We start from the raw sequence: 57,671 nt of genomic DNA, 5'->3' as shown, positions 1-57,671 counted from the left end.
AAAGTCCCTCTCCCGTGGGAGAGGGATTTAGGGAGAGGGACTTTCCAGTTAGTATCTTATGTAAAAATCACTAAAAATGAATGGATTGTTTGCAAAATTAGTCAACTTTTTTTGAGGAAAAAATAATGCGTCACCTGCGTTGGTTGATTTTAGGAATCGTCAGTTTTTTGGGCTTAATTTTAGTCCATGGAAGTTGGATTAATCGCCTTCTTGCTGTTGTATTGTGCGGTCTTTTGGGGGCGGACTCTGGCTTGTGTATTGCCACAGCAGCCAAGGTTTCTGGTAGGAGTGTGGCTGCCACTTCTGGGGTGGTGAGTCAACCAGTAGATCGAGATTTATGGGAGGGGTTGTCGAATCAAATCGCTCAGGCAACTCCGCCGACTGGTTATACAATTTGGACGTTAGAGTTTCCTGAATATCGAGTGCCTAATTCTGGGGGTCGGTGTTCAATTCAGGGAGATGAGGAAGTTAATTTAATTCGATCGGGGAATCAACTCAGTGGTGTTATTCGTCCATCAGCGAGTCAAGACCCGACAGCTTCAATCACCGGTACGATTAGAAGCAGAGGAGAGCGGGTTGAACTGACGATTTATCCCTTAACAGAAGAAGGATTTATACAGGAATTTGAAGGCACGGTGAACAGAAATAATCCTGAAGAATATTCCGGAACAGTGACACCGATGGGCCGGTGTACGGGGAGTCGAGAAGGAGACTTTACTCTAACTTTAGATGAGGTTATTCCAGAGGATGATATTACGAAGAAAAACCTGGAATTTGCTTTCTCTAAGGTGAATGTTCTTTCTTCCCAACTGGTGGAACTATATCTGGAAAGTCTTGGAGGAGAAGGCTGTCAGTTTATTACCACCATTCGCAAGGATGGAGACCGGGTATATCAGGAGTCAATGCGCTTTGTTTCTGCCAGTCGTGAAGCTTGCGGCTTACCTTCTTTTGAAGTTCAGTATGACCCTGAAGGTAATGGGATGACGATTAATAGTACCTCAGTTAACACGGGAAACCTTGAGCAGTTTACTGTTAGTAACAGAGGTGGATATGCACTAGGCACTTATATAGGAGATTATCAAACCGGCTCGATACGTTTTCCTAGTCCTAGTGCTACATCACTACCCGATCGTTCTCGGCGACGACCCAACAGCTATAATCAATTTGCTTTGGCTAGAATTTGTGAGTTTGGTCAAGGATTATGTAATCTCCTGGGAGCACTTTCTGATGCAGTTGGTGCTTGGAGTCTAGGAATTTTGGGCTTAAAATTTGCAGGGGCAGTTGTACCAGCTCTCGGTGCTGCGGTTACAACAGCAGGTTTTGTGGCATCTTCTGGTGTAATTTTAGCAGCGTTTTCTACCAGTTTCATAGTCGATGCCACTTGTTGGTTAATGTTTGGCGAGCCAGGATCTCCACCACCTATACCGTTTGCTGATAAATTATTTAAATTCCTTGATGATGACATAGCTGAGGGTATTGCAGAATATACTTTTGATTTGGCTATTTCTGATGCAAAAGAGCAAAATGAGCTACTTCGTACAACACTTCGGGAGGCATTAGGATTAGATGTGTGTGATGAACCACTTAATAGTGAATTGTTTGAAGCTACTTTGAGTCGTTCTCAAATTCCCTATCAGTCTTCAGCAATCCTGACTGTTAACTATGTAGTACCAGAGAATGATGCTTGGAGACTTGAGATTACCGGCAGTCAACTTAGAGGGTTGGGATATTATAGGGTTGACATTCCACCTAGTCGCAGGAGAAGAGGAACATACCGCTTTGAAATTACCAATAGTGGCTATGCACTCGGTAATGGTGAATGTGATACACGTCGTGGAGGGTTCTTAGGGGTAGCTTTAACTAGTACAAGTAGGTCACAAATAGATTATGAGCAAATACGACCTATTGATTTAACTGGTAATCTAAATAGTGGATTCCGACCATGCTCTGCAACAGTTGATCTAGTCAATTAGAAAATCAAGTATTGAATACTTCTTTGACTAGCTCCTGAAAAACTTAACCTGGGTTGGTTATCTAGCAAAGAAGCTAACCCAGGAAACACTGGCAAAAACGCCAATTGCAATCAAGTGATATTGCTACTTAATCTATTGCTTTTACCCTGAACTATCCAAGGAGAAAAAACTGATGCCTGTTAATCCTGTTGGTGCTGAATTTCTGGTGAATACCACAACTACCGATTTCCAAGACGCACCCGAAGTTGCACTGGATGCAAATGGTAATGCTGTCGTCACTTGGACAAGTTTTGGTCAAGATGGCAGCGAATCGGGAGTGTATGGCCAGCGTTATGATAATGCAGGCTCTCCTCAAGGTGGAGAATTCCAAGTCAATACCACAACCGAAGACTTCCAATTTTCGCCTTCAATTGCCTTCGCTCCCAATGGCAACTTTGTCATTACTTGGACAAGCTTTAATCAAGATGGTAGTGAAAATGGAGTCTATGCCCAACGCTATGGTAGTGATGGCTCCCCGCAAGGTGGAGAATTCCAAGTCAATAGGACAACTGAGAGCTTCCAGGAATCATCTTCCGTTGCTCTAGATGCCAATGGCAACTTTGTCATTGCTTGGTCTAGTTTCGATCAAGATGGAGACCTTAACGGCATTTTTGCCCAACGCTATGACAGTAATGGAACTCCCCAAGGCTCGGAATTCCAAGTCAATACTTTTACCACTGATTTCCAAAGTTTCCCCTCCATAGGCATGGATAACAGTGGTAATTTTATTGTCGCATGGCAGAGCAACGGCCAAGATGACAGTGGTGAAGGCATTTATGCTCAACGCTATGACAATACCGGTAATCCAGTTGGCAGCGAGTTTAGAGTCAATACCTTGACTACCGGCGATCAGCGTAACCCATCCGTCTCCATGAATGCCAGTGGGCAATTTGTGATTACTTGGGAAAGTATGAATCAAGACGGCAGCCTAGAAGGGGTTTTTGCCCAACGCTATGGCAGTGATGGTAATCCCATGGGCGCGGAATTTCAGGTGAATACCACCATCATTGCCGAACAGCTTGCTCCAGAAGTGAGCATGGATAATGATGGTAGCTTTATCATCACTTGGGAGAGCGGTCTTCAAGATGGTAGCGGGCGAGGAGTTTATGCTCAACGCTATGATGCTCAAGGGCAACCCGATGGTGAAGAATTCCAGGTTAATACCTTTACCGATCGCGATCAACGCAATCCCGATATTGCCCTAGGAGGGAATGGACAAGTCGCTATTGTTTGGGAAAGCGAAGAACAAGATGGCGATGGCACAGGTATTTACGCCCAACGCTACCTCACCAGCACCACACCAACCCCGACTCCAACCCCCACACCCACACCGGGAACGCCACCCGATTTAGTCTGGGCTAGGAGTATTGGCAACAGCCTAATCGATGAAGGTGCTTTACTCTCTACAGATAGTGCGGGTAATATTTTTTCTGTTGGTAATTTCCAGCAAAATATCGACATTAATGGCGATGGAACCCTCGATCTGATCGATCGCGATCGAGAACGCGACCTCTACCTGACGAAATTTACCAATGATGGCTCTGTACTTTGGGGAACTGAGCTGAATGGAACTGGTCAACAAGGTACTCATTTCTTGAGCAACATCGCTACCGATAGTGCTGGCGATGTATTGATCATCGGTTCTTTTGCTAGTTCAACATCCCTTGACCTCAATGGAGATGGTATCGCCGAACTCACCAATAATTCTGCCAACTTTTTCAGCCCTTACATTGCTAAATTTAACAGCAATGGGACTTTGGCTTGGGCTAAATCCATACAAAATGTTCCCAGTATCAGTGGTGATAACAGTCGTGGTTTTGGTATTGCTACAGACAACTCGAATAATATCTTTATCTCTGGCACGTTCACCGGAAGCATCGATATTGACGGAGATGGCACTGCCGATCTTACCAGTGCTGGAGGCGACGATCCCTACATTGCCCGATTGGATAGTAATGGTAACTTAGCATGGGCTAACACGATTGGAGGCAGTGGTAATAATGAATTGGGAAGTGGCGTTACTACGGATAATTTGGGCAATCCGATCGCCACGGGAACGTTTCAAGGTGCGATCGATATTGATGGTGATGGAGCGATCGATCTGACCAGTGCTGGCGGTAATGACGCTTACATTGTTAAGTTTAACAGCAATGGCGCTCTCGCTTGGTCTACCAGTATCGGCAATGACGATACCGTATTCGGTGATAACGAATTTGGTATCGCGATCGCCACCGACAATGCCGGAAATGTCTTTACGACTGGTTTCTTTGGGGGCAATATCGATATTGATGGAGATGGTACTCTCGACCTCATTGGTGCTGAACTTGGCAATACTTACTTGGCTAAATTTAATAGTGATAGCACATTTGCCTGGGCACATAATTTAGGCACAAATATTGGTCAAGCACAAATCACCACTGACAGCAAGGGTAATGTATTTGTCAGCGGCCGGTTTGAAGGAGCGCACGACTTAAATGGAGATGGAGTTGCTGATGTAACCAGCGCTGGCGGCGGAGATGCTTACATTGCTCAGTTTAACAGCAATGGTTCCCTAGATTGGGCAACAAATGTTGGCAGCACTAGCGAAGATTTTGGCGTTCAGCTTGCCACAGATCCCGGCGATAATCTGATTGCCACTGGAACGTTTAGAGAGAACATCGATATTGATAATGATGGCATTGTTGACTTACTCAGTGCTGGAGATGGAGATGGCTATATTATTAAACTTAGTACCGGATCAGATCTCCCAACCCCGACTCCAACCCCAACCCCGACTCCGACTCCGACTCCAACTCCGACTCCAACTCCAACTCCAACCCCAACCCCGACACCTACTCCGACTCCAACACCACCTCCAGTTCCCACTCCATCACCGACTCCAACACCTCCGATCGCACCAACTCCATCACCAACTCCTCCTTCCGATCCTTCTGCCCCACCATCGCCTTCTCCAGCACCCTCCCCACAACCGGGAGATCCAATGTTATCTCCCCCTATCGGGACTCCAGGAAGTGATGTATTAATAGGAAGTGCAAATAACGACAACATGCAGGGCTTAGGCGGTAACGACCAACTGCATGGTCTGGGAGGCGATGATGTCATTAATGGCAATACCGGTAATGACTTCGTGAGTGGAAACACTGGAAATGACAACGTTTTCTGCGGTCAAGGCAATGATACCGGTCATGGGGGCCAAGGTAATGATTTTGTCAGTGGCGATCGCGGTGACGATGCCGTTCGAGGCGATCGCGGTGATGATATCGTGAGCGGTGGCGACGGTAATGATGTAGTTCATGGAGGACAAGGGAATGATTTCCTCAGTGGTGGACTCGGAAATGATTTCCTCGTCGGCGATTTTGGTACTGATATTCTCAACGGTGGAGAAGGTGCGGATGCCTTTGTCTTGCGCGTGAATACCAGCAATACCAACATCAATAATGCCGATATCATTCAAGATTTCCAGGTTGGCATCGATCAAATTGTCCTTACTGGTAATCTCAGCTTTTTCAACCTGTCCATTTTCTCCACTAGCAATAACAGTACCGTGATTAGTGTCAATGGCAGCAATCAAGTCTTGGGAATTGTCAATAATACCAGTTCATCCGTCTTTACTGCTTCCTCATTTATCAGTGTGTCCTCGTTTAATGGCTTGTCCTAGTCAGGTTTTGAGTCAATCTATATCCGATATGGTATAACTTTCATAGTCTGCCAAAACTCTCCCTTACATGCCTGCAAAGGATCTCTATCACGATCTCGTTGTCCAACTTCTCATTGATGAAGGTTGGACAATTACGGACGATCCCCTCTATTTATCTTATGGAGGTCGGGATTTATTTGTGGATCTGGGAGCAGAACGAAGTGCGATCGCCGCGCAAAAGGGAAATCTTAAGATAGCTGTGGAAATTAAAAGTTTCCTCAAGTCTTCTCCAGTCACCGATCTGGGCGATGCGCTAGGACAATATGGAATATATCAAAGCATCCTGGCAGAGCTGCAACCGGAACGGATGCTCTATCTTGCAGTTCCCAAACGAACCTATGAAACAATTTTGACGGAAAAGTTAGGTCAGCTTATTGTAAGAAATTGGGATATCAAACTGATCGTTTTTGATGAAGTGGCAAGGAGATCGATCCAATGGATACCCTAGAGAACTATCGCGAATTGGTGCGTAATCTGATCCTCAAATATGGGCAATATAAACCCTCTAATGGGGAGATTGAGCCGGAGGTTATCCTGGATTTGGAGCGCGATCGCTATGAATTAATGCATGTAGGTTGGGATAACCAACGGCGCGTCCATGGTTCCGTGATTCATATTGATATTATTGACGGCAAAATCTGGATTCAACACGACGGAACCAATATTTCTGTAGCCGAAGAGTTGGTAGAACTAGGCGTTCCCGCAGAGGATATTATTTTAGGCTTCCATCCTCCCTATGTGCGTCAATACACAGATTTTGGCGTGGCTTGAAGAAAGAAAGGATCAATCCGATGACAGCACCCCGCGATCGCAATCCATCTGGGCAGGACGATCGCGGGGTACATTGTGGCTTATTGTTTCATTCAGGATGGGGTTATGGCAGGGCGTGGGGACTGAGGGGCACAAATTCCCCGTGATGGGTGAGACCGAGTAACATGGGTTGATTGGGGTGAATGGGGTTGCCGGTAATGGCACAGCGTTCTTCTTGATGGGCGATCGCCTCTATCGTAGAGCGAATGTCTTCCGGATGATAGTGACATTGATAGTCATCCGATCGCTGTTGCACATAGTTCCAGAGAATATCTCGCACCATAGCTTGATAGCCCTGATTGCCAGCCAGCTTCTTGAGCTGTTGTTTGAGTTCTTTTTCCAAGCGAATGCTTGTCACTTCCATGTCGGTTGTGGATGTTCTTGGGAGGGTGTACATGATTTTTTTCCTCAATGGGTGGACAACTCTGTAATATCAGTGTAGTATTTAAAAGTCAATCCTTACATCTTGCAGCCAAAAATTCCTGTGATTCCTGATTTTTCCCCATCAACCCACCTATGCCCTAGCCGCGATCGACACGGCTTCAGTGGCTTAGGTCTCTATGGAGAGACAGGGGATTGGGGTCAGAAAATGGGAGCGATCGGAATGTCTTGCGGTTTGAGAAATTATTCTGAACCCTTAAATCCCATAATTGCGGATGTGCTAGAGACAAACATCCGAACTGATCAGCGAAGCCAAAGGTACAAATTTCAGAGTGTACCTGGGTAAAACTCAAAGCATTCTCCTGTTGTGTTTACCCCCGCTTCGTTCCTAAGCCGAAGCGGGGGTGATTTTATGAGGAACTTAGTCGTGACCAGTGCAACCCATGTTTTAAGTCAATCGGTGGTAGTATTCTCTAAAAACTACCTGCCTGTCAGCCGAATTAATCTCAAACGGGCGATCGCCCTTTTGGTCACCGGAAAAGCGGAACCCCTGGATTTGGTCAAAGGACAACAATGGATGGTTCGCTCTCCTAATTTAGTGCTGATGGTTCCTGAACATATCCGATTGACTTTTGCGGGGACAGAGGGCATTTGGAAAACGCCTCCCGTTAACCGTAAAGAACTGTTGCGGCGAGATAAACATATGTGCCAATACTGTGGCTATAAGAAGAATTTGACCATCGATCATGTGATCCCTCGGTCAAAAGGAGGTCAACATACTTGGGATAATGTGGTGATCGCTTGTGGATCTTGTAATTCTCGAAAGGGCGATCGCACCCCAGAACAATCCGGCCTCAAACTCCGAACTCAACCGAAAGCCCCGATCCACCCGGCCGTGGTATTTGCGGAACAGTTCTGGCGAGAACATCAAAGAGACCTGGATGCGTAAGGAGGCAAAGACAGCATGTTGAAGTTAACCTATTTAGACAATGATTTTCATCTAGAGCGCTTTGCTACCTCCCTGGAAGATTGGGTGACTGCTCGCTTAACCTTCCTGTTGCGCGTTGGTGAACCCATCTCGTTGGAAAAAACTACAGCCTCTTTCCTATTGCCTGCGGATTTACGGGAAATGCGGTTGTTAGAGAGCCAGGTACGCCATCAGGTGGATAACCGGATTACCTTAGATCGGGTAGATTGCGATTATATGGAAGTAACCTTGCAAGGCACTTGGTTGACCTCGAACCCCCAAGCAGAAGAAGGGATGTTCTTGGTTGAATTGGGCGATCGCACGGAGTTCTTCCTCTTCCATCTCTGGATGGCTTCTCAGACGCAAGCGGCGATGAAAAACTAACCCAAAACGCCACAATGCACCCTGCGATCGCGGGGTGCATTTTTATGCCTATTCATAGCTGGGAACAATCGATCGGGGACAAGGAGAGGACTGAAAGATTAACGAAATGGAGATTTGCCAGTATCATAAACATAAATCAGACTTAGCCCAGGTTGTACATTCAAGCACAATAGACAGACTTGTGATTGTGCTTCAGTGTCCTATTGTTATCTTGGGAATTTGCACTTATGCTTTATCCTCCCCCCTCTTCATCTGTTCACGTGATGATCGCTCATCCTCAACCCGAAGCGTTAGCTTGGCTCTCTGAGTTTTTAATCGAACAAGGGTATCAGGTTGAATGGGTCACGGATTTGGCTCAAGTCCTGCCCTTGGTTGAGGCAGTCGATCCCAGTTTAATTATCTTAGAAGTCGGTCTCTCTAGCTTTCTCTCCTTAGACGCTTGTGGGATTCTCAGTTCCCATCCAGAGTATGGAAATATACCAATTTTAGCGATTAATTCTTCCGGTGCTGCGGTAGACAGAATCAAGGTGTTTGAAGCTGGAGTGAGAGATTACCTGGTCTCTCACTCCAGCTTAATTGAACTGCGTGTTAAAGTCGAGAGTTATATCGACCATCAAAGAATACACCAAGAAAACCGTACTTTAAATGAGCTTTTAGCGATGTTTGGAGCAATCGATGAACTCATCATCGTCTTCAATCCAGATGGTGAGTGCATTAAAGTTGCACCGACTCAATATGCAATGCAGTTCAATCATTTTGATCCCCATTCATCTTACTTAAATGACAAGATACAGAGCCTACTTCCCCCTGAACTGGTTAACTTGAAGCGCTATTGGACTCGATATGTTATTGAACACCAAGAAACCATAGAAAACCTGGAATATTGTTGGCCTATTCAAGAAAAAGACTATTGGTTTATGGGTACAATTTCTCCCTTAACCCAGAATACTGCCATTTGGGTTTGCCGTGATATTACTGATCAAAAAGAGTCAGAAAAGAAACTCGGATTATTAGAGCGAGCGATCGCCGCCAGCACCAATGGTATTATTATTAGTGACTCCACGAAACCAGGCAATCCGATTGTCTATGTCAATCCAGGATTTGAAAAACTAACCGGTTATACCGAAGCGGAAATTCTCGGTCGCACTTGTAGTATTTTGCAAGGAGAAGATCGAGATCAACCCGACTTAGCTCTTTTAAGACAAGCCCTAAAAGAGAAAAAAAATTGCCAAGTCACCCTCAAAAATTACCGCAAAGACGGTACAGTATTTTGGAACGATCTGTCCTTGTCTCCCGTTTTTAATGAGCAACAAAAATTACTCTATTATATTGGCGTGCAAACTGATGTTACAGACCTGAAATTAGCCAAAGATCGCCTAAACGAACAATATCGTTTATTGCAGCAAGAAATAGAAGAACGCAAACGGATTGAATTAGCCCTACGAGAAAGTGAAACCAAGTACCGTCAATTAGTCGATTGTGCTAACAGCCTGATCATAAAAATCGATCGCCAGGGTAACATTCTCTTTTTTAACGAATTTGCCCAAAACTTTTTTGGTTATACAGAAGCCGAAATTCTTGGCAAAAATATCAAAGGCACAATTGTTCCTGTTAAAGATACAGAGGGGCATACATTATATCCTATAATTGATGATATTTTAGAGCATACAGAAAAGTATCGGATCTATGAAAACGAAAACCAACTCAAGAATGGCGATCGCGTGTGGATAGAATGGACAAATCGTATTCTCTACCATGAGTCAGGAGAAGCGATGGGTATCCTGAGTGTTGGTATGGATGCGACAGCTCGCAAACAAACTCAAATCGCCCTACAAAGCGCGAAACAAGCAGCCGAAATTGCCAATCAGACCAAAAGTCAATTTATTGCTCGCATGAGCCATGAACTACGCACTCCCCTGAATGCGATTTTAGGCTTTACCCAAATTGTTAAACGTGAAGTAAGTTTAACTTCTGAATATCAAGAGTATCTAAACATTATCAATCGCAGTGGCGAACACTTATTAGAACTGATTAATGATATTCTGTCCTTATCAAAAATTGAAGCCGGTAAAATTAGTCTCGAAGAAACCTGTTTTAATCTGTATCGATTAGTTGATGAAGTAAAAGATGTGTTAAAACTGAAAGCTGACGAGAAAGGACTCGTCATATCAGTCACCCTCGCTCCGAATGTTCCCTCCTGGGTCATCACCGATCAGGGGAAACTCCGTCAAATCTTAATGAATTTATTATCCAATAGTCTAAAATTCACCCATATCGGAGAAGTCCATCTTCGGGTGTTTCCAACTCCCGATCGGCAGCATCCCCTGATCCAAGATTATATCTGGGAAGTTCAAGACACTGGAGAAGGAATAGCCTCGGAGGAATTGCCTTTATTATTTGAACCCTTTATGCAAACCACCTCCGGTCTCAATTCTGGACAAGGGACGGGATTAGGTTTGACCATTTGTAAACAACTGCTGCAACTGATGGGGGGGAATATTTGGGTATCTTCGGAGGTGGGAGTGGGGACATTAGTGAGTTTCCAGATCCCTTTGCGAACAGCACAACCAGAAGAGATTCCCAAACAGATACCGGAAAAACAGGCGATCGCCTTAGCTCCGAATCAACCCGCCTACCGCATTTTAGTCGTTGATGACCATTGGGAAAATCGGCGACTGCTTTTAAAGCAGCTCCAACCCCTAGGATTTCAGGTACTCGAAGCCGAAAATGGTCAGCAAGCCTTAGAGCTGTGGAGAAATGGGTCTCCTGATTTGATCTGGATGGATTTACGAATGCCAGTCATGGATGGTTATTCAGCCGCTCGCTCTATTCGTCAGCAAGAGCAACAGGAGACTAGCACCTCTGCTATTCCCATTTTAGCCCTCACAGCCAGTGCTTTAGAAGAAGATCAAGCCTTAATTGAAGAGGCTGGATGTAATGAATTAGTCCATAAACCAGTTTCACAAGCAGTTTTATTAGAAAAAATTCGGGATTATTTAGGGGTTGAGTATATCTACACTTCCTCCCATACTGAGGAAAATATGGAACATCGAGTTCACCCAACCGATGGTATTTTAAGTGGAGAGCAGTTAATGGGGATGCCGATCGATTGGCTGATGGCGTTACATCAAGGGGCAACTGAAGCCGATGAAGACTCGATCTCGAAGCTCCTGCAAGAGATTCCAGATACTCAGTCTAATTTACGGGAGGCGATCGCTGGTTTACTCCATGATTACCGTCTCGATCGCATTCTCGATGCCACAGTAGAGGCGATCGAGGCTCTAAGATAGTAGTGTTATAACGGGAAAGAAGCGATCGAGGCTCTGGAATTTTGGCCATTTATACACAGCTCCCCTTTCTTCTTGGGAATTTAGATCATGCAGGATCACACCACTTTACACTCTTGTCAGGATATTTTAGTCGTTGATGATAACCCAAATAATATCCGCTTTTTATCCCACATTCTCACACAACAAGGATATCGTGTCCGTAAAGCCATTAATGGTGAATTAGCCATCAATGCTGTGCGCTCTTCTCAACCCGATTTGATCCTGGTCGATATTATGATGCCTCATATAGATGGCTACGAACTCTGCGAACAAATTAAATCCGACCCTCAATATCGATCGATTCCCGTTATTTTTGTCAGTGCATTAAACGGTGAATTAGATAAGAAACGAGCCTTTCAAGTAGGTGGAAGCGATTACATCACGAAACCGATTCAAGTTGAAGAAGTTCTCTCTAAAATCAACATTCAATTAAGTCTACTTAATTTGCAAAACCTCCTCAAAGAACACGCTCAAGCTCGCAAACAAGCTGAAGAAAATTATCGCAGTATTTTTGAAAATGCTATTGATGGCATGTTTCAAACCAATCCAGAGGGTAAATTTATTAAAGCCAATTTAGCCCTAGCTAAACTCTATGGATATGATTCGCCCCAGGAACTGATCCAGGCAGTTTCTGATGTTAATCAAGATTTTTATGTCCGTCCTCAACGTCGAGATGAATTCTTAGCCTATATGGAGCTTTATGATTATGTGGAGGAATTTGAATCAGAAATTTATTGCAAGAATGGAGATAAAATTTGGATTTCTGAAAGTGTTCGTAAAATTACCAATAACCAGGGAGAACTGCTATATTTTGAAGGAACTGTACGCAACATCACAGAAAAACGAAAGATGGAAGAGGAGTTGCGAAAACAAAGAAGAATGTCCGAGGAACTCCTCTTAAATATTTTGCCCCAATATATTGCTGAAAAGTTAAAAAAAAATCGTCATACCATTGCCGATCATTTACCTGAAGCTACAGTTTTGTTTGCAGATTTAGTCGGCTTTACTGAGCTATCTGCCCAACTCGATTCTACTGATTTGGTAACCTTACTCAATGAAATTTTTTCCAGTTTCGATAAACTGACCAAGCATTATGGACTCGAAAAAATTAAAACCATCGGCGATGCTTATATGGTGGTGGGCGGATTACCGGTTCAGCCCCATCCAAAGCCAGATAACTCGGTTGAGAGGGTAGCTAAATTGGCTTTAGCCATGCAACATAAGATCAAAGAGTTTCATCGCCCTTTGACCCTAGAAAAAGAGATGGAAACCTTTAAAAATCGACCCTTTCAATTACGGATTGGCATGAATACAGGCCCAGTTGTCGCGGGTGTGATTGGGATGAGTAAATTGCAATTGGATTTGTGGGGAGATACGGTGAATGTAGCTTCTCGCATGGAATCCCAGGGTTTACCCGGTAAAATTCAAGTTACCCAAGCTACTTACGATCAGCTCAAATACAGATTTAAATTGGAAAAACGTGGAATATTTAATGTAAAAGGTCGAGGGAAAATGACTACCTATTGGTTACTGGATGAATACGGACTTGAGTGATGAGATCTTTTACTTATCGTTTAGGTCAAGTGGCTAGTGGATCGTGAAAGCTCTCTCTGAACTCTCCCCCATCTGGTTATTGCTATGTTTAGACAGATTTTTTGCTAAAATATTAATAAATTGTTAAGATAGCTTATACATACCCCTGGTTGGGTTGCCACAGGGGATTGCTAGAAGGGGATTGCCCTATGACAATTGAACAATCGTTTTACCAGCAACTCCGTCAGCGAGGATACTGGGATCAGACCGATAGATTATCGGCTCGCGATCCCCAGAGTACCTTAGCCTTAGCTTGGTCAAATCCGAATTTGACCAGAGATCCTGGCACGATGTACAAACTGGTTTGGCTTCTATCTTCGACTAACCGACGGAAACGGCTTAGTGCTATTGATTTACGGATTTTAGACCGTACCGCGACAGATTTAGCGACTCAAGGTCAACTGCTACCTGCGACTAAATCTTATGTTAAGTATTTGTGGCAGCAAGTTTATACCCAAGAATATTCCCAAGCTCCTGTCCATGAAGATTGCAGTTAGGTTGAACACTGGGGAGGCTCCAGACGTGGAGATTACCCATTACCAGGGCTTGGGGCGATAAGGTCTTGCAAGGCGGCTTGATTGAGTTTACCTTGGGCAGATCTGGGAAGCTGCTGGACTGCTATCCAAGTTTTTGGCTGCTTATAGGGGCTGAGATGGGGGGCGATCGCCTCTTTTAGGGCCGCTTCCAAAGTCTCTAAAGTTACTCTATTATCCTTGGGCACATACACCGCCGTGACTTGTTCTCCCCAGTCTGCATCAGGAATCCCCATGACGGCTACATCCTGCACCCATTGTGTTGCTAAGATTGCAGCTTCCACTTCCTGGGGAAAAACTTTTTCGCCTCCGGTGATAAGGGTCTGACTGTGGCGACCCAGAATATACAGATAGTTTTGGTTGTCAAAGTAACCAATATCATCCGTTAAGAAAGGACGATCGCCGAAAAATGGATGGGGAAAATAGCCTAGAGCTAGGGATGAAGAGGCGATCGCCACTCGTCCCGTTTGCAGTGCCGGTAAGGGGTTCCCCCGATCATCTTGGATAACGATCTGAGCATGGGGTAGGGGTTGACCGCAACTGATATTTTCAGTCCTATTCCCAGCCCAAAAGCGATCGGGTTTCAAGGTTGCCACTTGCGACGCAGTTTCCGTCATCCCATAAGTCAGGGCAACGGGTATTTTAGCTGTTTTTGCCTGTTCCAGCAACTCCGGCCAAGCAGGCGCTCCTCCCAACAGCACCGCCCGAAATTGAGATAAATGAGAGCAAGACTGGGATAACAAGCGCTTGAGTTGGGTGGGAACCAGAGAAATAAAGTAATTTTGGGGATCAAACGGCAGGGAACCGCTAAGAGAGCGATAAGGTAAAAGGGCTAAAGTGCCCCCCGTGAGCAAGGAGCGCATCACTTGCATTAGTCCACTGACATGATAGAGAGGAAGGGTGCAACAACAGTGGATGGGATGATTTTCTGCACCGTTAAAATAGTGGGTAAACCCTGCAACTGAAGCGCCCAGAGTTTCCCAAGTATGCATGGTAAAGCGAATCTTACCCGACGATCCCCCAGTCGCAATCATCACCCTACCAGGAAAAGGAGGCGGGGGCGATGATTTTACCGGAGAACAGGGAACCGTTCCCCAAATGAGTTGGGGTTGTACCTGTTGCCAAACTTGTTGCCATTCTGAAGCTTTCCACTGGGGGTTACCCAAAAAAACTGGGGTTTGGGTGGCAAGAGCGGCGAAAAACCCCGCTAGGAAGGGGACGGGTTCAGATTCATTGAGCAGGAGTCTGGGGGGTGTGGTATATTCGCGCAGATGCTGATATTTTTCCCAGAATAGGGGATAAAGGCGATCGCCTTGGGGACAGATGAGATCAAAGGATTGGACTAAATTGGCGATCGTCATTCTTGTCTATACGCTTTCATCAAATGGGCCAGAATATGGGCAATATTCCACGCATCATCAACCCCTCGATGGTGGGTTCCCATCAGGGGAAGATTGAGCAGTTCTAAAGCTTGTGCCATTCCCACTTCCTTCGGTAAACCATAGAGAACTGCCAGCAGCGTTTTAATATTAATATGCCGAGTGCTAAAGGGATAGGGCACTTGCAGCATTTGACATTGCTTCTCAAACTGAGTCCGGTCATAGTTGCCATAACTGGCCCAAATTCGGTTATGGGTATGATACTCACTTTTCAGGCGATCGCACGCTTCCCGAAAGCTCACTCCCGTATCCACTTGCTCTTGAGTTAACGTGGTCAGTTGAGTACAAAACTCACTCACTGTTGAGAGCATCGGCTTCACCAAAATACTCTCCTTCTCTAAGGGTTGGCATAGCTGGAAATCCACCGTAGCAATCCCCACTTCAATAATCTCATGGTGTTGACCCGGTGGCGATCGTTTTCGCCAGCAGGTGGCTTCAATATCAATGACAACGATTTGATCGAGTTTAGGCATCAGAAATACTCTTTAAGTTTTGGGCGAAGATTGAAGCTCGTCTTGGACATCGATCCAACCGGCGATCGCAGCGATCGCTCCAGTAGATGAGTTAAGGCTAAAATGGCTAGAGGTGAAGTCACTCAACAGGCAAAATGTCTTTAAGTCAACTGGCAGATTACTTATCTGGGACATGGGAAAATCGGAAACAAGCATTAGATCAACCGGCATGGTATGTCCATTTACGCCTCTGGCATCAACCGTTACCCTTTTTAATTGACGGGTGTTTTGCCCTATTTGCCGAACAAGCACCCAAAGTTAACCTAAATCAACCCTATCGTCAACGGGTGATGATTTTACGGTCTACACCATTGCCTCAAGAATGGCAAGTGGAATATCGACAGTTAAAAGATCCGGGACGGTTTCGGGGAGCAGGAAGTCATCCCACCCAGCTTGAGTCCTTATCCCCATCAGATTTAATTCCTTTACCCGGTTGTCTACTGATTGTCAAGCAACAAAAACAAACCTTTATGGCCCAACCTCCCACGGATGCAATCTGTACATTTGAATATCAGGGCAAAACGCGACAAGTGGTACTCGGCTTTGAAGTGACTTCAGAGGAATTTAAAAGCTACGATCGCGGAGTAGATCGAGAAACGGGTCAATCTCTCTGGGGTGCTATTTTAGGGCCCTATGTTTTCCAGAAGGTATAACGCTGCGCTCTAGGCAATAGGGAAGAATTTTTTCATTAACGGACTCAGAGATGGTCAATTCTTTGGTGTATAGTCTTTCTATTTACTCAACTCAGCCATGTCTATTGACCTCGATATCCAAGCCATTTTGAGCAGTTATGCTCGTCTCACCCTATTTATTCTGATGTTATCGATTGGGCTTTCCCAAGGCCATAAGAACCTCTCCCTACTCTGGCGAAAACCCAATTTACTGATCCGGTGTTTGTTAGCCTCGTTTCTTTTCGTTCCCTTAGCCGCGATGGTCATTGAGCTAATTATTCCCATGAGTTTTTCCGTGCGAGTGGGTTTAGCCACCATGGCCATTTGTCCTGGCGCACCAATGATTTACCGCAAGTTGCTCAAGGGTCGCGCTCTGCCGGATCTGGCGGGTAGCTTTCAGGTCACTACAGCTCTATTAGCTGTTTTAGTGGTTCCCCTCTGGATGAGTGTGATTTCAGCTCTTTACCCAGCTAATGCAACGGTTGATGTGGCAACGGTGTTTAAGCAGGTGGCGGAAGCTCAATTTATGCCCATTGCCGTGGGTTTAGCCTTTCACGAGTGGCTGCCCGGTCTAGCGGAGGATTTAGAGCAACCCGTTTTTAAAATCGGTAGCTTTTTACTCCTAGGGATGTTAGTTGTCATTCTGGCAGTTGCTTTGCCGAAAGTGCTGACCGCAGGGGTTCTGCCGGTTCTGGGTGCGGTGTTGTTTGCTGCTTCATGTTTGCTGATTGGTCATTTCTTGGGCGGGCCGGAACCCGAAAGTCGTCTGACCATTGCGGTGGCGAATAGCACTCGTAATGCGGGACTTGCCCTGGCTATTGCGACAGCTAACTTTACCGATCCGGGGATCTTAGGGGCGATCGCCACCTATGCATTATTCTCTTCCTTAGCTGGCGGGATTTACTCGAATCTCTATCAGAAGAAACTAGCCCAACAAGAACAAAAATAATAAACCTATGGAATGGATACATCATGTTGAAGAAGCCTTTAGTGGCTGTATTCAAATTCTTCAACTGGCCTTTGAGATGATGGCAGTCTTTTGTATTCTCCTTGGTTTAGTGCAAACCCTTCGATTAGCCGTGAAGCTAATGCATCAAATTAGGCTGACGACTTATGGAGATGCAGAAACTCCGTTTGTGCTGCTGCGGATTAAATTGGGGTCTTGGCTGGCTTTGGCGCTGGAGTTTCAGCTAGGAGCGGATATTTTAGCCACAACGGTTGCACCGAGTTGGGAAAGTCTGGGAAAATTAGGGGCGATCGCCATCATCCGCACGTTCCTCAATTATTTCTTGAATCAGGAATTAGTGGAACAAGTACAATTACGAGAGAAACTCAAGGAGACAACCTCTGGCGATCGGGGGAAGGAATAATTAATGAAAAATTAATAATTAAAACTTTACCCATTCAAGATTTAAGTCCTAACTGGCTCGGTCGTCGATTTGCTGTACAGATACATCGATCGCCTCGACATCAATTGTGCCATCGGGAGTCAGTCGGGTAAACTTGCCAGAGGACACTTGCAGGGGTTCCCCGCAACCGGGACAGCGAACCTGAGTGTTATTTAAGGCTGGAAATGAGGTCTGGCACACGGGACAGGAAGACTCAATTAGGTTTCGTTGCAACCACCAACGCAAACCAATGAGGAGAACAACAGGGGCGATCGCCAATAAGACAATCAGAATCAGAATCGAATGGACGATCCAGCCCAAGCCTACCGATCCTAACAGCCAAACTCCCCCAAAAATGGCTAACCAAAAGCCAATACCGGATAGGTTAATCTGAAGTTTCTTCCAGTCGTCTAAGTTCACGATCGCCTCCTTCTGGGGTCTGTCTTCTTCTAGGATAATGGCTCAGTTGACCAATTGTCAGTCATGGAGAAGTTGAGCTAACCGTTGGCTAAAGGCCGGTTTTCCAAACCCTTCTAGAGCTTGTTCCCGTAACCAAGAACCGTCACAACGGCGATCGCCTCCTTGCAGAATTTCGATACAGGCTTTTGCTACCGCTTCCGGGTCTCGGTAGGGCACTTGCCAGCCCAAACGACCATCCTGTAAGGGATCGGCGGAACCATCATTATCCCCAGATAACACGGGAACACCACAAGCCATCGCTTCAAGATATACAATGCCAAATCCTTCTTGGGAGGGCATAATATAAGCGTCTGCGAGACGGTAATGATCGACCAAGGCCTCATCGGGGACAAACCCGGCAAATACGACGCGATCGCTCACTCCTAGATCTTCTGCTAATTTCTCCAACCGGGGGCGATCGTCTCCCCGTCCAATCACCAAATACTTCACATCTGCGATCGCATGGGCAATTTTCGGCAGCGCTCGGATCGTCACATCCACCCCCTTATAAATATCCCCACTCCACAACCGAGCAACCGTCATCAGCACCTTAGCTTTCTCCAACTGGTAACCTTGTATCAACTCCTGATTTTTTGGCCCTGGGGTAAACCCATCTCCATCGATCGCACAGGGAAGCAATTCAAATTTCTGGCGATCGAGGTTATTATTCGCACTCGTCTGATCCCGACTATAGCGGCTAATCGTCCAAATCCATTCCGCTTTTTGCAGTGCATTGCGATACTTAGCTTCTAAAGGCTCCCAAGCTTCCTTACCATAGGTCAAAACCGTATAGGGAATCCCCAAAGGCTGACATAAGATTTGGATCAAGGGCGCTAAATACACATGGCCACAAAACACCCGATGGGGCCGTTTTTGCAGCAAATGGAGAAACAGCGTACTCGCTAAATGGGTGCGACCTAACCAAGCTTGTTCTTTTTTGAAATAATAAAACTTCAGACCCGGTTTACCCTCAAAGGGATTATCACATCCCGCAGGATCTCGCAAAAGATAAACTTCAGCCCTTTTTTCCGGATGTTGAGCGGACAATTCAACATAACCCCTGAGAATATCTTTCACATAGGATTGGATACCTCCTTCCAGGCTAAAAATTTCCAAAAACACAAATATATCCATGGCAATTAGGGAATAGGGAATAGGGAATAGGGAATAGGTATATAGCAAACCTAAATGAGTTATGTAATGGCTGCCCCTCATCCCCCAGCCCCTTCTCCCGCAGGCGCTGCCCTGAGCGAAGCCGAAGGGAGAAGGGGAGCAGAAGTCCCTCTCCCGTGGGAGAGGGATTTAGGGAGAGGGCATTTCCCGTTGCACGATTCATTTAGACTAGCTATATAGATCCCTATCACCCTATCTCCCCTTCTTTTAATAACTCTAAATCCTGTCGTACCATTTTCTCAATCAATTGCCCAAAACTCACCTGGGGATTCCATCCTAATTTTGTCTTGGCCTTGGTGGGATTAGCCACCAATTGGAAATGCTCATCTTGGCGCAAAAACTTCGGATTAATCGTTACATAATCCTCCCAATTCAAATCCACACAAGCAAACGCCGCAGCCACCAAATCCTGAACGCTGTGGAGCTTTCCCGTCCCAATTACATACTCTTCCGGCTCGTCTGCTTGCAACATTCGCCACATGGCTTCCACATGATCGCCTGCATAGCCCCAATCTCGTTTTGCTTCTAAACTTCCCATCTCTAAATTTTCTCTCAAACCCAACTTAATCGAAGCAGCCGCTAAAGACACTTTACGGGTGACAAAATTTCTCGGTCGGCGGGGAGATTCATGATTATATAAAATTCCGCTACAGGCAAATAAACCATACCGTTCTCGATGATGTACCATTGTCCAATGGGCATGAAGTTTAGCCGCCGCATAGGGATTTTTCGGTCGAAATGCCGTTTCTTCATCCTGGGGAGAACAGCGCACATCGCCAAACATTTCCGAACTACTGGCCTGATAAAATCGGGTGTTTAAATTGGCTTGGCGTACCGCATCTAATAGCCGCGTAGCTGTTCCCGTCACCAAGTCCAATGTCCCTAGCGGATCGCTCCAAGAAGCGGGAACAAAACTAGGAGCCGCTAAATTATAAATTTCATCCGGCTGTTTTTGGGCAACCATCTCAATCAGGGCATCACTATCGGTTAACTTCACCGGATACACTTCAATTTGTTCGGCTAACTCGCCCAATTTTGAGATATTCTGAGTTCGCTCTGGAGGGACTAACCCCACCACATGATATCCTTTTTTTAATAATAATTGGCTCAAGTAGTAACCATCTTGTCCGGTAACTCCTGTGATTAGTGCAGTTTTGGTCATAGAATGGCTCAATGTCCTCTTGTGAGCCGCAAAGGTATTTTTACAAAACTTGTAGGGGCTTTCCAGCCCTATCGCTTTGCGACGTGAACGCCCCTATATCATATCTGTTTCCTAATTCAAATGACTATATAGCAAACCTAAATGAGTTATGTAATGGCTGCCCCTCATCCCCCAGCCCCTTCTCCCGCAGGAGAAGGGGAGCAGAAGTCCCTCTCCCAAGGGAGAGGGATTTAGGGAGAGGGATTAGGGAGAGGGCATTGTCTGTTGCACAACTTAGACTAGCTATAGAGGTTTGCTACACTCTTATAGAAACCCTTAACAACCGATCCTTCATGAGTGAGAATCAGGGCAACAACCTATCGTTTTTTAAGTTTGAAACCGATTTTGTGCAAGACCTGCGCTGTATTCCCATGCAGGTACGGATGAAACTCGATAGTTGTGGGGTGAAGCTGAAGTTAACCCATTGGTATCAATTGACGCTAGAGGAAAGAGAGGGGCTGATGGCTGCACCTTGTGAGACTCTGGAGGAGCAGCAGGCCTATCGGCAAGGGTTGCGAGAGTTGATTTTTGCCAAAACAGGAAACTTTCCCAAGGATCTCGATATTGAGCCAGATCCCCCTTGGATGGATGCAACGGCGATCGCCAGAACTGTACTGGAGAAGGCTGAGAGTGTGGGGGTTGATTTGACTCTGGAGCAATGGGCTAGGCTGACTCCAGCGCAACGTTTTGCTTTAATTAAACTCAGTCGTCCGAGTCACGAAAATCATAATTTTGTCCCCGCATTGCGGGAGTTTCAGATTGTGCCATGAGCCAGGAGTTGTTTGTGGAGTCGAAGGGGAAAGGGTTCCCAATTTTGTGTTTACATGGCCATCCGGGTACAAGTGGCTCGATGTCCGTGTTTACCGATCGCCTGTCTCAGCAGTTTTGGACGATCGCCCCAGATTTGCGCGGGTATGGCCGTTCCCCGGCAGGAGGGGAGTTTGAATTGGTCGATCATTTAACCGATCTAGAGATGTTATTGGAGCGGTTACAGATTGGCCCGTTTTTGCTCTTGGGATGGTCTTTAGGAGGCATTCTAGCCCTGGAATTGGCTCTTAGGCATCCGCAACGGGTGAAGGGGTTAATTCTGGTGGCAACAGCAGCTCGGCCCCGTGGCAATCATCCCCCAGTCAGTTGGCTCGATTATCTGTATACAGGGATAGCGGCACTGCTGAATGGCATCAAACCGGGATGGGAGTGGAATATTAACTGCTTTGGGCGGCGATCGCTCTTTCGCTATTTAATCCGCCAACATACACCCCAAGCTTACCGCTATTTAGCCCAAGAAGGCACAAGGGCCTATCTCTCCACTTCTGGGGCGGCCAACCGCGCCCTCAATCGGGCCCTGAGAGAGCGCTACGATCGCCTAAAGCTTATCAATCAGATCCCATGCCCCGCTTTAGTGTTAGCCGGGGCCCAAGATTGTCATATTACTGCCGATTCTAGTTGGGAAACGGCCCAAGCTCTATCCCAGAGCCAATGGCACTGCTATCCAGAAACGGCCCATTTATTTCCTTGGGAAGTCCCTAACCTAGTTTTAGCCGATATTGACCATTGGTTAGACTCTCAGCAATTCTAGGACTTTGGGCAGGTAATAGCTAATGGCTTATTTTCTTTTTGCCTCAGTTTAACCCGTATAGGCAGGAGTCTGCTGCCCATTAATCTCCCCCAAGTCTTCAGAGATAGTCAGAGATTCTGGCTTACATTGTTTAATCACGCTACTGATGCCTTGGGCCGCTTCAGCTTTGAGATCATCTTCATAGCCTTCTTGAGCTTGTTGGGCTTCTTCTTGGCTCTGGAAGGGGCCGAAGTAGTAGGTACAAGCGGGGATTTGTGTTTTGATTTCAATCCAGTAGGCGAAACCAAGGAAATTTTGAGTGTTTACTAACAAGTCTTTGAGGTTATTCATTACTAGCCTGCCTATTGACTCTGCCGATGGACGATAAGGTTGAGCGGACGCAATTGATCGATGGTTGAGTTTCTTTACATTTTGTTATACATTGTGGAATTTATTTTGGCAATTGCTCTGAAAGTTCCAAGGGAGCATTCCACCGTTGCCGGTAAATCTCATAAAGGCTCATGCCAGTGGCTACAGAAGCATTGAGACTGGGGGTATTGCCTTGGAGGGGGATGGAAATGAGGAAATCACAATGGCGTTGGGTCAGCAAGTTTAAACCACTGCCTTCTGAACCAATGACGAGGGCGATCGCTCCCGAAAAGTTGACTTGATGGAGGGCTTCACCCGATTCAGCGACCGTTCCATAAATCCAAAAGCCTGATGCTTTCAATTCTTCCAAGGCCCGCGCCAGATTGACAACCCTAGAAACTGGAAAAGATTCTAAAGATCCGGCGGCTACTTTGACCACGGTAGAGGTGATCCCCACCGCTCGCCGTTGGGGGATCACGAGTCCCTGCGATCCCACCGCTTCAGCCGTGCGAATCATTGCTCCTAGGTTATGGGGATCGGTAATTCCATCAGCAATAACTAAGACTGGATTGGGGGTTTGTTCTTTGGCCCTTTGAACCAGATCTGAGAACTCCATATATTGATAAGGAGCCACCTGAATGGCCACCCCTTGATGGTTCCCCCGATCTGTGATTTGGTCGAGTCGTCGATAGTCTACCTCATCAATGACGGTTCCGTTGGCTTTGGCCTGGTTGAGGAGGGTATGAAAGCGGGAATCATACCTCATTTTGGCCGTAATCCAGACGCGATTAATATGCCGTTCTCCTTTGAGTACGGCCAGCACCGGATGGAGTCCATAAATTAAGTCGGGGTTGGAGTCTTCCTCTACTTCTGGCGATCGCTCTTTGGAGTCTTCTGGCAGGGACTCCTGGGAGGTCTTGGCCGGAGAGGGGCGAGACTTGAGAATGGGTTTAGATTTCCCTTTGATCTGGGGACGCGAAAAGCGTTTCCCCTCAGAGTTTCTTTGAGGACGGGGTTTATGGGATGCTGCCATAGGATTAATCGTATCTAAGGATGTAGTTTGCCGGATGGGTTTTGGCCCTGTCTGTCGAACAGGGCACAGTTCTCACTGTTGATCGAGGTTAAGTGATCCTAATAACTGATGTAATCGAGAGGGATCGCTTAAATAGAGATAGCCAATCAGGGTTTCTAGGCTCGTGGCTTGTTGATAAATTTGGGGGTCTAAGCGTCGGGGGGGACGATGGACGCTGTTGCGTCCCCGTCTAACCATTTCTAGCTCTTGAGAATTTAAGTGGGGGATTAGGGTTTGTAGATGTTGAGCTTGTTGTTCGGCGCGGACTTGTTGGACGACCGCTTGATGATAGAGTTGCGATCGCTTGGGAGGCATCAGGTAATAGGTTCGCATGTACAACTCATACACCGCATCTCCCACATAGGCTAAGGCCGCTGGCGATAACCGTTGCAGATCGATAGGATCGGGAACTAGCGATCGCGGATCGAGTACCACTGACTCCCCCAGCAACAACTCCAACAGGAAGCTATCCAGTAAAAGGACTGGATAGCCGGTTTAAGACCCATCCTGGTCATGACTTCTTAATCGTTTCGAGGGCTTGGTCGATGTTCTCACACACCGAGAGGAACTTTTCTAGGCGAACCAGTTTCACTGTTTGCAATACACGGGCATTGGCAATCACTTGTAGACTTCCTTCTGTATCTTTAGTGGCTTTTTTCACCAGTTGGACTAAAGCTCCTAACCCAGAACTATCAACAAAATCAATCTTCGATAGGTCTAGAACAATATGTGTCGGCCCTTGGTCGATGTAAGAACCGATGGTTTTACGGAATGTGGGTTCAGAAAATGCATCTAGTAAACCCGTGAGGCGAAAAATTTGTGCATTATCCCTGACCTCCCGTGTGCCTCTTAAACTAACGGTCAGGGTGAGTGGTTCAGGCTTAATTCTACCCTCCTTTGATTTCAGATCAAATCAACGTTGAACGTTTCAGGGTTAAACCCCATAAAAAGACCATCAGGATTGGATGGTTGGAGATCTAGATTAACATTTTTACCCTCTGTTGTACCAGACCTCTAACCGAGTCCATCATTACTAGGGGTTAAGCGGCGCGGGCGCTTTCCATGGCTTTAATAAAGTTTTCAAACAGATAATCGGCATCATGGGGGCCAGGACTGGCTTCTGGGTGATACTGAACGGAGAAGATCGGTAGTTCTTTGTGGCGCAGTCCGGCAATGGTTTTGTCGTTTAAGTTGAGATGGGTAACTTCCACTTGGGGATCGAGGGAGTCTCCACTGATGGCAAAGCCATGGTTTTGACTGGTGATCTCGACTTTTTGGGAGAGTCCAGCCGGTTGATTCAGCCCTCGGTGACCGAATTTGAGTTTATAGGTTTGCGCTCCGAGGGAGAGTCCAAGAATTTGGTGACCCATACAGATACCAAACATGGGTTTTCCGGCTTGGATCAGTTGTTTGGCGGTGGCCACACCTTCGGTGACGGCGGAAGGGTCTCCAGGGCCATTGGAGAGGAAGATACCATCGGGGTTATGGCTGAGGATTTCTTCGGCTGGAGTGTTAGCGGGAACGACGATCACCCGGCAACCGTAGCTGGCTAACCGCCGTAGAATATTCCGTTTGACTCCAAAATCGATCGCCACCACGGTATAGGCTGGGGGATTGGTTTTGCTGTCTTTGGGGGTGAATTCCCAGATTTCGGAGGTGGCTTCTGACCATTCGTAGGTCGAGGCGGTGGTCACTTCTTTCACCAGGTTCAGTCCGTTCATGTCGGGGGCTTGTTGCACTTGTTCGAGTAGTTGGCTTTCATCGAGGATTTCGGTGGAGATGCCCCCGTTCATGGCTCCAAAGCCCCGGATTTTGCGGGTTAGGGCACGGGTATCGATGCCGTAAATCCCGATAATATTATGTCGTTTGAGATAGTCCGAGAGGGATTCGGTGGAGCGCCAATTACTGGGAATGGGGCAAATATTGCGGGCGATCGCCCCTTTGACGTAGGGGCGATCGGATTCTTCGTCGTCTAGGTTAACTCCGGTGTTACCCAATTCGGGATAAGTAAAGGTTACAATTTGGCCACAGTAGCTGGGATCGGTGAGGACTTCTTGATAGCCTGTCATTCCCGTATTGAACACAACTTCTCCGAGGGTGGTTCCCGTCGCACCGAAAGACCAACCGCGATAGGCTGTGCCATCAGCAAGGACGAGGAGGGCGGGTTGAGCATCTTTGTTGAGTGGCATAGGCATCAAGCAGGATTAAGAACGCTGGTTATTATCGCACAGGGAAAAAGGAAGCCATGGTATTTTTAGATTGTTTTTGCTAATGGATACTCAGAAAGGGTGGCAACCGGTGAAACGCTTGATTGTATTTGGGATAGTTGTCTCCATGGTGGCCTGCGAGCGATCGCCGGTTGAGGTGGCCGATCCGCCTCCTCCAGCCACTCCCCAGGCGATCGCTTCTCCCTCTCCTTCCCCCTCTCCCTCTCCTGAACCTTCTCCGGTGGAGGACGACCAAAAAACCCTACAACGGGCATTTGATAAAGCCTATGGTGCAGCCAGTATCGCCCAGTCTGCGGCCTCTCCAGGAGATTGGCAGTTAGTGGCTCGGCAATGGCAACAGGCGATCGCCCTGCTCCAACAAATTCCGCCCCCAAGTCCCCACCACACCCTCGCCCAACAAAAAATTAATGAATATCAGAAAAACCTGACATACGCCCAAACCCAAAGTCAAACCGCCTCCCCACCCCCTTCCCCTACCCCCGCCATTATTGCGGTCAAACCCATCACTCCCCTTCAACCCGTTCAACGGCGCTCCTCTACTGCCCAACCCGGAGCCATCCAAGTTCCCATTAAGCGCCGGGAAGCCGGAACCCCAGTCATCGATGTGGTATTTAATCAGACCCGAACTTTTGAAATGATCGTCGATACCGGAGCCACAGGAGTGGTCATTACCCAAAATATGGCCCAATCCCTCGATCTTCCCCTCATTGGATCGGCTAAAATGGATACCGCCAGCGCCAAAGGAATCACGGTTCCCATCGGTTTAGTTGAATCGATCGCCGTTAAAGGCGTAGTGGTGCAGAATTTGCCCGTCATCATCGCCGGTTCTCAATTGGAAATCGGCTTACTCGGTCACGACTTCTTTGGCGATTATGACCTGGTTATTCGCCAAAACCAGATTGAATTTCAACCGAGATCGTAAACGCACCCTTTGACTCAATCACATTGGAGTAACTTGAAATTGACTGACAATTTCTGGTTGAGCCGCCAGAATAGGATTAGGATTGGCTAATACTTCAGATTGAGTATAGGGTGGCACTCCGTAAGTCGTGACGGTTAATTGACCCGTACTGGGTGCAATGTCAAACTCGCTCCAGCCATAAGTATGGGTAGCTAAATACTCTCCTTGTAACAATTGGGCATTAATAGGCGAGCCTTCTAAACCCATGGGGTCATAGCCCAGGAGTCCCTCAGTACGGAAATCGAGGACTTCGCGCACAAACTGGTCTTTAGCGGCCCGGTCATCCCCTAATGCTAGATATTCGGCTTGGGTTTTCCCTTGTTGCTCTAAGAGGCTTTCGGGAGTAAAGCCCACAGTTGCCGGGCCAAAGGGAGCAGCAAACGTCTGGTTAAAGGGTTCAGGGAGAAAGGGAACGGTTAACTCAATCCCCACGGGGCCAATCATCACATCAAATACGCCTGTGGGAGTGACCGATTCACCGGGGGCTTGTTGATTCGTAACATTATTGACGACAGAGCCATGGAAGTCTCCGGTGATAAAGACCACATTTTTAATCTGATTTTCCTCAATAAAATTGAGCAAATCCGCCCGTTCTGCGGCATACCCTTCCCAGCGCTCTCCCATAACTGCAACTCCGAAGTGTTGCATGGGAACAGTAGACAGGACAAACTTCCAGGTAATTCCGGACTGTTCGGCGGCTAATAAATCGGCTTTCAATTCGGCTAACTGTGCTGCACCGAGCATGGTGCGGTTAGGAGCAAAGGCATCGGTGAGTTGTTGATTGAGACGCTCTTGGGGGGCATTTTCAGGGACAAAGGGGAGAGGAGCATCCCGGAAAGAGCGCACATCTAAGACAAAAGTCGCTGCATCGGAACCAAAGGTATTATGGCGATAGAGTTTGCGGCGATTGGTGGTGCGTGCATCTCCCGTATTGCCATAAAATTGGTCTTCTCGCAGGGGAAAATAGTCTTGAAAGGCTTGTTGTGCCCGATGAAAGGCGGGAGTTTGATTGACAAATCCAGTGGTCGCATTGCCAAAGAGATCCTGTTTTTGCGGGGAGTCGGCTGGGGTTGCACCCCCGGCAAAGTCATTGGTAACATCGTGATCGTCCCATGTAGCATAAATGGAGGTGGTGGCCCGTAAATCTTTCCAGGTGTTTAAGCCCCACCGGGGGGAATAGACTTCATTGTGTTTGGCGCGAAATTGCTCTAGGGTTTTGGCTTGCGTCACCCCTGGAAGAGCGGGAGATTCGCTATCAGCTTCGATCATATCGCCCATTTGCACAAAGAAGTCGAGGTTGCGCTCATCGGCATTGCCGAGGGAGACAAAGGGCGCAAGTTCTCCTTTCAAATCTCCGGAAACCCCAAAGCGTAATCCTTCGCGAGTTCCTGGGGGGTTAGGGGTGCGAAACTGACCGATCGCCGTGTCGCCCTGAGCATCCGTTACTCTGTAGTAATATTGGGTTCCCGGTGTCAGTCCCGCTAATCCCGCTTTCACGGGTACACTGGGATCGATTACCGTGGCGTTTAATGTGCCCAACACGGTGCTAAAACTCTCATCAGTGCTATAGTCAAACGTCACAGGGCCAACTGCTGTACTCCCTGCCCATAAGATGGTCGAGGTTTGGGTGGTATCTCCACTAGCAATCCCATTGACTAAGGTTGTTGTTTCTGGAGAGGACGGCAACGGTGTTAAGGCGGTGGTAAAATCGGCTTGAGTAATTTGACTGGCATTTATACCCGGTAAACGGGCTAGAATGCGACCAGTTGCACTCTGTTGAATCAGGGTACTATTGCCCTCTGCGGTGATGGTAATTTCCGTAAAGTTCAGTCCGTCTAAACCGAGCAAGTCTTCACCGTCTACAAAGTCTGTAATTAACTGTTCTGCTGTCGTACTTGCCGATTGAATGACTAAGATATCGCGCCCTGCACCTCCGATGAGGGTATTGTTTCCCAAATCTCCATACAGGATATCATTGCCGCGATCGCCCGATACCACATCATTCCCTTGTCCTCCGCGAACCCAATCTTCTCCCTGACCGCCAAATACCCAGTCATTCCCCTGATTACCATTGAGAGAATCTTTATCCTCATTGCCACTCAAGGTATCATTTCCGTCTAAACCCAACAGTTGGTCATTACCGGCTAATCCTAAAATCAGGTCATTTTCAGTTGTTCCTGTTAGGGTATTATTGGTTGCATCCCCGATTAAAATTGCCATAGTTCAATATTAATCCATTATTGTCAACGCACTATTATCAAAGATGGAAGGATGCAGAATCCTAATTAGCCCAAATTATTTAAGAATTAATTTTACAGTAGTTTTCGCTGTTATGGTGTACAGTCTTAAAGGCTCAAAGCCATGTACCACAACCCTATTCCCTATTCCCTAGCGCGTTCATGTCCGCGAAGCGGAAAGCGCTATATGCACACCTGGGATTTTATACAGCGCTTCGCACGGTAATCAGTAATCGGTAATCGGTTCTCTTAAAAGTCCCGATTTATAAGGGAAAATTGACAGCAACTCAAGGGTTGGCCCGTTGCCAGAGGCGCTGAATTTCGCCAATTTCAGCCGGTTGGGGAGCCGGAAGTACCGACAGAGCTGGATCGACTTCGGCCCCAGGGATGTTTTGAGTCCAGGGACTGCCGGAAACTGAGGTTAAATCCACTGAATTTTGGGCAGGTCGAAAACCGTAGCGCACAAACACCGCTTGCTGTTCGGGTTGGGTAAGGAAATCGATAAACTCCCTGGCAGCTTTGGCAGTTTGAGACCCCACATCTCGGCGGACGATCGCCGCCGTCGCTACGGTTTCAATGGTCGGATTAAGGTAATAAATTTGATAGGGTTTGCCCTGACTGGTGGCGGACTGTTGCCAGCGATAGAGGGCGATACTTTCATAAACGGTGGCTACATCGGCATCATTGGGGCCGCGAGTGATAAATTCTTGGAGTAAAGTATCGGTTGACCGGGGGGGCTGATACACCGATCGCCGAATTAAGCCGAATAAATTTTCTGCTTCTGGGCTATTTAAACTGCTGCCATTGCCCAATTGGGCTTGAGTCCACAAACTTAAGGTCACCTGACCGCTATTGGAACGGATGGGATCGGTGATCACAAAGTCAAAACTGCCCCAGTCCGCTTGTCCGCCAATTTGTTGCCAACTGCCCGCTTCCATGGCTTGTTCGACGCGGTTCCAGTCAAAGGAACCTTGGGGAAACAGGACTTGCCCCCGTTGCGGCCAAGCGACTCCGACGAGGAAGGTTTTGGCGATCGCTTGGGGGTCTTGATGAAAGGGTTGGCCATTATTTTGGGCTTGCCAACGTTGACTCAGTTCGTCAATTAATTCTGCATTGGCGGGGATCAAAACCGTGGGCGTAAAATCATTGTTCTCATCGATATAGTTGTTAACCATATCTTGGGAACCTTGAAATTCCAGTTCAATATTAATGTTCGGATTACTGTTTTCAAACTGAACTTCTAGCTCTTGCAAGGGTTCGGCCAGTTCGCTCCCACTGACTACAATCACGGTTTGATTTAACCCCGGAAGGGGGGCATAGGCTAAACCGACAGCAGCCACGGCTAAAAGTGCTGAGGCGATCGCTTTATTTTGCTGTTGCATCGGACTCGACTTGGCATTCATAATTCAAGACTCTCCCCTTGAGGCTACTAATGAGCCAAAATTTCCACATTATCTTGATAGGCTTTGAGTTCATCACTCAACCGTTGCAGGTCTTCAAGATCTGCCGAATTTTGTAAGTCGGCTCGTCTCAATTTATTTTGCAGTTGTTGCAACACCCCCGCCGAATCTTGGATCATTTTCTGAAGGCTAATCAGTTTCGCTTGGCGGGTATCTTGACCCGTTTTTGCCAGTTGAATATTGCGCTCTAAACTGGCTTTTAAGTCCTTGAGATGTTGGCGGGAAATCTCCGAACTCGATCGCAGTTTCTGGTTTACTTCGAGCAATTGCCGTTCTAGGTCGTCCACAGACAAAAGGGATTGACCTTGGGGAAGGGTGCGGGCGATGCTGTCAATGGTGGCCGGCAGTTCGATCGCATCATCACAGACCTGCTGCACTGTCACCAATACATCGATTTCAAAGGAACTCTGGGTGAGCAGACGCTGGGCTTCTTGACGCAATTCTTCTGCTTTGCTGGCCACCATCTGGCTTGTGGCTTTCAGGTTATCTAACTCCTGTTGTAACTGCTGTTGTTCCTGTCGCTCTGCATCAGGTTCCCGCAATTTTAGGGCTGTGGCACTGGCAACGGTGGCGGCGATCGCCCCAGGTACAATGATGAAGTTAGAGAGTCCCAGGACGCGCACGCCGACGACTAAACACGCACCACCGATGAAAACGGCCGTGGGGTAATAGAGGGGATTGGCTATTTTGATCATCTTAAAACTCAACTTGTAAATCGGACATTAGGGTAGATATAGTCTCCGGATTTCCCTCCCGGTAATATCCTCCATTGAGTTCGGCAATTTGTTTGAGAATTCCAGAATCAAATTCCCCTTGGTTGCCGTAGCCGATGGTAAAAACGGCGATGCGCTGATCAGAGTTAAACCCCGTTTGCTCTAATTCTTGGTTGAGTTGTTCTAAAGAAGTTGTGGAGCCAGAATCTTCTCCATCCGTGAGAACAACCACCGCGTTAATGGCATCCGATCGCAGATTGTCCCGCAGCCAGTTACGAGCTTCTAAGGTGGCATCATACAACTTCGTGTTGCCGTCGGCTTTTAAGTTGCCAATAAATTCAATGCCTCGATTTCGACCTTCTACGGTTCCATTGACGGTTACGGGAGGCTTAATGATGGTATCAAAATCAATTAAGGTAATCGTCTCCTTGGGCCCCAATTGTTGGATGTAGTAATTTAAGGTGTTTTGGACAGAGGATAATTTGTCTACAGCCATGGAGCCAGAAGAGTCTACGACGACGACCACCTGGGAGGGTTTTTTGGCGAAGTTTCGCCAGGAGGTTAACATTGCGTCCACGACTTCCGGTTGAGGCGATCGCAAGGAGTCGTAGTTGGCATTGGCATCGACTCCCAATGCTGGGGAGAATTTCGGCCCCAGCTCCACCCCTGGAATTCCCGGACGCAACCCCAAACTGGTGGCGATGGTTTGGGCTTGGGGCGATCGCCAATATTCAATGACTTGTTCAGCCGCTTCTTTTTCCTGGGCGCTCACCCAAGGAGCATTGGGTAAAATAGCCCGCATATTCGAGGTGAAAGTGGACGAGGGATAAATGGCCTGGTAGCGGGTTGAGCTATTCTGTTCCGTATTAGCGGCGATCACAGAAGATTCATAAACCGAGGCGATCGAAGCCCAAAATACCCCATTTTTCACCATGTCACGAGCCAAAGAACTGGTTGATGTGCCGTAGCGGGTGACTTTACTCTGAATTTGTTGAATTTGCGTTTGGTACTGTTCCACCTCAGCCACCGTCAATTCTTCCGGTCGCTTACCGGAAACCGATGCAAATTGAGCCACCAAAGTTTGTAACCCAGAATTGGAGCGAGTCGGGGCAGTATGGGCGTAATAAATGGGAGTGGGAGAGTTACTGGGGTCAATATCTTGATAGGTTGTCGCTGTGGCTAACGTTTGATAAATATCGGGTTGTTTGCTCAGGGTTTCCGCAAATTCCGAGGGAACCATAAACACCATGGGACTGTAGGCCAACAGGGGTGCATCAGTCACGGGGGGAATATAATCTTGCCCAGGGAAAATCTGGGTCATCTGGTAGCGCAGTTGCTCCTGATAAATTTCCCCATCGACAGAAATCAAGCTAGGAAAGTTAGCATCATCCGGTTGTAGACTTCCGTTTTTCAGTTGTTCAGACAAGGATGTAACTAGGGTGACAATATCTCCGCTACCTTTAGCGTGGCAACTGAGATAAAAGGCTTCTCCACTGTCGAGTTTAGGCTGTTGTTGGTTAAACTGCGTAGCGGTTTGATTGCAGAAGTCTTTGAGGGCACTCCCCACCCAAGCTTTGACTTCAAATCCTTCATAGAGTGTAGAGGAGCCAGAGTCAGGGGCAGAACAGGCTCCGAGGAGGAAACAGCCCAAGGTGGCGATCGCAGATGTAGTGATTTTTTTGGTCATCATGGTAGAGTGCCGTAGTGATGAACATGGATGCATCGAGATCTAACCACAGACCCATTCCTCATTTCGGAAAACTGGGAACCTTCAGAAGGGTTGAATCTCAACTAACTAACGTTACCTTCAACTCCAAGCTACCCCATTTGACCCAGATTTTTGGTAAAGGTCTGTTTAAGGTAAAGTAAAGTCTACGAATGGCCATTTTTATCCCTGCTGTCCCCGTTTTGTCTGAAGCTTTTGTTTAAAATTGGAGCTATAATGACCGACTCCCCTTTGAATTAACTCAGCTTGCAACGCTTGAATAGTCTGCTGTTCTTGAGCAATTTGGGCATCAATTTGGGATTGATAGGTGTAGTAATAGCTGAGGGCAGAGTAAATAGCAGCAAGGGAAATTTCAGGATGTTGAAAATGCAGTTCTTCAGGACTCCAACCGTGGGCGTGTTTTTCTTGAATCAGTTGGGAAACGAAAACGCGACTATTAGCAATTTTTGCCCGACTTTGAGCGTCAATTTCCAGATATTGCCAAGTTACGGGGTTGTCTGTGGTGAAGGTCATATTCAGGATAAGGTAAGGGTTGATGCTATTATAACGAAGTTATTAGAAACTGGTTTGTCTAACTTCCGCCTGTGTCTGTTCAGAAATCCAAGGACGAGACATGATCAACTTTTAAGATTGAGGACTAGAAGACAGCGCCAGATTGCGAATTGTGCGATTCACAAAGCTCAAATAATCATCAACTTCTTCATAAGCATCTAACTCCTGTTCCTCTAACTCAGTTAAACCTTCAAACATTTGCTTATCTAAGAGACTCTCGATCCGAGATTGTACATTTCCTGACGCTCTAAAAATAGGAATTCCAGATTGTAACTCAATTCGGATGGCTCCCTCTAGGGGTAGGGAAGCGGGTAAAGCGTTTAAAGGGGGTAGGGTAGAATTGGATGATATCATGATTTCTTGGTTTCATTAGTCTAGTTTTTGTCTTCACATTCGTTACCCTTGCCAAGGATTTATCATAACTGATTATCAGGACACTGCTTTTCGGATTGCTTGTTCCCAACTGGAGTCAAAGAGCGAATCAAGATTTGACTCCAGTAAGGCCAAGATATTGCTTTCCACCGGATCATCGGGAAAATAACCTAAACGTTCAACTTTTTGTAATAAAGTGTTATAAAACACTTCGTAGTCTTCTTCTAAACCAACAAGAGTCATCGTTGTCAGAGCAAGGGAGATGGCTATACCATGTTGTCGGAAATAATGGTAATGGCTGCCTCGATATTCAAATTCACCAGCTTGATCAAAATAATGCTCTGTTGTTTTTTGCAGCACTTGAGTGACCATTTTATTGATATTGAGCCTGAAAATTATTTTATTAATCTCTTGAGAAAATTCAAATATTTGGTTTTCAAATATACCCATCTCATCGATACAGGTGTTGATAACTTCTTGTAGCTCATTAATCCCATCTTCCACAGATTCAAATTTTTCCAGGTAGTTTTCTGAAAGGCGAATTCTAATTTCTCGAAGATGATGATTCATTTCTTCTATTCGAGTGTTAACCTTATCATCAAAAGATGATAATTCACCTTGGAAAGCCTTAATTAGCTCGAACCAGAAGTTGATCTCATCTTGAGCTTCTTTCTTGAATTTATTACGCTCTTTGAGTTTATTTCTCAGTTCTTCAATCTTGCGATCATGATTTTCAACAGAGTAATTATTTTCTGCTATTTTATGTTCAGCTTCTTCTTTCTTTTGATTAACTTTTTTACCGTGCTTTTCGTACTTTACAATTAACTCATCTATACACCGATCTTCATTTAGTATAGATTCTTTTTCTCTTCGCAAGTTCTTTTCTTCTTCTTTTATTGACTGTTCAGCATCATAAGTTAGTCTAGCTGAACTACGATTGATTTTATCAACATTATTATTATATCGATTCATTCGCTCGTTAAATCTCTCAATTCTAGAATTTAGTCTTTGACGACGGGAGGATATTTCAAAAGAGAGTTTTTTATGTTTTTCAACATAAGAACTAAAATCATTAGCAAGGTATTCAAGTTGGCTCTCTTGAGAAGTAATAACATCCTTCAATCGACTGATTTCTTGATCTACTGATAAAATTGCATCCCATTTCTGGGATAATTGATTACTGTAGTTCTCTTTATCTCGTGACCATTGTTCCATTTCTGTATTGCTCATTTCATAAGCTTGTTCCTGAATGTCAGAAATGTAAGTTTTTATCAACTCGTTAAAAGACTCAATACTTTGATTGAGAATATAGTTGCTTGCTTGAATCACATAATTTACTTTATCACCTAAAGATTCGGTAGCTATCTGTTCAATCGGATTCGCAAAAACCTGCTGGACAATCGTGTTAACTTTTTCAGAAATCGAGTCACCGACTTGCTCAGTTTGAATCGGTAAGCTACAGAGGAAATCAAAAAGTGTATAACAGATTTCGTGTAAAGGTTGATCGCAAGTATCAGTTCCTATGGCTCTTTGGCAGGCCGTATGAGCATATAATCGAATGAGTTCCTCCTTTACCTGCTTCACATATTCATCCGGTGTTTTTTCCCGTTGATACTGAATCAGATCTTCAAAAACACTCCCTTTTTCCCCAGATAGCATCAGTTGAGATTGATGGAGTAATTCCGATATCCCTTCACCCGTCCAACAATTGACACCTACTATTACCGGTTTGCGCTCTTCTCCTAAAATTGAATTATGAACTTTGAGGATTTGAATTGTTGCATCAGTAATATTAGCTTCAGTCGCTGAATAACTCACTCCTGTTTGCTTATTGACAAACATATTGAAGACGTAGATAATATTTTGATTCCGTCTCAATAAATCTTTGAGATATTTTTTATCTCCTCTCGCAAACTGCTTGTCTGGAGCAATTAAGTAATACACCAGATCAGGTTGAAATCCTAAATTATCATAGTCACTAATGCTTAATTTTTGTTCGGAAGGTGCTTGATTTTCCTTGAATTTTGCCAAAGTAACTTCATCAACCCATGGGAAATCCTCAATTTGCGACATCCCAAAAGCAACTCGATTGTAGTTTTCCAGAAAATCATCACTACAGACTCCAGGAAGATCGAAGTATTTTAATCCAATGGGAAATTCAATCAGATTAATTTCTTTGGTACAATCTTGACGACCTGTTGATAAAAAATAATCAATCCCTAGTAAACGGTTTCCGAGAGTAGTTTTACCGCTATGAGTTCTTCCCGTGGCAAAGATATTGATTGAACCCAGACTCTGAGGGAAGTTCCTCAGTTTCTCGATAATAAATTTTGCCCGAATTTTGGAGATAGATGGAGGAGTGAGTTGAAAGTACATCGGTTTCTAATTAGCTAAGGTTAAATAATCTTGATGATGTTTGCTGGAGTAAAGGGATTTACATCTGGGATACTTTGAAAGTCACTGAGGTTATAAGTGGCAAAATAGTCAATATTTGATTCTAAAATTAATGCAGCTAGACGAATATCGAAAATTCTTGCTGAGGTAATATTATGACTCGTCGCCAAACTTAATACCTTATCGAGAGTTATGGGGATGGGATAGACCACTTGAAACAAGCCATTTAAATAAGTAGTTCTGACTAAGCTATTCACTTGTTGTGGTGTTAACTCTTTTCCTCTCATTGCGGTAGGATTGGTTAAAATCCTATAGAGTTCAATCAGATTTTGTTCTGCTAAGACTCCCTGAATATTCTGTTCTACTGCCATCTTGAGTAGGGTAGCGGAGTCAGTATGGTACGTTGAAGTGCGATCGTGAGCATAAACCAATACATTAGTATCAAAAAATATCCTGGGTTTGTTCATAAATGTTTTCCCGACTAATATATTGGTCTTTTACCCCTAGTTCAAAAGTAGGGAATGGATAATCCTCCTGACGAAGTGGAGTAATGGTAATCTCCACTTCATCCCCATCTTTAATTGCTCCAGGTAACGTTTCTAAAAGAATAATTGTTCTGCCTTGTACATACCCTTTCACAACTCACCTCTTAACCTCTCTAGGTTTATTTAGCCGCCAATTCACTCAAATCAATTGAGAAAAACTGCTTGTAAAATACCCATAATTTTTTCTTCTGCATATTTGCGATCCGAATTGACTGCAAAATCATTGATTTGTTCTAAATAGGGTTGTAGAATACCTTGGACTTCTTGACGACCCTTGTTCACAACTGATGCAAAATCTGCTTTTAAGTCTACACTTGAATCGGCTTTTTCAATCCCTAACCCAATAGCCAGTAAATTCTCAACAACAGGATAACCTCCTTGCAGATATTTAATATTCCCGGTCGCTTGCTCTCGCTGCTCTCTCATCACTTCGGGAACTTTTTCAGTGACTGTTTTCTTCACTTCTTTCATTCCAACTAACCGCTTTTCCGTTACTGTAATAGTCTTGACTACAGGTTTAATCACATCTTCAGTGACAGTAACTTCTTTCTTGCGTTTTTTTGTACCCCTGACTCCACCTGTTACAGCTCCTCCAAGTACGGCAGCAGCAAGAGGAGCTGCTAATCCACCAGTTGCTACTGTTGCACCAGTTGCAAGTACACCCGTTAAACCAAGAACAAACCCTCCTAAACCAGCCAGACCTCCAACAGCAGCACCGCCAGCAATACGACCGGGAGATCGGCCTCCATCAACAAGTTCTTTTCTAGATTCTTGGGAGTCTACATAATCTACAATTTGTTGCTGAACATCTACATCTTGGATGTCTGGTACATAGTCAGTCTTCTCTACTTCTTGGTCTCGCATTTGAACCCACTGATGCTCAACCAAAATTGTTTCAGCTTCTTGTCGCGAGACCTTAGCACTTTCAGCAAATTGATTAATAGCATCATCAAATTCTTGCTGTGCTTCGAGAACAGCCTGCTCTTCTCTGAATACTCGAATGGCGTAATCAGTTACAGCCATATATGCTTCATTGATTAAACCTTGGTCACCTAATTTTTGATCGACCACAACAGTTGCTAAACGACTGGCAATATGAAGCAAGGCTTCCCGATAGCGGTAGCTACGCTCTTTTTTGGCATACTCCTTCAGTTCTTTCTTAAGTGCTTGTTGCATGTTGCCAATCTTCTCTGATGGCAAAATTTGACAGATAATCTCAGTAATCTGATTAATTCCTGCTCCAGTTCTAGAGTCGATTTCAACGATTGGAGGGCTGATATTGGGATAGAATTTTTGATAAATCTGTGTAATTAATTTACGTGCATCTTCTAGATTTTCCGATGTTGGCTTGATTTGGCCCTCTTTAGTCCGATGAATGTTTAAAGCAAATATAACGATTGGATTTTGAGATCGCTGCTTTTGGGATTTTAGTAATTGCTTTAAGTATTTTTGATCATCACGAGTAAACAGCATATGGGGAGCAACCACGTACAAAATGATATCTGCGGCAACAAACTGTTGATTTCCACTGGATTGCCATTGCTCGACTGTGATGACTTCTTCTTGAACACCTTGAGTCTCATATTCAGAGAAATCTAAAACTTTAAATTCATCAACGGGGTACATTTCGTCATCTTCATCATCAAGCTGCTCTACAAGTAACGATGCCCGATTGATATTTTCATACTCTTCGCTGCTGCCAGCTCCTGGTAAATCAAAGTAACGCAAATTACTCTGTAGCTTAAAATATTGTATACTGCTTGTGCAATCTTGATGACCATGAGATTCCATTGGAGGTTTGCCCGATCCTGGATCGAGTAAAGCATTCCCTAATGAAGTTTTTCCCGCTCCAGTACGGCCTGTCGCGTAAAAGTTAACAGGCTCTGGATATAACTTTCTGTTCTTTTGTTCTTGAAGATAAGCTGCTTCTTCTAAACTAGATAAATCGAGTTCTCGAAAATCCAACATTTTCAAAACTTCAGGGCGATCATAGAATAAAACTCTAAGTTTTTGTAATGAATTAGAAGACATAGAACACTCCATAGTTATGGTATGACTCGATCTGTTTTTGACTAATACGCAAAGCGTTTAATAATTTGATTCTCTTGCTCAATTAACTTCTGCTCTTCTTCATACTCCTTGAGTTTCTGTTGTTGAACTTCCCTGAGTATGCCAAAGTTACTTTCGATCCACTCTATAGGAAGATCCGTATCCATCTCAAATAACCGTGGTTGATGTAGTGGATTAATACTAAGGTAATATAGATCCGCCAAAAATGCAGCTATTAGTTGATGAATTGTTACAATTGATTGACGAATCGCCATTAGGCTGTTTTCTTGACTGACACCTTGTGCTATCAACTTCTGATACTCTTCCTGCCAGTTCCAGGGAAAGGTTAGGGGTAGAGTCTCTTCTAATCCCCAGAAGTAGACATGAAAGTAAACTTTTTCGTCAGTCACGTCACTGTAGATCACTAGAGTTGGTATAGGTTCTAAGTCGGATTCCAGTTGTTTGACTTCAGCATCAAAAATAGAACTCTTAAAGAATTTCCCATAGTATTCCACAGGACAGAGATCTTCATGCAGGGGGTAGTTCTGTTCAAGAAACTCTTTTACCTCACTCCTCACTTGCTTTTGTAAATGAGTGTTGAATTCCAAGGAATCAGCAATATCAGGTGGAGAAATCATGATCAGTAAACGATGTTTACTTTGCGATTCGACGAGAAGCCTTTTCATCTCTTCTCGACTGATAATTCCTGCCCAGTTTTCCCGATCCCAGTTGGACTGAAGTTCAGTGAGCTTCAGGATAACTTGATTAGCATTATGGGTTCTTTGAGCATCAAGATACAAGTAACTCAGTTTTTGTCTTTCGCGGATATCTTCCTCCATCAACTCAACTTCCCTTTGTCGAAGCTTGAGAGAGCATTCCATTTGTTCTCTTTGTGCTTCCGAGTGTTTGATATCTTCTTTAAGTCGGGCTTTTAATAGAGCCAATTCTTGCTTTCTCAATTGCAAATTTTTGTTAGAAATTCCCAAGAAACGTTCTTCTCTATCTGCCTCTGCCTTGGCAATTTCAATATTAGCTAAAATCTCGGTCTCTCGCATATTAGCAAGATCAGCCTCAATATTGGCCAATTCCTCTTCCCTTTGGTTCTTGCGCTTGAAATACTCAGATTCAGCCTGGCTCACTTTTTCACTCTTCTGAGCAGATACGCTTCTCCGTTTAGAGGCAGATTTCTCAGCAAATTTTCTTCCCGCAACAATTGATATGATTCTACTAGCAGTTATCGCAACAAAAGTGCCAGTAGCAGCGATGACCCAAGGTAACGGCATAATTAATACCACAAGGTAGTATATCTACTTTAATCAATCAAAATCACAATCACCATCAAAATCGCCATCGAATTCCTCGTCACAAGGATCTTCAAAGGCATTCTCACAGAAATTATCTTCATCTGGAGGCTCAGGTTCTGGAGGCTCAGGTTCTGGAGGTTCAGGCTCTGGAGGTTCAGGCTCAAAGGCATCCTGGCCCACATCATCAGGATTATCATCATAAGAAGGATCATAATCCCCATCTAATTCCAAAGGGGCCCGACGACGATGACGCTTCAATTCATCTGTCAGATTGTTCAGAGAGTTACTAAGATTAGACATGACCATACCACCTATGCCAGTTGCTACTGCTGCTGCTATTCCTGAAGCAACACCATTTGATACGCCACTAACTACTTCTTTTTTGATTTCGTCTTTACTCATGGTTTCACCAAAAGTGAAAGCATTGGGTCAACTTGTGAGCTTAGTTATAAGTGTGATATTTAAGAATTAATTTTGTTCTGTTTCCAAGTATACTTGTAATTCTAGACCGGTGTCAAGCATTTTATCCCCTGTCTGGATTGAAAGGTAACATTAACAATCCTTAAAATCCCCTTAAAATGACCATAAGCCGGTGCATATGAAAAATATGGAGCCTCGATACATCAATTGTAGGGGCGAACGGCCGTTCGCCCCTACAGATACCGTTGTTGTAGATAGATCTTGGTGTATCAACCTTAATTAGAATGACTATTCGCTCCTTGAACAAGCGACAAGGGGCCACAAGCCCCTTGTGAGAAGGAGGTCAAACTGGCTTATGGGCTGAAGTATTTGGAGACGGGATGGTGGGTGATAATGGCGCTGGTGGATTGTTCGGGATAGATTTGCTCGCTCTCGTCCATGTACATATTAATGCGATCGCTCCCCAGCAGCTCCAATTGCTTATACTGGTCTTCCATATTCGGACAAGCGGGATAGCCGAAACTATAGCGGGAACCGTGATAGCGCTGTTTGAACATATCACGCACATTATCCGGTTCTTCATCCCCAAAGCCTAATTCGCGGCGAATTTTGGCGTGCAACCATTCCGCCATTGCTTCGGCGGTTTGCACCGCCATACCATGGAAATAAAGATAGTCTGTATAGCGATCGCCTGCAAACAACTTCTGCGCGTATTCCGTCGCTACTTCTCCCACCGTTACCGCGTGCATCGGGAACACATCCATCACCCCGCTCTCCTTCGGCGCAAAGAAATCCGCAATACACAAGCGACGGGAGCGTTTTTGGCGCGGAAACTCAAAGGTATATTTCACCGTTTTCGCCATTCCCCCGTTCATCTCCTCAGCATCATAAACAAACACCGTATTCCCTTCCGACTGAGCCGGGAAATAACCATAAAGCGCTTGGGGCTTCAAGATATTTTCCGTTAAAATCTTCTCTTTCCATTCCTCTAAGATGGGATGCACCGTCTCTTGCAAGAACTCGTCATATTCTTCACGAGATTTATCTTTCGGCTTGCGGAATTGCCATTGCCCCACAAACAGCGCTTGCAAATCTAAATACCAGAAAACCTCTTCTAAAGGAATATCTTCCGGTTGCAAAATCCGACTGCCCCAGAAGGGAGGAGTGGGACGAGGAATATCAATTTCTACGGCTTCCGATCGCCGAGTATCAATCACCTCTGGTTCCGAGGACTTGGATTCTGTTCCTGTGTCTTCTCCCTTATCCTCGACTTCAACATGGCCGTTTCCATTATTGTCTACTTCATCCAAAAAGCCTTGGAAATCATCCCAATTATTCGCCGCTTTCGCAGGCATCAACTTATCCATAAACGTCAAGTCAGAAAAAGCATCTTTCCCGTAAATCACTCGACCTTTATAGGCATTTTGACAATCCTGATAGACAAACTTGGGCGTTAGAGCGGCTCCCCCCAAAATCACCGGCACGCTAATTCCTTGCTCATTAAAGGTTTCCAAATTATCCTTCATAAACGCTGTCGATTTCACCAGCAAGCCACTCATGGCGATACAGTCGGCGTTATGCTCGCGATAGGCATCAATAATATTATCGACGGGTTGTTTAATGCCCAAGTTAACCACTTTGTAGCCGTTATTGGACAGGATGATATCGACTAAATTTTTACCAATATCATGGACATCTCCTTTCACTGTGGCAATCACAAAGATTCCTTTGGCATTGTTGCCCGATTCTGATTTTTCCATGAACGGTTCTAGATAGGCGACTGCCGCTTTCATTGTTTCGGCTGATTGCAACACAAAGGGAAGTTGCATCTGTCCGGAACCGAATAAGTCCCCAACTACTTTCATGCCATCGAGTAGGAAGACGTTAATAATTTCTAGGGGTGGATACTCTTCTAAGGCCTTTTTCAAGGAGTCTTCTAAACCAATACGCTCGCCGTCGATAATATGGTTTTTGAGGCGCTCGTTAATGGGCAGATTTTCATCACCCGAACGATCGCGCTTCGCTTTCTTCCCTTCAAACAGTTTAGTCAATTCTGCCAGGGGATCGTAGGTGCAAATTTCGCCATCAAATTCCCGTTGATCGTAGATCAGTTTGCGACAGACTTCTTGATGTTCGGGTTCAATTTTGGCTAGGGGTAAAATCTTGTTGGCGCTGACAATGGCGCTATCTAATCCTGCTTGCATGGCTTCGTGCAAGAACATGGAGTTGAGAACAATCCGCGCTGCTGCATTTAAGCCGAAGGAAATATTGGAAACACCAAGCATAATATGACACTCTGGCAATTCTTCGCGAATGCGACGAATCGATTCTATGGTTGCTTTTCCGTTTTCTCGGTCTTCTTCAATCCCGGTAGAAATAGGCAGTGCTAGAGTATCAAAGAATATTTCATGGGCAGGAATTCCATATTCAATTGCCTGGTCATAAGCCCGTTTAGCAATCTCAAACTTTTTATCGGCCGTTCGCGCCATGCCATCCTCATCAATGGTTCCCACAACCACACCCGCGCCGTATTTTTTCGCCAGTTCTAAGACTTTCAAAAACCGGGGTTCTCCATCTTCGTAGTTGGTGGAATTAAGGATACATTTTCCGCCCACCACTTTTAACCCGGCTTCCATTTTTTCCCACTCGGTGGAATCTAACATTAAGGGCAGGGTCATGTTGTTGACTAAACGAGAGGCGAGTTCGTTCATATCTCGCACTCCATCCCGACCCACATAATCGACGTTCACATCTAAAATATGGGCCCCTTCTTTGACTTGGGCTTTACCTAGAGAAACTAAGCCATCCCAGTCTTCTTTATTGAGTAGGTTGCGGCATTTTTTGGAGCCACTGGCGTTGAGTCTTTCGCCGACAATGAGGAAGGAATTATCTTGATGGTAGGGTTGAGGGCTATAGATGGATGCGGCTGCTGGTTCAAAGACGGGGTGGCGTTCTTTGGGTTTGAGGGTAGCGGCAATTTCGGCTAATTGTTGAATATGATCGGGACGGGTTCCACAGCATCCGCCAATGATTTGCACGCCCCAATCTTCCACAAACCGATTGAGGGCCATGCGTAATTCCATGGGGGTGAGTTTGTAATGGGCATGACCGCCGACATTTTCGGGTAATCCGGCGTTGGGAATGCAGGAGACGGTGAAGGGGGAATGCTCGCAAAGATATTTAATATGCTCGGCCATGCGATCGGGGCCGGTGGCGCAGTTTAAGCCTAAAATATCAATATTGTAGGGTTCAAGAATGGTTAAAGCGGCTCCAATTTCGGAACCAACGAGCATAGTTCCCATGACTTCCATGGTGATGGAAACCATGATCGGGCGGCGTTCTCCTTGGCGTTCAAAGACTTTTTCTACGGCGTTTAATGCGGCTTTTATTTGCAGAACGTCTTGACAAGTTTCAATAATAAAGAGGTCTACGCCTCCGTCATAGAGTCCTTCGGCTTGTTCGGTAAAGGCGGCTTCTAGGGCATCAAAATTAATATGACCTAATGTAGGTAGTTTAGTGGTTGGCCCGATCGCACCGGCGACAAACCGGGGTTTTTCTGGGGTGGAAAATTCGGCGGTGATGCTTTTAGCCAGTTCTGCGGCGGCTTTGTTGAGTTCGTAGGCTTGGTCGGCTAGGTCATATTCAGCGAGGACGATGGAGGCTGCCCCAAAGGTATCGGTTTCAATCACATCACATCCGGCACTGAGGAAATCACGGTGAACTTTGGCGATCGCCTCTGGTTTGGTTTTGATTAAATATTCATTACACCCTTCATATTCTGGGCCTCCAAAGTCCTCTGCGGTTAAGTTCTGAACTTGGAGGTTGGTTCCCATCGCGCCATCAAAGACGATGACGGGACGTTCTGGACTCTGTAGGCGGTTCAGGAAAGCACTATTCATGGGAACGGTTTCGACAAGGTTAACAAGCATATTTCTTTATTGTACCGTACCGGCGATCGGGGAGTGGGGGGATGGGGGGATGGGGGAATGGGGGGATGAAGATTACTCATGACTGAATTAAAACGGCCCAAACTAAACCCCATGCTTCTGTCCACTCGACGACTGCGCCATAGGTGTCTCCGGTGTGGCCTCCGAGTTGGCGATTGAACCACCATCCGCTTCCCCAGGCGATCGCCGCCCATCCTAATGTTAAGCTGAGAATCTGAATACTCTCTTGGGGATTAAGCGCTGCTGCTAGACCACTCAGAGCTATGAGCAGAACTAAAGCGGGTAAAACGTCTTTATACGATTGAATAGTGGCTTTATGAAAGGCTCCTTTTCCTGTGGGTTTCAGATACGGATAGCGCCAAATGGCAATCAGTTGTCCTGCTCTTGCCCATGCGGGAATAGCGGTCACGATCCACAGATGGGGTTGAGTCAAAGAACTCAGAGCCGCCGTTTTCAGTAACAGAATCAGGATGGCTGACATGGCTCCAAATGCCCCCGTGACGCTATCGCTCATCGCCTCCAAACGGCGATCGCCATCCGTAACACTTAACCCATCAGCCGTATCCATAGCTCCATCTAAGTGTAATCCCCCAGTTATACCCACCCAAAGCGCAATAATCACTGAACTGCGGGTTAAATTAGGCATTCCTACGGCCCATAATCCCCCATCAATCCCCCCTAGGATGACTCCAATCAGCAGTCCTACGAGAGGGGCAAACCGAGCGATCCCCGAAAACTCTAAGGGCCAAGAAGAGGGAATCGGAACACGGGTGTAAAAGGAGATCGCTCCCCAAAAATTCCACATCCATTTCATTGCCACTCCCCCTATGCTCTATGTTAATCTGCGAATAGACATCTACTCTGTTTTCTTGGCCGTCGATCTGAATCTTCCCTTTTACTTGGGCGATCGATACCCAGAATTCGATCAAAAAATCCGTAGAATCTGGCAAGTATTCACCAAAGAGTTAGGATAGAATTGTCTCATAGGCTACTTTATAGGCTATTTTATCCTAGGGTGCAGTCTTGGGATGTCAAATCGTCAGTAGTCTTGTCGTCCTCTTTTGAAATTAGAGAGTTTTTCCCATGAATTACGATCAATTGCCTGGCAATACACGGTTACCTGCTCCTTGCATTCTCAACAGAGGCATTATTGTGAATCCACAGGATATTCAGAAGGCGATCGGGGATCTCCATCGTGTGCGTTACGTTGAACTGCTCGATCGGCAAACCCAAGCGACGGGAGAAGCCTATATCCAAGAGGTCTTTTCCGATCCCCTGCGATCGACGATCCTGGCTAATCATACCCTATATTTGAACATTCAAAGCTTTGATTATTTAGAACTTCAGCAATCTGACGACCAAGAAACCTATTTTGATTTAGTTCAAGATAACCGTGTCCTGCGGTTAATCCCTCTTTCCAATCCGCTACAAAATCAACCCGTTAGTTCTTTGAATACGGCTGCATTAGAAGTAATGATGGCAGAAGTTTTAGCCGCTAATTTAGATGTGCAAATGGATGATGACGACCCCTTAGCCTAAGATGGGAAATATGGTTTAAGCTCAGAAATTTAAATAGTGACTGGAGATTCTACATAAATATTCGGTTCTTGCAGGGTAAATTCAATTCCGAACTCCATTAGTTTTTTGGTAACTTTTTGATTAGCCAATTCAAGTAAACGTTTCCTCAGTTGAATAGAATTCTCATTAGATCCAAGGATGAAAAATGTAACCCTAGCTCTGGTATTCTGATGAGAATTTTCATCATTTAGCAAAACAATACTCGTGCTACCTGGATCAATTCCAAATAGAGCATCCGTACTTTCTTTGACCACTTGTTGAACCAACGATTGTTCCCGCTCTTGCAAATAGCGATTGAAATCTAAGTAGAGCAAGACCATCACTTTTTTACCTCTGGTGACATTTTCAATCCCCAGATTGGCTAACGTATTATTAGGCATAATAAATAAGGTGCTTTTGGCAGCCGTTCTAATTTTTGTAGACCGTAATCCAATCGATTCCACACGCCCATATAAACCATCGGGTAACCGAATATATTCCCCAGCAATAAACGGTCGGTCTAAATATAAAACAATTGTTCCTAACAGTTGTTCTAGGGTGCTTTTAGCCGCAAATGCCACAGCAGTAGCCCCAATAGAAACCCCAGCGAGTAAAGCAGTCAGGGGAATTCTTTGACTTTGGGCAAAGGCAACAACGGCAAAAAAGCCGATTAATACATTAACGACGGTTTCAATAATTAAGATAAAATCGTCTACTTCGATACCCAGTTTCCGGACAATGGAAATGCCATAAATACGAACAAGCTGCCGAAAAATACGGGAACAGAGCCAGGCTAAACTAATGGTTAATCCTAGGGTGATAAAGGGCTGGGTAAACTTATAAAGTCCAGGGTTATTTTCGAGCCATGCTAGGGAAAAATAAATTAAAATAAAACTTCCTGCGACTCGAAATTCTTTTTTGAGGGGTTCCACAAAATCTTCATACAGACGATTAACTTGTCCAGAAAAGGTGCGGTTAAGGACAAAACGAACAAAGTTAGGGGTAGCTTTACTGATGAGAATCGATCCTAAGACAAATACTAGAAAAACTAGGGGATAGGGAATACTGTATTGATCGAGCAGATTCACGGTTGAATCAGTCAATTGAGTCCAGGCAGAAACATTCATATAGAAATATGGAAATCAGGAATAGGGAATAGGAAAAACCGAGTGTTACCCCGATCGCTCATTTGAAATGGCTGTATCATTATATGGTGATTGGAGAATCAACATAAATATTGGGTTCTTCAATATCAAACTGAACGCCATACTCCTTGAGCTTTACGGTAATATTCTGACGGGCGCGATCGATCATTTGTCGGCGAATGTCCATGGAAGCTTTACCGGAACCGAGGATAAACAGGGTAATTTGGGCTTGGGTTTTAGCCTCTGAACCTCCAGTGTTTAGGGTTCTAAAGGTAACGTTGGTACTGCGGGGATTAATGCCAAAAATGTCTTGGGTACTGGCGAGAATGACTTCCCGAATTAGGGCTTGTTCTTGCTCTTCGATGATCTGATAAAAGGTAAGATAGAGTAAAGACATCACCTTTTTGGCTCCGGTGAAGTTTTCAATATTGACTTGAGTGAGGGAGTTGTTGGGAACAATCATGAGAGTTCCTTTGCCAGAGGTGCGAATTTTGGTCGATCGCAGTCCAATGGATTCTACCCGGCCAAATGTGCCATCGGGTAAGCCGATATAGTCATCGACGACAAAGGGGCGATCGATATAAAGAACGATACCGCCTAGAAATTGGCTGAGGGTATTTTGGGCAGCAAAGGCGATCGCCAATCCTCCAACACCTAAACTCGCCAATAATCCGATAACATTCACCTGATGAGTTTGGGCAAAAAGCAGAATTGCCAGAATGATAATCGCAGCATTCACTGTCCATTTACTGACAATCAATAGCTCGCTATTAACTTTGCGTCCACTCTGAAAGGCAGCATCAATTAGATAAACATCAAAGAATTGTTGAAAAATGCGCGAAGCTAATACGCTGGTAGTGACGGTGAGACTTAAGCTCACGATCCTCTCGCCCCAAGGACTGAGAAAATCGAGATCCCATAGAATGAGAGTCAGATCGACGAGAGCGAATAGGAAAACAATGCGAATTAATCCCTTGAATGGAGTAACGGTTTTTTCTAAGATAGTGGCAGCTTGGCTCGGTAGCAGCAATAGGATCGCCCTTAAAATGATTCCAGGGAGGGCGCGTAAGCCCAGAATGATGGAGGCGATCGCCAAGGCAAATAAGCCAATACCCAACCATTGAGTTGGAAAGGTTGCCAGATCGGAAGCAGTATTTTCCATAGGAAATGGGTGGAAAATGGATCGGATAATATCAGGGTTATTATATCGGGTTGTAGCCAGAAGATGAATCATCCCCCAGGAAGAGATGCGATCGCCGCGATCGTACCCATCAATTTGGCCCATAAGACCCCATCTCTGGAATTTGAGTATATTCAATAACTCTTGTTTTGATTAAGAAGTTTGAATATTTTTTTCTTGGGAAAATAGAATGTAAAAAAGACTGGCTCTTGAGAGGGGAAAGACTGACAAGATGTTGAATTCGTTTGCAGCTAAAGATACGATCGCGGCGATCGCTACTGCCATTGTGCCCCAAGCGGGTAGTGTGGGCATTGTGCGACTATCGGGAGCCGAAGCTTTGCAGATCGCCCAATTGCTGTTTGAAGCGCCCGGAAATCAGCCCTGGGAGAGCCATCGCATTCTGTACGGGTATATCTGCGATCCGCACACGGGGGCGACGGTGGATGAGGCTTTGCTGATGATTATGAAAGCGCCGCGCTCCTACACCCGCGAGGATGTGGTGGAGTTCCATTGTCATGGGGGCATCATGGTGGTGCAGCAGGTGCTGACGCTGTGTTTAGAGCAGGGCGCTCGACTGGCACAACCGGGAGAGTTTACCCTGAGAGCGTTTCTGAATGGACGGATTGATTTAACCCAAGCGGAAAGTATCTCAGATCTGGTGGGGGCGCGATCGCCTCAAGCCGCAGAATTAGCCCTAGCGGGAATTCAGGGTAAGTTGGCTTCTCCTATTCGCCATCTGCGTAAAACCTGTGTGGAGCTATTGGCGGAAATTGAAGCAAGGATTGATTTTGAGGACGATCTGCCCCCTCTGGATGAGCCGAAAATTATCACCGAAATTAATCAAGTTTTAGAGCAATTAAACAGCATTTTAGCCACGGCTAATCAGGGGGAATTACTCCGCAGTGGCTTAAAAGTGGCGATCGTCGGTCGTCCGAATGTGGGAAAATCGAGCTTACTCAATGCTTGGAGTCAGAGCGATCGCGCCATTGTTACCGATCTACCCGGCACTACCCGCGATATTGTGGAAACTCAGCTCGTGGTGCGCGGGGTTCCCATTCAAGTATTAGATACCGCAGGCATTCGGGATACGGGCGATCGCGTGGAGAAAATCGGCGTAGAGCGATCGCGCCAAGCCACCCAAAAAGCCGATCTGATCCTCTTTACCCTCGATGCGGCTGCCGGATGGACTGCCGAAGATCGCGCCATTTACGAGCAACTGCCCCCCGAAAAAGTGATTCTAATCCTTAATAAAATTGACTTAGTGGGCGAGTTGCCCTCTGGTTTACCGGGGGATATTGTGGCGATCGTCAAAACCGCAGCCGCCCATAAACAAGGCATTGAAGCCCTAGAAGAAGCCATTCTCAGCGCCGTGAATGGGGGCAACCTACAAGCCGCCAATCTCGATATTGCCATTAACCAACGGCAAACCGCCGCCCTCACCCGCGCCCAAGTTGCCCTAGAGCAAGTGCAAGCCACCATTGCCGAACAGCTCCCCCTCGATTTCTGGACTATTGACTTACGGGGAGCCATTCAAGCCTTGGGAGAAGTCACCGGAGAAGAAGTCACCGAATCCGTACTCGATCGCATCTTTAGCCGCTTTTGTATTGGGAAATAATTTTCCATTCAGTGGATTTAAGTTATATCAAGTCCGGTTAAAGACTTGTCATATCAAGTCCGGTTTCCGCAAGCGGACATGAAAATTTGTTAAGAAGCGGGCAAGATGCCCGCACTCCTCAAATTCTTTGATATGACTGGAGTGGGAGCATCTTGCTCCCTGGATTTTTAATTAGGGAGATTGCTTCACTCCACTGCGTTCCGTTCGCAATGACATTGTGTAACTGATTATCCGGATTTGATACAGCGCTTCGCGCTGTTATGGTGTACAGTCTTAAAGGCTCAAAGCCATGTACTACAACCCTATTCCCTATTCCCTAGCGCGTTCATGTCCGCGAAGCGGAAAGCGCTATATTAATTGGGATGTGGGATCAATGCTCCTGATTTGACCCAAGTTGGGGCAGTACGCAACTGTTCACACTCAGGAATCTTGGATAAATCGGGAGGAGGTAAAGGCGCTGTTAAAGGTTGAGTAATATCGCGCCCGATTAAGCGTTTAGATAAGCGAGCGATTCGAGAGTTTTGACGCATTTGAGCTTCAACCATGCCAAAAATATGCATATCCACATACTCTTGACTGACGGGATCGTATAAATGCTCTTTCATAATTCCTTCGAGTTCAGCTCCCACTTTTTTAAAGATAATATGAACCGAATGATTATAACCATAAGAATGGGCATAAAAACGATGTAAATTGTAGGCATTAAAAACCAAATCAGTCATTAGCAAACAGGCTTCTACACCATGGCTAACAGAGCGATGTTCCGGATCGAAAATTCCGACTAGCAATTCTGCTTTTCGATGTAAAGGGGTATAATCAACAGCCGCAATAATGCCGATCGCCCCATGGGTCTTGTGAATAATCAAGCATTCCAGATCGCTGCTTTGGGCAGAGCTAGAGCGCGATCGCTGAATTAGCTTTTCTCGCACCTGCTCCACGGTTTCTGCGCGATCGTTCAGGCGAAATAAGCGCATAAACTCGTAGCGTGAGTACATTTTTTCCAACAGCAAAGGAGCATCACTGGGTTGGGTTCGCCTCAAAGTCAGAGACCGTCCTTGGTGGAGAATTAGTGATTTAAGATCCATATCAATTAACAATTAACAATTAACAATTAACAATTTTCATGTCGGCGACAGCCGAAACAATTAACAATGGGTGTTGATAAGTAGGGGCGGGTTCACCCAAATCTTCGATGCATAACCATTGATGTTGTAAACCCGCCCTCCATAACATTAATAAACTGTTATAACAAACCCGGATAAAATAAACGATAAAACCAACTGAAATTTTGTTTAATCATCACTTCAAACCGGTTGGGCAGAGGATAGCGAACCAGAGGGCGATCGCCCTCATAAGCTTCTTCACCATACTGACTGAATGAAGCGGGAGACCTGGGTAACAGAGCAGAACTGCCTAAATCAGCCGTAATGGGGGTAAGATCTAGCCATTTGAGTAACTCCGTCAACACCTCTTGAGGATCGCTCATTAAATGCTCGTACACCACATAAAAGAGCCGTTGTTGCAACGTTTCTTCTAAGTCTTGGACTTGCTCCAAGGTATTTAGGAAAGAACCCATCCGACCTGAAGGAGAAAAGAATTGTTTGGCTCGTTCAGTCCGTGAGAGATCGGCGATTTTCTCTGGAAAATCTAACAACAGAGTCTTCTGATGCTGGCGTTCAATGGTGGCATACACTTGTCCTAATTCTCGCACACAGACCACCATTTTACAGTCCGGGTCAAGAAAATGGATTAATTCTAAATGCTGTAACCATTGTGGATGAGCATCGATCGCCCAAGACTCAGAAACCTGGGAGTACCAACCCTTGATAAAACCTTGGATGCCATAGCGCGATCGCTCCATCATCCCCTTCACCTCATCCTGCACCAGGGGAGTCAGTTGGGGATGCTCAGACAGAACAGACCGAAAGTTAACCACCAGATCGCATAAAGGAGATTCTCGGCGATCGCTATACACCTCTGGATGCTGGCTCAAAAGCTGACTGAGAAACCCAGTTCCAGAGCAAGGCAGTCCAGTCAAATAGAGAAAACGGGGATCAGTCATAAGTCAATTAAAAATTAAAAATGGATCTGGGTTGGAGACCAATTGTAGGGTGGGCAGGAGCATAAGCAATATCGCTCAAATTATACTAGAAGACCCTGCCCACCTTACTACTATCCGGAAGAACTAATTCGCTTGCTTTGAGCTATGGAGTAAAATAAATGAGTTGTGCAACAGGAAATGCCCTCTCCCTTTCATGTCCGCAGGAAAATCCCTCTCCCACGGGATTCTTGACTTTTTCCCCCTTCTCCCGCGGGAGAAGGGGGCAGGGGGATGAGGGGCAGCCATTACATAAACTCATTTAGGTTTGCTATAGCTAGTCTAAATAAGTTGTGCAACAGGAAATGCCCTCTCCCTATATCCCTCTCCCACGGGATTCTTGACTTTTTCCCCCTTCTCCCGCGGGAGAAGGGGGTAGGGGGATGAGGGGCAGCCATTACACAACTCATTTAGGTTTGCTATATATACAGGCATCAGGAGGTAAAAACTTGAATTGGGACATTCGTAATATCGAGCAAAAATTTCAGGAAATTCTGAGTGCAACCCCGAAAGAGCCGCAACTGATTTATGAGGGCGATCGCCTAGTAGCCGCCGTGGTAGATAGTCGATTATTTCAAGATTTTTTAACTTGGCAACAGCAGCGCAAAATGTCTTCAATTGCTGATACTTTTGCCGAGTTGCGGAGCTTGTGTGCCGAAGAAGATTATTTCCTGGAAATTCCCCAGCGACAAAATAGAGAGAATTCTTTTAGTGACCCTGGTGATGATGTTTCTATTGGACACGAATATAATCAGTGAATTAACCCGATCTAAGCCCAATCAAAACGTCATAAATTGGTCGGCCAAGCTCTCAGAAATTAGGATTAGTGTAATTACGGTTGACGAAATTTATTATGGTTTGGCTTGGAAACCCAACTCTAGAATTAAAGTTTGGTTTGACACTTTTATCGACTCTAAATGTCTGATTCTTCCAGTAACCCCAACAATTGCTAAGGTTGCTGGACAATTAAGAGGTAGATTGCAGTCTCAGGGAAAACCTAGGACTCAAGCTGATATGATGATTGCGGCTACTGCTCAGATTCATCAATTGACTTTGGTCACCCGCAATACTAGAGACTTTGAAGGATGTGGCATTCGATTCATTAATCCTTTTTTAGCGGAATGAAGCAATCCCAACAATCCCGGTAATCTTAGCGTTAGCGAAGCTTGCGCGAAGCGCGAATGCTTCCCGGAGGTCGCAATGACAACTGTTTAACCGGACTTGATCTTACACGATCGAGAAGCCGGGTTTCTTGAAGAAACCCAGTTCCAGAGCAAGGCAGTCCAGTCAAATAGACAAAACGGAGATCAGTCATGTTGAATGAGAACCTCTAATTTAAGCAACCTGTTGATTGTCTTGGGCAATGAATTCATCGAGGAGTGCAAAGAATTTGTCAAACCCTGCTTTTTCGTCATGGCAAGATAGCATAATCAGCTTCGCCCAACTGGTCACACTAGGAACTCCGAGTTTTTCCTGAAGCCAAGGTTGAAAATTTTGATAGAAATCCTCTTCTGAGGGTTCTAATTCCTGTCCCATTTGCGATCGGGCAAACTCATAACCCACTAAAAACATAAAGAGATCGCTAACTGAAGGACGACCGAGATACATTCCTGGGGCTTCTTTTATTTTGTTTAAAGTGTTAAATAAATTAGCCATTCTCATCTCCTAAATATTCTAATTCATCAATTAAGAATTGACCACTGGGGCACATAAAATCAGCAATCCATTGCGATCTTGGCAAGCCATATTCAGACAAATTATCAAACACCAATCCTAACACCTCTACTCCATAGTGTGTACCATTCTCAGTAATCGATTCATTCATAGTGTAGCGACGACTAATAATAAATATTTCGCTTGGGCGTTTCGTTTGCAATCTCAGGATTTTTCCGGCAATACCCTGTTGTGCCAACCATGCCATCACCGCGATCGCACAGCGATCGCATTCCATCAATGGATAGGTTATGACCATTTTACCAACTTCTTGCCACACCTCCTCTGGTTCCAATTCACTGTACCTCTTAACCTTTATCCCATAAGATTACTGTATCGAGAAGCCGGGTTTCTTGAAGAAACCCGGCTTCTGACTCCCCAGCTATACTCCAAACACCGCCGCCGTTATCCCATCGGCAGAAACCCCCGTCAACGTCACTAACAACTCATTGCTGGCACTGACGCGAATCTGAGTTTCCACGCCCGAACTGCCCGTGACTTGAGTAACCGTTAAATCCCTAAAGGTCAGGGGATTCATCAAGTACAACACATCCTCACCAATGGCGAAATCCGTTATGATATCAGAGCCATGACTGGTTCCCAGGACAAACCGATCCGCCCCTGCACCGCCAGATAAGGTATCATTTCCCAGATCTCCAGAGACCGTATCATTACCTGCGCCGCCAGAAATTTGGTCATTGCCTTGACCGCCGTGGGCCAGGTCATTACCCTCACCTCCCACTACTAAGTCACTTCCCATACCACCGAGCAGGGTATCATTACCCAAGTCACCGCCTAGGGTATCATCCCCCAAATCTCCGCAAACCCAGTCATCATCTTGACCGCCCCGTACCAGATCGTTCCCTTGTCCGGCGTGGATGGTATCCTTTCCGGCATTGCCATGCAGGACATCTTCTCCTTGATTGCCGAGCAGGTAATCCGCACCACCACCCCCAAACGAGGTATCATTGCCTACGCCACCCGTTAGGGTATTAGCGCTCGCATCTCCCAACATCAGGTCGTGGGGAGGGGGGCTGTTGAGGGTGACGGCATAGTTTAAGGTGTTGATTAAGGCTTCTAAGGCTTCCGGGTTAAACAGGGTGGAAGCCTGTACTGGTGTGGACTCTGGCGCTACTGGGTCGGTAAACGGTTGGGTCGAGTTAGTGGCAAATGTGGTATTTTCCGTGAGGACGGAACCATTGATGCTGGCGGCGCTCACTTGGCTGGTGAGAGCTGCACCCGTATTTTCGGCCACTACTTCGCTGAAGGATTTTGTGCCACTGAAGGCAGCAGTTAAATCTTCCGTGACGCTGGTTTGGGACACTTTTTGGGCTTGGAAGAGTTGCTCGGTACTGGTGGCTGTGAGGATTTGCTCGTTGCTGGCAGCGATAACTTGGGCTAGTTGTGCGCTGTTGTTGGTTACTTGGTCTAGGTTTAACTCTTCGTCAAACTCCGTCAGAGTGCTGGCGGTGGTGTTGACCAGGCTTTGAATGGCGCTAGAGTCGCTCAGGTTTACACTACCGGATTGTACAAGCTTGGCCAAGTTAGCTGTCACTTCAGCGTCTAAGGTATTGCCACCGATACCGAGACTCGTCCCTATGGCGTTGCTCACTTGGCTAACTAGAGTTTGCACCGCTACTTGGGCAGCTAAGACCGCTTGCGCTGCGCTCGAACCCCCTTGGGCGATGGGGTCGAAAGTGGAGAGGTCGATATTACTGGGCAGTCCCAGGGCGGTTTTCACCTGAGTTTGTGCTGCTTCTGGGGTGAGTCCGGTATCTACGAGACTCGCGACGAGAGTTGTTAGCGGAGTCACCACAGTGGAACCGGGAACGGCTCGCAATGTGCCGGTAAAGGCTTGGCCGGTGATGGCATCAGTTCCGCCAACCACCACATATTGTCCTTCGTCGGGGTCGAGAGTGCCATTGCCATTGAGGTCGAAGTTGACGGAGATATCCAGGGTGAAATTACCCGCCGCGTCAGTGGTTGCACCGGGTTCGTTGCTGTCTTGGATGCCGTTGAAGTTGGTGTCGAGGAAGGCAGTGGCTCCAGAGATGGGGCCGTCTTGGGCGTTGGCTTGGATAGTTTGGGCAATGGCTTCGGGGGTCACCGTTAAGGTAAAAAAATCCTACCTCTCCTTCTTCAAACGTGGGATCTACTGCTAGAAATATAATCTCGTGAGTTCCCACTGCTGCCTGGGTTGGCGTAGCACTGAACGTACTGCCATTCAAATTTAGCCATTCCGGTCTATGATCGCCCGCAAAGCTGTAGTATGTTATCGGATCGCCGTCAGGATCGCTGAAAAAGGAAGACACATCTAAACTGAACTCACTCCCTTGAGCTACGGTTTGGTCAGGAATGGGCTGAATCAGAACCACAGGGTCGTTGACGTTATTGACAGTTACCTTAAACGTCTGACGAGTGGTTAGCTCACCATCACTAGCCGCTATAGTTAGCTCATGCTCTCCCACTTGGTCATTGCTGGCTATACCGGAGATAATCCAACTGTTTTTATCGAACACCCACCCACTGGGTAAGCCCTCGGCACTGTAGGTTAACTGCTCTCCCTCCGGATCGCTGAAATATGAGTTAAGATCGCCAAGATCCGACTCAAAACCACTAAAATCTAACCAAAAAGTGCCAGTCTGCCATTCAGGAGAGCCTTGCTGTATAGTCTGGTCAGGAATTTCCTTGATTACAATGGGAGCATCATTGATTTCATTTACAGTTAATACAAAACTTCCTTGCACTCCTGCCCAGTCCGGATCGAATGCTGTTACTGTAATAATGTTATATCCCACTGCTGCCTGGGTTGGCGTAGCACTGAACGTACTGCCATTGAAATTTAGCCATTCCGGTCTATGATCGCCCGCAAAGCTGTAGTATGTTATCGGATCGCCGTCAGGATCTCTGAAAAAGGAAGACACATCTAAACTGAACTCACTCCCTTCATCTACGGTTTGGTTAGGGATGTCTTGAATCAGAACCACAGGATCGTTGACGTTCTGATTTACAGTTAACTTAAACGTATCCTCAACGGTTTCCTGACTATCATCAGCCGTTACCTTAATCTCCAGCGCTCCCACACCTGTGGCTGTCCCGCTAAACTGACTGCCATTGAAGTTCAACCAACTGGGTAAGGCTGCACCATTGGCTAAAGTAGCACTATAGGTTAACTCATCTCCATCAGCATCACTGAAATTTGCGGCAATATCAAGGGTAAATTGATGGTCTTCATCTACAGTTTGGTCAGCTATCTGAGTCTGGACAACTGGTGCATTATTCGTCGCCACTTCCGTAATGCCCAAACTATAAGCCGTCGTCGCATCCGGAGTCGCACCCACCGTCGTGTCATCCACCTCCACCGTCACGTCATAACTAGACTGGGTGGCAAAATCTAGAACTGTCCCCGCTTTCAAATAGAGTTCAGAACCACTAATTTCAAAGCTACCGGCATCCGCACCACTTAAACTGAGGTTGTTGGTTCCCAGTCCATCATCGGTGATGGCAATATCTGCCACTTTTATCGCGCTAGTGGTATCGGTGTCTTCGGCTAAACTGGCTGTGGCGTTATTTAGGTCTACTGCCGTCGGTGCAGCATTCGTCGCCACTTCCGTAATGCCCAAACTATAAGCCGTTGTCGCATCAGGAGTCGCACCCACCGTCGTGTCATCCACCTCCACCGTCACGTCATAACTAGACTGGGTGGCAAAATCTAGAACTGTCCCCGCTTTCAAATAGAGTTCAGAACCACTAATTTCAAAGCTACCGGCATCCGCACCACTTAAACTGAGGGTGTTGGTTCCCTCTCCATCATCAGTAATGGCAATATCAGCCACTTTTATGGCGCTAGTAGTGTTGGTGTCTTCGGGTAAACTGATGGTGGAATTGTTCAGATTGACCGCAGTCG

Annotated in this window: 53 protein-coding genes; 20 read left to right on the top strand and 33 right to left on the bottom strand. The window is 45.9% G+C overall.

Annotation, left to right across the window (positions count from 1 at the left end; translation table 11 throughout):
- Positions 1 to 125 precede the first annotated feature (125 nt).
- From PMG25_RS04085 to PMG25_RS04070, 4 genes are all read left to right on the top strand, one after another.
- The gene (locus tag PMG25_RS04085) at positions 126 to 1,973 is read left to right on the top strand and encodes a hypothetical protein (RefSeq protein WP_283765634.1); all 1,848 of its coding nucleotides are present in this window, start codon (positions 126 to 128) and stop codon (positions 1,971 to 1,973) included.
- A 172-nt stretch (positions 1,974 to 2,145) separates the two neighbouring features.
- The gene (locus tag PMG25_RS04080; RefSeq protein WP_283765633.1) at positions 2,146 to 5,670 is read left to right on the top strand and encodes a hypothetical protein; all 3,525 of its coding nucleotides are present in this window, start codon (positions 2,146 to 2,148) and stop codon (positions 5,668 to 5,670) included.
- Between the two features lie 67 nt (positions 5,671 to 5,737).
- Positions 5,738 to 6,157, top strand: a complete 420-nt coding sequence (locus tag PMG25_RS04075) for an element excision factor XisH family protein (RefSeq protein ID WP_283753768.1) — start codon at positions 5,738 to 5,740, stop codon at positions 6,155 to 6,157.
- Positions 6,145 to 6,480 carry a XisI protein gene (locus PMG25_RS04070; RefSeq protein ID WP_283765632.1) on the top strand — a complete coding sequence of 112 codons (336 nt, stop codon included), beginning with the start codon at positions 6,145 to 6,147 and terminating at the stop codon, positions 6,478 to 6,480. Before PMG25_RS04075 ends, PMG25_RS04070 begins: the two co-directional genes overlap by 13 nt.
- 103 nt (positions 6,481 to 6,583) lie before the next feature.
- Here the strand turns inward: PMG25_RS04070 and PMG25_RS04065 are convergent, their stop codons facing one another.
- Positions 6,584 to 6,916 carry a ribbon-helix-helix domain-containing protein gene (locus PMG25_RS04065; RefSeq protein ID WP_283765631.1) on the bottom strand — a complete coding sequence of 111 codons (333 nt, stop codon included), beginning with the start codon at positions 6,914 to 6,916 and terminating at the stop codon, positions 6,584 to 6,586.
- 396 nt (positions 6,917 to 7,312) lie between these two features.
- Here PMG25_RS04065 and PMG25_RS04060 point away from each other — a divergent pair, with 396 nt between their 5' ends.
- The 5 genes from PMG25_RS04060 to PMG25_RS04040 all read left to right on the top strand — a co-directional run bounded on the left by PMG25_RS04060 (position 7,313) and on the right by PMG25_RS04040 (position 13,670).
- Positions 7,313 to 7,849, top strand: a complete 537-nt coding sequence (locus PMG25_RS04060) for an HNH endonuclease (RefSeq protein WP_283765630.1) — start codon at positions 7,313 to 7,315, stop codon at positions 7,847 to 7,849.
- A 15-nt stretch (positions 7,850 to 7,864) separates the two neighbouring features.
- The gene (locus PMG25_RS04055; RefSeq protein WP_283765629.1) at positions 7,865 to 8,251 is read left to right on the top strand and encodes an alr0857 family protein; all 387 of its coding nucleotides are present in this window, start codon (positions 7,865 to 7,867) and stop codon (positions 8,249 to 8,251) included.
- Between the two features lie 227 nt (positions 8,252 to 8,478).
- Positions 8,479 to 11,541, top strand: a complete 3,063-nt coding sequence (locus PMG25_RS04050) for a PAS domain S-box protein (RefSeq protein WP_283765628.1) — start codon at positions 8,479 to 8,481, stop codon at positions 11,539 to 11,541.
- A gap of 87 nt (positions 11,542 to 11,628) precedes the next feature.
- Positions 11,629 to 13,134, top strand: a complete 1,506-nt coding sequence (locus PMG25_RS04045; RefSeq protein WP_283765627.1) for an adenylate/guanylate cyclase domain-containing protein — start codon at positions 11,629 to 11,631, stop codon at positions 13,132 to 13,134.
- Between the two features lie 188 nt (positions 13,135 to 13,322).
- Positions 13,323 to 13,670 carry a hypothetical protein gene (locus tag PMG25_RS04040; protein WP_283765626.1) on the top strand — a complete coding sequence of 116 codons (348 nt, stop codon included), beginning with the start codon at positions 13,323 to 13,325 and terminating at the stop codon, positions 13,668 to 13,670.
- Positions 13,671 to 13,702: 32 nt separating this feature from the next.
- On the opposite strand, the gene PMG25_RS04035 is transcribed toward PMG25_RS04040, so the two are convergent.
- The gene (locus PMG25_RS04035; RefSeq protein WP_283765625.1) at positions 13,703 to 15,067 is read right to left on the bottom strand and encodes an AMP-binding protein; all 1,365 of its coding nucleotides are present in this window, start codon (positions 15,065 to 15,067) and stop codon (positions 13,703 to 13,705) included.
- On the bottom strand, positions 15,064 to 15,618 hold the full coding sequence (locus tag PMG25_RS04030; RefSeq protein WP_283765624.1) for a 3'-5' exonuclease: 555 nt from the start codon (positions 15,616 to 15,618) through the stop codon (positions 15,064 to 15,066). Before PMG25_RS04030 ends, PMG25_RS04035 begins: the two co-directional genes overlap by 4 nt.
- Before the next feature lie 134 nt (positions 15,619 to 15,752).
- Here PMG25_RS04030 and PMG25_RS04025 point away from each other — a divergent pair, with 134 nt between their 5' ends.
- The 3 genes from PMG25_RS04025 (at position 15,753) to PMG25_RS04015 (ending at position 17,698) form a co-directional block, all read left to right on the top strand.
- Positions 15,753 to 16,310: a chromophore lyase CpcT/CpeT gene (locus tag PMG25_RS04025; RefSeq protein ID WP_283765623.1), complete on the top strand. Its 558-nt coding sequence runs from the start codon at positions 15,753 to 15,755 to the stop codon at positions 16,308 to 16,310.
- A 97-nt stretch (positions 16,311 to 16,407) separates the two neighbouring features.
- Positions 16,408 to 17,277: a bile acid:sodium symporter family protein gene (locus PMG25_RS04020; RefSeq protein WP_283765622.1), complete on the top strand. Its 870-nt coding sequence runs from the start codon at positions 16,408 to 16,410 to the stop codon at positions 17,275 to 17,277.
- 7 nt (positions 17,278 to 17,284) lie between these two features.
- Positions 17,285 to 17,698 carry a DUF1622 domain-containing protein gene (locus tag PMG25_RS04015; RefSeq protein WP_283765621.1) on the top strand — a complete coding sequence of 138 codons (414 nt, stop codon included), beginning with the start codon at positions 17,285 to 17,287 and terminating at the stop codon, positions 17,696 to 17,698.
- Between the two features lie 48 nt (positions 17,699 to 17,746).
- Here PMG25_RS04015 and PMG25_RS04010 read toward each other — a convergent pair whose 3' ends face one another.
- The 3 genes from PMG25_RS04010 to PMG25_RS04000 form a co-directional block, all read right to left on the bottom strand.
- Entirely contained in the window at positions 17,747 to 18,136 is a 390-nt protein-coding gene (locus PMG25_RS04010; RefSeq protein ID WP_283765620.1) for a PDDEXK family nuclease, read from the bottom strand.
- A gap of 57 nt (positions 18,137 to 18,193) precedes the next feature.
- Positions 18,194 to 19,309, bottom strand: coding sequence for a glycosyltransferase (locus PMG25_RS04005; RefSeq protein WP_347178740.1), 1,116 nt, complete (start codon positions 19,307 to 19,309; stop codon positions 18,194 to 18,196).
- A 226-nt stretch (positions 19,310 to 19,535) separates the two neighbouring features.
- A complete protein-coding gene (locus PMG25_RS04000) occupies positions 19,536 to 20,510 on the bottom strand; it encodes a GDP-mannose 4,6-dehydratase (RefSeq protein WP_283765618.1) in 975 nt (324 codons plus the stop codon).
- A gap of 332 nt (positions 20,511 to 20,842) precedes the next feature.
- Here PMG25_RS04000 and PMG25_RS03995 point away from each other — a divergent pair, with 332 nt between their 5' ends.
- Both PMG25_RS03995 and PMG25_RS03990 read left to right on the top strand, forming a co-directional pair.
- Entirely contained in the window at positions 20,843 to 21,319 is a 477-nt protein-coding gene (locus PMG25_RS03995) for a nitrate reductase associated protein (RefSeq protein ID WP_283765617.1), read from the top strand.
- A complete protein-coding gene (locus tag PMG25_RS03990) occupies positions 21,316 to 22,128 on the top strand; it encodes an alpha/beta fold hydrolase (protein ID WP_283765616.1) in 813 nt (270 codons plus the stop codon). Before PMG25_RS03995 ends, PMG25_RS03990 begins: the two co-directional genes overlap by 4 nt.
- Positions 22,129 to 22,176: 48 nt before the next feature.
- Here the strand turns inward: PMG25_RS03990 and PMG25_RS03985 are convergent, their stop codons facing one another.
- The 5 genes from PMG25_RS03985 to carA form a co-directional block, all read right to left on the bottom strand.
- A complete protein-coding gene (locus PMG25_RS03985; protein WP_283765615.1) occupies positions 22,177 to 22,458 on the bottom strand; it encodes a DUF1816 domain-containing protein in 282 nt (93 codons plus the stop codon).
- A gap of 100 nt (positions 22,459 to 22,558) precedes the next feature.
- Entirely contained in the window at positions 22,559 to 23,509 is a 951-nt protein-coding gene (gene rlmB / locus PMG25_RS03980) for a 23S rRNA (guanosine(2251)-2'-O)-methyltransferase RlmB (RefSeq protein WP_283765614.1), read from the bottom strand.
- Positions 23,510 to 23,581: 72 nt separating this feature from the next.
- Positions 23,582 to 23,998, bottom strand: coding sequence for a Mini-ribonuclease 3 (locus PMG25_RS03975; protein WP_347178739.1), 417 nt, complete (start codon positions 23,996 to 23,998; stop codon positions 23,582 to 23,584).
- A gap of 61 nt (positions 23,999 to 24,059) precedes the next feature.
- Positions 24,060 to 24,455, bottom strand: a complete 396-nt coding sequence (locus PMG25_RS03970; protein ID WP_347178738.1) for an STAS domain-containing protein — start codon at positions 24,453 to 24,455, stop codon at positions 24,060 to 24,062.
- Positions 24,456 to 24,588: 133 nt separating this feature from the next.
- Positions 24,589 to 25,737, bottom strand: coding sequence for a glutamine-hydrolyzing carbamoyl-phosphate synthase small subunit (gene carA, locus PMG25_RS03965; protein ID WP_283765612.1), 1,149 nt, complete (start codon positions 25,735 to 25,737; stop codon positions 24,589 to 24,591).
- Positions 25,738 to 25,819: 82 nt separating this feature from the next.
- Between carA and PMG25_RS03960 the strand changes: the two genes are divergently transcribed.
- Positions 25,820 to 26,698 carry a retropepsin-like aspartic protease family protein gene (locus PMG25_RS03960; RefSeq protein ID WP_283765611.1) on the top strand — a complete coding sequence of 293 codons (879 nt, stop codon included), beginning with the start codon at positions 25,820 to 25,822 and terminating at the stop codon, positions 26,696 to 26,698.
- Between the two features lie 18 nt (positions 26,699 to 26,716).
- Here the strand turns inward: PMG25_RS03960 and PMG25_RS03955 are convergent, their stop codons facing one another.
- The 14 genes from PMG25_RS03955 to cobS all read right to left on the bottom strand — a co-directional run bounded on the left by PMG25_RS03955 (position 26,717) and on the right by cobS (position 45,261).
- Positions 26,717 to 28,957: an alkaline phosphatase D family protein gene (locus PMG25_RS03955; RefSeq protein ID WP_283765610.1), complete on the bottom strand. Its 2,241-nt coding sequence runs from the start codon at positions 28,955 to 28,957 to the stop codon at positions 26,717 to 26,719.
- Between the two features lie 304 nt (positions 28,958 to 29,261).
- Entirely contained in the window at positions 29,262 to 30,377 is a 1,116-nt protein-coding gene (locus PMG25_RS03950) for a substrate-binding domain-containing protein (protein WP_283765609.1), read from the bottom strand.
- Between the two features lie 26 nt (positions 30,378 to 30,403).
- Positions 30,404 to 31,129, bottom strand: coding sequence for a hypothetical protein (locus tag PMG25_RS03945; RefSeq protein ID WP_283765608.1), 726 nt, complete (start codon positions 31,127 to 31,129; stop codon positions 30,404 to 30,406).
- A gap of 1 nt (position 31,130) precedes the next feature.
- Positions 31,131 to 32,834, bottom strand: a complete 1,704-nt coding sequence (locus PMG25_RS03940; protein ID WP_283765607.1) for an extracellular solute-binding protein — start codon at positions 32,832 to 32,834, stop codon at positions 31,131 to 31,133.
- Positions 32,835 to 33,035: 201 nt separating this feature from the next.
- Positions 33,036 to 33,386, bottom strand: coding sequence for a DUF433 domain-containing protein (locus PMG25_RS03935; RefSeq protein ID WP_283765606.1), 351 nt, complete (start codon positions 33,384 to 33,386; stop codon positions 33,036 to 33,038).
- A 111-nt stretch (positions 33,387 to 33,497) separates the two neighbouring features.
- Positions 33,498 to 33,779 carry a hypothetical protein gene (locus tag PMG25_RS03930; RefSeq protein ID WP_283765605.1) on the bottom strand — a complete coding sequence of 94 codons (282 nt, stop codon included), beginning with the start codon at positions 33,777 to 33,779 and terminating at the stop codon, positions 33,498 to 33,500.
- 75 nt (positions 33,780 to 33,854) lie between these two features.
- Positions 33,855 to 36,173 carry a GTPase family protein gene (locus tag PMG25_RS03925; RefSeq protein ID WP_283765604.1) on the bottom strand — a complete coding sequence of 773 codons (2,319 nt, stop codon included), beginning with the start codon at positions 36,171 to 36,173 and terminating at the stop codon, positions 33,855 to 33,857.
- A 20-nt stretch (positions 36,174 to 36,193) separates the two neighbouring features.
- Entirely contained in the window at positions 36,194 to 36,658 is a 465-nt protein-coding gene (locus tag PMG25_RS03920; RefSeq protein ID WP_283765603.1) for a type II toxin-antitoxin system VapC family toxin, read from the bottom strand.
- Positions 36,633 to 36,830 (bottom strand): hypothetical protein, encoded by a 198-nt coding sequence (locus tag PMG25_RS03915; RefSeq protein WP_283765602.1) that lies wholly within the window; start codon positions 36,828 to 36,830, stop codon positions 36,633 to 36,635. The genes PMG25_RS03920 and PMG25_RS03915 overlap by 26 nt, the downstream gene beginning before the upstream one ends.
- A gap of 50 nt (positions 36,831 to 36,880) precedes the next feature.
- Positions 36,881 to 38,767, bottom strand: a complete 1,887-nt coding sequence (locus PMG25_RS03910; protein ID WP_283765601.1) for a GTPase — start codon at positions 38,765 to 38,767, stop codon at positions 36,881 to 36,883.
- A gap of 41 nt (positions 38,768 to 38,808) precedes the next feature.
- Positions 38,809 to 40,068 (bottom strand): hypothetical protein, encoded by a 1,260-nt coding sequence (locus tag PMG25_RS03905; RefSeq protein WP_283765600.1) that lies wholly within the window; start codon positions 40,066 to 40,068, stop codon positions 38,809 to 38,811.
- Positions 40,069 to 40,101: 33 nt separating this feature from the next.
- The gene (locus PMG25_RS03900) at positions 40,102 to 40,491 is read right to left on the bottom strand and encodes a hypothetical protein (RefSeq protein ID WP_283765599.1); all 390 of its coding nucleotides are present in this window, start codon (positions 40,489 to 40,491) and stop codon (positions 40,102 to 40,104) included.
- 371 nt (positions 40,492 to 40,862) lie between these two features.
- Positions 40,863 to 44,408, bottom strand: coding sequence for a methionine synthase (metH, locus tag PMG25_RS03895; protein WP_347178737.1), 3,546 nt, complete (start codon positions 44,406 to 44,408; stop codon positions 40,863 to 40,865).
- 106 nt (positions 44,409 to 44,514) lie between these two features.
- On the bottom strand, positions 44,515 to 45,261 hold the full coding sequence (gene cobS, locus PMG25_RS03890; protein ID WP_283765597.1) for an adenosylcobinamide-GDP ribazoletransferase: 747 nt from the start codon (positions 45,259 to 45,261) through the stop codon (positions 44,515 to 44,517).
- 22 nt (positions 45,262 to 45,283) lie between these two features.
- Between cobS and PMG25_RS03885 the strand changes: the two genes are divergently transcribed.
- Positions 45,284 to 45,430 (top strand): hypothetical protein, encoded by a 147-nt coding sequence (locus PMG25_RS03885; RefSeq protein WP_283765596.1) that lies wholly within the window; start codon positions 45,284 to 45,286, stop codon positions 45,428 to 45,430.
- Positions 45,431 to 45,539: 109 nt separating this feature from the next.
- Positions 45,540 to 45,995: a hypothetical protein gene (locus PMG25_RS03880; RefSeq protein ID WP_283765595.1), complete on the top strand. Its 456-nt coding sequence runs from the start codon at positions 45,540 to 45,542 to the stop codon at positions 45,993 to 45,995.
- 29 nt (positions 45,996 to 46,024) lie between these two features.
- Here PMG25_RS03880 and PMG25_RS03875 read toward each other — a convergent pair whose 3' ends face one another.
- Complete coding sequence (locus PMG25_RS03875; RefSeq protein WP_283765594.1) at positions 46,025 to 47,140, bottom strand: mechanosensitive ion channel family protein; 1,116 nt, start codon at positions 47,138 to 47,140, stop codon at positions 46,025 to 46,027.
- Positions 47,141 to 47,219: 79 nt separating this feature from the next.
- A complete protein-coding gene (locus PMG25_RS03870) occupies positions 47,220 to 48,320 on the bottom strand; it encodes a mechanosensitive ion channel family protein (RefSeq protein WP_430540947.1) in 1,101 nt (366 codons plus the stop codon).
- A gap of 250 nt (positions 48,321 to 48,570) precedes the next feature.
- Here PMG25_RS03870 and mnmE point away from each other — a divergent pair, with 250 nt between their 5' ends.
- Positions 48,571 to 49,953 (top strand): tRNA uridine-5-carboxymethylaminomethyl(34) synthesis GTPase MnmE, encoded by a 1,383-nt coding sequence (gene mnmE, locus PMG25_RS03865; protein WP_283765592.1) that lies wholly within the window; start codon positions 48,571 to 48,573, stop codon positions 49,951 to 49,953.
- Between the two features lie 353 nt (positions 49,954 to 50,306).
- Here mnmE and PMG25_RS03860 read toward each other — a convergent pair whose 3' ends face one another.
- Positions 50,307 to 51,038, bottom strand: coding sequence for a GNAT family N-acetyltransferase (locus tag PMG25_RS03860; protein WP_283765591.1), 732 nt, complete (start codon positions 51,036 to 51,038; stop codon positions 50,307 to 50,309).
- Between the two features lie 158 nt (positions 51,039 to 51,196).
- A complete protein-coding gene (locus PMG25_RS03855; RefSeq protein WP_283765590.1) occupies positions 51,197 to 52,015 on the bottom strand; it encodes a sulfotransferase in 819 nt (272 codons plus the stop codon).
- Between the two features lie 485 nt (positions 52,016 to 52,500).
- On the opposite strand from PMG25_RS03855, the gene PMG25_RS03850 reads away from it, so the two are divergent.
- Positions 52,501 to 52,809 carry a hypothetical protein gene (locus PMG25_RS03850; protein ID WP_283765589.1) on the top strand — a complete coding sequence of 103 codons (309 nt, stop codon included), beginning with the start codon at positions 52,501 to 52,503 and terminating at the stop codon, positions 52,807 to 52,809.
- Positions 52,775 to 53,176: a type II toxin-antitoxin system VapC family toxin gene (locus PMG25_RS03845; protein ID WP_283765588.1), complete on the top strand. Its 402-nt coding sequence runs from the start codon at positions 52,775 to 52,777 to the stop codon at positions 53,174 to 53,176. Before PMG25_RS03850 ends, PMG25_RS03845 begins: the two co-directional genes overlap by 35 nt.
- Before the next feature lie 210 nt (positions 53,177 to 53,386).
- On the opposite strand, the gene PMG25_RS03840 is transcribed toward PMG25_RS03845, so the two are convergent.
- The 4 genes from PMG25_RS03840 to PMG25_RS03825 all read right to left on the bottom strand — a co-directional run.
- Positions 53,387 to 53,707, bottom strand: a complete 321-nt coding sequence (locus PMG25_RS03840) for a hypothetical protein (protein WP_283765587.1) — start codon at positions 53,705 to 53,707, stop codon at positions 53,387 to 53,389.
- Entirely contained in the window at positions 53,700 to 54,044 is a 345-nt protein-coding gene (locus PMG25_RS03835; protein ID WP_283765646.1) for a papain fold toxin domain-containing protein, read from the bottom strand. The genes PMG25_RS03840 and PMG25_RS03835 overlap by 8 nt, the downstream gene beginning before the upstream one ends.
- A gap of 102 nt (positions 54,045 to 54,146) precedes the next feature.
- Complete coding sequence (locus PMG25_RS03830) at positions 54,147 to 54,779, bottom strand: calcium-binding protein (RefSeq protein ID WP_283765645.1); 633 nt, start codon at positions 54,777 to 54,779, stop codon at positions 54,147 to 54,149.
- Positions 54,780 to 55,740: 961 nt separating this feature from the next.
- Positions 55,741 to 57,671, bottom strand: a 1,931-nt coding sequence (locus PMG25_RS03825) for a putative Ig domain-containing protein (protein ID WP_283765586.1), incomplete at its 5' end; no start/stop codon positions are given.

This window comes from Roseofilum capinflatum BLCC-M114, from assembly GCF_030068505.1.
GTDB classification, from domain to species: Bacteria; Cyanobacteriota; Cyanobacteriia; order Cyanobacteriales; family Desertifilaceae; genus Roseofilum; species Roseofilum capinflatum.
The sequence above is the reverse complement of the archived record's forward strand: the minus strand, read 5'-3'. Positions and strand labels throughout refer to the sequence as shown.

Coding starts and splice junctions, on each gene's coding strand:
- PMG25_RS04085 (WP_283765634.1), top strand. CDS start 126: ATGCGTCACCTGCGTTGGTTGATTTTAGGAATCGTCAGTTTTTTGGGC.
- PMG25_RS04080 (WP_283765633.1), top strand. CDS start 2,146: ATGCCTGTTAATCCTGTTGGTGCTGAATTTCTGGTGAATACCACAACT.
- PMG25_RS04075 (WP_283753768.1), top strand. CDS start 5,738: ATGCCTGCAAAGGATCTCTATCACGATCTCGTTGTCCAACTTCTCATT.
- PMG25_RS04070 (WP_283765632.1), top strand. CDS start 6,145: ATGGATACCCTAGAGAACTATCGCGAATTGGTGCGTAATCTGATCCTC.
- PMG25_RS04065 (WP_283765631.1), bottom strand. CDS start 6,916: ATGTACACCCTCCCAAGAACATCCACAACCGACATGGAAGTGACAAGC.
- PMG25_RS04060 (WP_283765630.1), top strand. CDS start 7,313: ATGAGGAACTTAGTCGTGACCAGTGCAACCCATGTTTTAAGTCAATCG.
- PMG25_RS04055 (WP_283765629.1), top strand. CDS start 7,865: ATGTTGAAGTTAACCTATTTAGACAATGATTTTCATCTAGAGCGCTTT.
- PMG25_RS04050 (WP_283765628.1), top strand. CDS start 8,479: ATGCTTTATCCTCCCCCCTCTTCATCTGTTCACGTGATGATCGCTCAT.
- PMG25_RS04045 (WP_283765627.1), top strand. CDS start 11,629: ATGCAGGATCACACCACTTTACACTCTTGTCAGGATATTTTAGTCGTT.
- PMG25_RS04040 (WP_283765626.1), top strand. CDS start 13,323: ATGACAATTGAACAATCGTTTTACCAGCAACTCCGTCAGCGAGGATAC.
- PMG25_RS04035 (WP_283765625.1), bottom strand. CDS start 15,067: ATGACGATCGCCAATTTAGTCCAATCCTTTGATCTCATCTGTCCCCAA.
- PMG25_RS04030 (WP_283765624.1), bottom strand. CDS start 15,618: ATGCCTAAACTCGATCAAATCGTTGTCATTGATATTGAAGCCACCTGC.
- PMG25_RS04025 (WP_283765623.1), top strand. CDS start 15,753: ATGTCTTTAAGTCAACTGGCAGATTACTTATCTGGGACATGGGAAAAT.
- PMG25_RS04020 (WP_283765622.1), top strand. CDS start 16,408: ATGTCTATTGACCTCGATATCCAAGCCATTTTGAGCAGTTATGCTCGT.
- PMG25_RS04015 (WP_283765621.1), top strand. CDS start 17,285: ATGGAATGGATACATCATGTTGAAGAAGCCTTTAGTGGCTGTATTCAA.
- PMG25_RS04005 (WP_347178740.1), bottom strand. CDS start 19,309: ATGGATATATTTGTGTTTTTGGAAATTTTTAGCCTGGAAGGAGGTATC.
- PMG25_RS04000 (WP_283765618.1), bottom strand. CDS start 20,510: ATGACCAAAACTGCACTAATCACAGGAGTTACCGGACAAGATGGTTAC.
- PMG25_RS03995 (WP_283765617.1), top strand. CDS start 20,843: ATGAGTGAGAATCAGGGCAACAACCTATCGTTTTTTAAGTTTGAAACC.
- PMG25_RS03990 (WP_283765616.1), top strand. CDS start 21,316: ATGAGCCAGGAGTTGTTTGTGGAGTCGAAGGGGAAAGGGTTCCCAATT.
- PMG25_RS03985 (WP_283765615.1), bottom strand. CDS start 22,458: ATGAATAACCTCAAAGACTTGTTAGTAAACACTCAAAATTTCCTTGGT.
- rlmB (WP_283765614.1), bottom strand. CDS start 23,509: ATGGCAGCATCCCATAAACCCCGTCCTCAAAGAAACTCTGAGGGGAAA.
- carA (WP_283765612.1), bottom strand. CDS start 25,737: ATGCCACTCAACAAAGATGCTCAACCCGCCCTCCTCGTCCTTGCTGAT.
- PMG25_RS03960 (WP_283765611.1), top strand. CDS start 25,820: ATGGATACTCAGAAAGGGTGGCAACCGGTGAAACGCTTGATTGTATTT.
- PMG25_RS03955 (WP_283765610.1), bottom strand. CDS start 28,957: ATGGCAATTTTAATCGGGGATGCAACCAATAATACCCTAACAGGAACA.
- PMG25_RS03950 (WP_283765609.1), bottom strand. CDS start 30,377: ATGAATGCCAAGTCGAGTCCGATGCAACAGCAAAATAAAGCGATCGCC.
- PMG25_RS03945 (WP_283765608.1), bottom strand. CDS start 31,129: ATGATCAAAATAGCCAATCCCCTCTATTACCCCACGGCCGTTTTCATC.
- PMG25_RS03940 (WP_283765607.1), bottom strand. CDS start 32,834: ATGACCAAAAAAATCACTACATCTGCGATCGCCACCTTGGGCTGTTTC.
- PMG25_RS03935 (WP_283765606.1), bottom strand. CDS start 33,386: ATGACCTTCACCACAGACAACCCCGTAACTTGGCAATATCTGGAAATT.
- PMG25_RS03930 (WP_283765605.1), bottom strand. CDS start 33,779: ATGATATCATCCAATTCTACCCTACCCCCTTTAAACGCTTTACCCGCT.
- PMG25_RS03925 (WP_283765604.1), bottom strand. CDS start 36,173: ATGTACTTTCAACTCACTCCTCCATCTATCTCCAAAATTCGGGCAAAA.
- PMG25_RS03920 (WP_283765603.1), bottom strand. CDS start 36,658: ATGAACAAACCCAGGATATTTTTTGATACTAATGTATTGGTTTATGCT.
- PMG25_RS03910 (WP_283765601.1), bottom strand. CDS start 38,767: ATGTCTTCTAATTCATTACAAAAACTTAGAGTTTTATTCTATGATCGC.
- PMG25_RS03905 (WP_283765600.1), bottom strand. CDS start 40,068: ATGCCGTTACCTTGGGTCATCGCTGCTACTGGCACTTTTGTTGCGATA.
- PMG25_RS03900 (WP_283765599.1), bottom strand. CDS start 40,491: ATGAGTAAAGACGAAATCAAAAAAGAAGTAGTTAGTGGCGTATCAAAT.
- metH (WP_347178737.1), bottom strand. CDS start 44,408: ATGAATAGTGCTTTCCTGAACCGCCTACAGAGTCCAGAACGTCCCGTC.
- cobS (WP_283765597.1), bottom strand. CDS start 45,261: ATGTGGAATTTTTGGGGAGCGATCTCCTTTTACACCCGTGTTCCGATT.
- PMG25_RS03885 (WP_283765596.1), top strand. CDS start 45,284: ATGCTCTATGTTAATCTGCGAATAGACATCTACTCTGTTTTCTTGGCC.
- PMG25_RS03880 (WP_283765595.1), top strand. CDS start 45,540: ATGAATTACGATCAATTGCCTGGCAATACACGGTTACCTGCTCCTTGC.
- PMG25_RS03875 (WP_283765594.1), bottom strand. CDS start 47,140: ATGAATGTTTCTGCCTGGACTCAATTGACTGATTCAACCGTGAATCTG.
- PMG25_RS03870 (WP_430540947.1), bottom strand. CDS start 48,320: ATGGAAAATACTGCTTCCGATCTGGCAACCTTTCCAACTCAATGGTTG.
- mnmE (WP_283765592.1), top strand. CDS start 48,571: ATGTTGAATTCGTTTGCAGCTAAAGATACGATCGCGGCGATCGCTACT.
- PMG25_RS03860 (WP_283765591.1), bottom strand. CDS start 51,038: ATGGATCTTAAATCACTAATTCTCCACCAAGGACGGTCTCTGACTTTG.
- PMG25_RS03855 (WP_283765590.1), bottom strand. CDS start 52,015: ATGACTGATCCCCGTTTTCTCTATTTGACTGGACTGCCTTGCTCTGGA.
- PMG25_RS03845 (WP_283765588.1), top strand. CDS start 52,775: ATGATGTTTCTATTGGACACGAATATAATCAGTGAATTAACCCGATCT.
- PMG25_RS03840 (WP_283765587.1), bottom strand. CDS start 53,707: ATGGCTAATTTATTTAACACTTTAAACAAAATAAAAGAAGCCCCAGGA.
- PMG25_RS03830 (WP_283765645.1), bottom strand. CDS start 54,779: ATGTTGGGAGATGCGAGCGCTAATACCCTAACGGGTGGCGTAGGCAAT.